Annotated in this window: 44 protein-coding genes, 1 tRNA gene and 1 pseudogene (1 of these 46 running past the window's edge); 21 read left to right on the top strand and 25 right to left on the bottom strand. The window is 64.4% G+C overall.

All coding sequences use genetic code 11. The features are described from left to right. A protein-coding gene (locus tag OKA04_RS16080) for a Fic family protein (protein ID WP_264502212.1) crosses the window boundary here: on the top strand, positions 1-322 show its 3' end. It extends 701 nt beyond the left edge of the window; the window shows 322 of its 1,023 coding nt (coding positions 702-1,023); the start codon falls outside the window, past its left edge; its stop codon occupies positions 320-322. 71 nt (positions 323-393) lie between these two features. Further along, the gene (locus OKA04_RS16075; protein ID WP_264502211.1) at positions 394-810 is read left to right on the top strand and encodes a Minf_1886 family protein; all 417 of its coding nucleotides are present in this window, start codon (positions 394-396) and stop codon (positions 808-810) included. Between the two features lie 84 nt (positions 811-894). Here the strand turns inward: OKA04_RS16075 and OKA04_RS16070 are convergent, their stop codons facing one another. Beyond that, positions 895-1,638: a purine-nucleoside phosphorylase gene (locus OKA04_RS16070; RefSeq protein WP_264502210.1), complete on the bottom strand. Its 744-nt coding sequence runs from the start codon at positions 1,636-1,638 to the stop codon at positions 895-897. 284 nt (positions 1,639-1,922) lie between these two features. On the opposite strand from OKA04_RS16070, the gene OKA04_RS16065 reads away from it, so the two are divergent. The 3 genes from OKA04_RS16065 (at position 1,923) to OKA04_RS16055 (ending at position 5,169) form a co-directional block, all read left to right on the top strand. Continuing rightward, complete coding sequence (locus tag OKA04_RS16065; protein WP_264502209.1) at positions 1,923-3,191, top strand: hypothetical protein; 1,269 nt, start codon at positions 1,923-1,925, stop codon at positions 3,189-3,191. A gap of 83 nt (positions 3,192-3,274) precedes the next feature. Then, positions 3,275-4,093, top strand: coding sequence for a hypothetical protein (locus OKA04_RS16060; protein WP_264502208.1), 819 nt, complete (start codon positions 3,275-3,277; stop codon positions 4,091-4,093). Next, positions 4,090-5,169: a hypothetical protein gene (locus OKA04_RS16055; RefSeq protein WP_264502207.1), complete on the top strand. Its 1,080-nt coding sequence runs from the start codon at positions 4,090-4,092 to the stop codon at positions 5,167-5,169. Before OKA04_RS16060 ends, OKA04_RS16055 begins: the two co-directional genes overlap by 4 nt. Here OKA04_RS16055 and OKA04_RS16050 read toward each other — a convergent pair. From OKA04_RS16050 to OKA04_RS16040, 3 genes are read right to left on the bottom strand one after another with little or no spacing between them, the layout of a single operon-like run. Next, on the bottom strand, positions 5,166-6,191 hold the full coding sequence (locus OKA04_RS16050; RefSeq protein WP_264502206.1) for a type III polyketide synthase: 1,026 nt from the start codon (positions 6,189-6,191) through the stop codon (positions 5,166-5,168). The genes OKA04_RS16055 and OKA04_RS16050 overlap by 4 nt on opposite strands. Beyond that, positions 6,191-7,207, bottom strand: a complete 1,017-nt coding sequence (locus tag OKA04_RS16045) for an NAD(P)/FAD-dependent oxidoreductase (RefSeq protein WP_264502205.1) — start codon at positions 7,205-7,207, stop codon at positions 6,191-6,193. Before OKA04_RS16045 ends, OKA04_RS16050 begins: the two co-directional genes overlap by 1 nt. After that, positions 7,204-7,845 carry a class I SAM-dependent methyltransferase gene (locus tag OKA04_RS16040; protein ID WP_264502204.1) on the bottom strand — a complete coding sequence of 214 codons (642 nt, stop codon included), beginning with the start codon at positions 7,843-7,845 and terminating at the stop codon, positions 7,204-7,206. Before OKA04_RS16040 ends, OKA04_RS16045 begins: the two co-directional genes overlap by 4 nt. A gap of 66 nt (positions 7,846-7,911) precedes the next feature. On the opposite strand from OKA04_RS16040, the gene OKA04_RS16035 reads away from it, so the two are divergent. The 3 genes from OKA04_RS16035 to OKA04_RS16025 all read left to right on the top strand — a co-directional run bounded on the left by OKA04_RS16035 (position 7,912) and on the right by OKA04_RS16025 (position 14,206). Continuing rightward, on the top strand, positions 7,912-8,616 hold the full coding sequence (locus tag OKA04_RS16035) for a hypothetical protein (protein WP_264502203.1): 705 nt from the start codon (positions 7,912-7,914) through the stop codon (positions 8,614-8,616). Between the two features lie 113 nt (positions 8,617-8,729). Then, the gene (locus tag OKA04_RS16030) at positions 8,730-11,471 is read left to right on the top strand and encodes an FG-GAP repeat domain-containing protein (protein ID WP_264502202.1); all 2,742 of its coding nucleotides are present in this window, start codon (positions 8,730-8,732) and stop codon (positions 11,469-11,471) included. Next, complete coding sequence (locus OKA04_RS16025) at positions 11,468-14,206, top strand: FG-GAP-like repeat-containing protein (protein ID WP_264502201.1); 2,739 nt, start codon at positions 11,468-11,470, stop codon at positions 14,204-14,206. The genes OKA04_RS16030 and OKA04_RS16025 overlap by 4 nt, the downstream gene beginning before the upstream one ends. Positions 14,207-14,258: 52 nt before the next feature. Here OKA04_RS16025 and OKA04_RS16020 read toward each other — a convergent pair whose 3' ends face one another. Further along, positions 14,259-14,522 (bottom strand): hypothetical protein, encoded by a 264-nt coding sequence (locus OKA04_RS16020; RefSeq protein WP_264502200.1) that lies wholly within the window; start codon positions 14,520-14,522, stop codon positions 14,259-14,261. 140 nt (positions 14,523-14,662) lie between these two features. Here OKA04_RS16020 and OKA04_RS16015 point away from each other — a divergent pair, with 140 nt between their 5' ends. The 4 genes from OKA04_RS16015 (at position 14,663) to OKA04_RS16000 (ending at position 19,620) form a co-directional block, all read left to right on the top strand. Continuing rightward, positions 14,663-16,996, top strand: a complete 2,334-nt coding sequence (locus OKA04_RS16015; RefSeq protein WP_264502199.1) for an exo-beta-N-acetylmuramidase NamZ domain-containing protein — start codon at positions 14,663-14,665, stop codon at positions 16,994-16,996. A gap of 168 nt (positions 16,997-17,164) precedes the next feature. Further along, on the top strand, positions 17,165-18,118 hold the full coding sequence (locus tag OKA04_RS16010; RefSeq protein WP_264502198.1) for a DMT family transporter: 954 nt from the start codon (positions 17,165-17,167) through the stop codon (positions 18,116-18,118). Then, entirely contained in the window at positions 18,073-19,116 is a 1,044-nt protein-coding gene (locus OKA04_RS16005; protein WP_264502197.1) for an Lnb N-terminal periplasmic domain-containing protein, read from the top strand. The genes OKA04_RS16010 and OKA04_RS16005 overlap by 46 nt, the downstream gene beginning before the upstream one ends. A 108-nt stretch (positions 19,117-19,224) precedes the next feature. Further along, complete coding sequence (locus OKA04_RS16000) at positions 19,225-19,620, top strand: DMT family protein (protein WP_264502196.1); 396 nt, start codon at positions 19,225-19,227, stop codon at positions 19,618-19,620. 318 nt (positions 19,621-19,938) lie between these two features. On the opposite strand, the gene OKA04_RS15995 is transcribed toward OKA04_RS16000, so the two are convergent. Then, entirely contained in the window at positions 19,939-21,006 is a 1,068-nt protein-coding gene (locus tag OKA04_RS15995) for a metallophosphoesterase family protein (protein WP_264502195.1), read from the bottom strand. A 243-nt stretch (positions 21,007-21,249) separates the two neighbouring features. Continuing rightward, positions 21,250-22,281 carry a hypothetical protein gene (locus OKA04_RS15990; protein ID WP_264502194.1) on the bottom strand — a complete coding sequence of 344 codons (1,032 nt, stop codon included), beginning with the start codon at positions 22,279-22,281 and terminating at the stop codon, positions 21,250-21,252. A gap of 114 nt (positions 22,282-22,395) precedes the next feature. Here OKA04_RS15990 and OKA04_RS15985 point away from each other — a divergent pair, with 114 nt between their 5' ends. Beyond that, positions 22,396-22,557: an agmatine deiminase family protein gene (locus tag OKA04_RS15985; RefSeq protein WP_264502193.1), complete on the top strand. Its 162-nt coding sequence runs from the start codon at positions 22,396-22,398 to the stop codon at positions 22,555-22,557. A gap of 196 nt (positions 22,558-22,753) precedes the next feature. On the opposite strand, the gene OKA04_RS15980 is transcribed toward OKA04_RS15985, so the two are convergent. Continuing rightward, the gene (locus OKA04_RS15980; protein WP_264502192.1) at positions 22,754-23,683 is read right to left on the bottom strand and encodes an ADP-ribosylglycohydrolase family protein; all 930 of its coding nucleotides are present in this window, start codon (positions 23,681-23,683) and stop codon (positions 22,754-22,756) included. A 93-nt stretch (positions 23,684-23,776) separates the two neighbouring features. Between OKA04_RS15980 and OKA04_RS15975 the strand changes: the two genes are divergently transcribed. Beyond that, positions 23,777-24,823 (top strand): agmatine deiminase family protein, encoded by a 1,047-nt coding sequence (locus tag OKA04_RS15975; RefSeq protein WP_264502191.1) that lies wholly within the window; start codon positions 23,777-23,779, stop codon positions 24,821-24,823. Positions 24,824-25,232: 409 nt separating this feature from the next. Here the strand turns inward: OKA04_RS15975 and OKA04_RS15970 are convergent, their stop codons facing one another. The 4 genes and pseudogenes from OKA04_RS15970 to OKA04_RS15960 all read right to left on the bottom strand — a co-directional run bounded on the left by OKA04_RS15970 (position 25,233) and on the right by OKA04_RS15960 (position 28,952). Then, entirely contained in the window at positions 25,233-26,051 is an 819-nt protein-coding gene (locus tag OKA04_RS15970; protein ID WP_343226896.1) for a TIGR00266 family protein, read from the bottom strand. A gap of 39 nt (positions 26,052-26,090) precedes the next feature. Then, positions 26,091-26,228 (bottom strand): annotated as a pseudogene (locus OKA04_RS24655) (GYF domain-containing protein); the annotation flags it as partial. 185 nt (positions 26,229-26,413) lie between these two features. Continuing rightward, positions 26,414-26,908, bottom strand: coding sequence for a hypothetical protein (locus OKA04_RS15965; protein ID WP_264502189.1), 495 nt, complete (start codon positions 26,906-26,908; stop codon positions 26,414-26,416). Positions 26,909-27,173: 265 nt separating this feature from the next. Further along, complete coding sequence (locus OKA04_RS15960) at positions 27,174-28,952, bottom strand: ABC transporter ATP-binding protein (RefSeq protein WP_264502188.1); 1,779 nt, start codon at positions 28,950-28,952, stop codon at positions 27,174-27,176. 310 nt (positions 28,953-29,262) lie between these two features. Between OKA04_RS15960 and OKA04_RS15955 the strand changes: the two genes are divergently transcribed. After that, entirely contained in the window at positions 29,263-30,171 is a 909-nt protein-coding gene (locus OKA04_RS15955) for a transposase (RefSeq protein WP_264502187.1), read from the top strand. Between the two features lie 35 nt (positions 30,172-30,206). Here OKA04_RS15955 and OKA04_RS15950 read toward each other — a convergent pair whose 3' ends face one another. Further along, positions 30,207-31,406: a 1-deoxy-D-xylulose-5-phosphate reductoisomerase gene (locus OKA04_RS15950; RefSeq protein WP_264502186.1), complete on the bottom strand. Its 1,200-nt coding sequence runs from the start codon at positions 31,404-31,406 to the stop codon at positions 30,207-30,209. Further along, complete coding sequence (locus OKA04_RS15945) at positions 31,391-32,365, bottom strand: phosphatidate cytidylyltransferase (protein WP_264502185.1); 975 nt, start codon at positions 32,363-32,365, stop codon at positions 31,391-31,393. Before OKA04_RS15945 ends, OKA04_RS15950 begins: the two co-directional genes overlap by 16 nt. A gap of 146 nt (positions 32,366-32,511) precedes the next feature. Here OKA04_RS15945 and OKA04_RS15940 point away from each other — a divergent pair, with 146 nt between their 5' ends. Together OKA04_RS15940 and OKA04_RS15935 are read left to right on the top strand one after the other, a co-directional pair. Next, positions 32,512-33,078 carry an EF-hand domain-containing protein gene (locus tag OKA04_RS15940; RefSeq protein WP_264502184.1) on the top strand — a complete coding sequence of 189 codons (567 nt, stop codon included), beginning with the start codon at positions 32,512-32,514 and terminating at the stop codon, positions 33,076-33,078. A 237-nt stretch (positions 33,079-33,315) separates the two neighbouring features. After that, complete coding sequence (locus OKA04_RS15935; protein WP_264502183.1) at positions 33,316-35,061, top strand: diflavin oxidoreductase; 1,746 nt, start codon at positions 33,316-33,318, stop codon at positions 35,059-35,061. A 19-nt stretch (positions 35,062-35,080) separates the two neighbouring features. On the opposite strand, the gene OKA04_RS15930 is transcribed toward OKA04_RS15935, so the two are convergent. From OKA04_RS15930 to OKA04_RS15915, 4 genes are all read right to left on the bottom strand, one after another. Continuing rightward, a complete protein-coding gene (locus tag OKA04_RS15930; RefSeq protein ID WP_264502182.1) occupies positions 35,081-36,736 on the bottom strand; it encodes a glycoside hydrolase family 5 protein in 1,656 nt (551 codons plus the stop codon). A gap of 104 nt (positions 36,737-36,840) precedes the next feature. After that, positions 36,841-38,877 carry a cytochrome c biogenesis protein CcsA gene (gene ccsA, locus OKA04_RS15925; protein WP_264502181.1) on the bottom strand — a complete coding sequence of 679 codons (2,037 nt, stop codon included), beginning with the start codon at positions 38,875-38,877 and terminating at the stop codon, positions 36,841-36,843. A 1-nt stretch (position 38,878) separates the two neighbouring features. Next, complete coding sequence (locus tag OKA04_RS15920) at positions 38,879-40,144, bottom strand: cytochrome c biogenesis ResB family protein (protein ID WP_264502180.1); 1,266 nt, start codon at positions 40,142-40,144, stop codon at positions 38,879-38,881. A gap of 59 nt (positions 40,145-40,203) precedes the next feature. Continuing rightward, complete coding sequence (locus OKA04_RS15915) at positions 40,204-40,797, bottom strand: hypothetical protein (protein ID WP_264502179.1); 594 nt, start codon at positions 40,795-40,797, stop codon at positions 40,204-40,206. A 100-nt stretch (positions 40,798-40,897) separates the two neighbouring features. Between OKA04_RS15915 and OKA04_RS15910 the strand changes: the two genes are divergently transcribed. Further along, a complete protein-coding gene (locus OKA04_RS15910; protein WP_264502178.1) occupies positions 40,898-41,779 on the top strand; it encodes a phosphatidylserine decarboxylase in 882 nt (293 codons plus the stop codon). Here the strand turns inward: OKA04_RS15910 and OKA04_RS15905 are convergent, their stop codons facing one another. The 3 genes from OKA04_RS15905 to OKA04_RS15895 form a co-directional block, all read right to left on the bottom strand. Next, on the bottom strand, positions 41,780-42,517 hold the full coding sequence (locus OKA04_RS15905) for a gamma-glutamylcyclotransferase family protein (RefSeq protein WP_264502177.1): 738 nt from the start codon (positions 42,515-42,517) through the stop codon (positions 41,780-41,782). A gap of 104 nt (positions 42,518-42,621) precedes the next feature. Beyond that, positions 42,622-43,029, bottom strand: coding sequence for a type II toxin-antitoxin system VapC family toxin (locus OKA04_RS15900; protein ID WP_264502176.1), 408 nt, complete (start codon positions 43,027-43,029; stop codon positions 42,622-42,624). Continuing rightward, positions 43,026-43,247, bottom strand: a complete 222-nt coding sequence (locus tag OKA04_RS15895; RefSeq protein ID WP_264502175.1) for a ribbon-helix-helix domain-containing protein — start codon at positions 43,245-43,247, stop codon at positions 43,026-43,028. Before OKA04_RS15895 ends, OKA04_RS15900 begins: the two co-directional genes overlap by 4 nt. A gap of 100 nt (positions 43,248-43,347) precedes the next feature. Between OKA04_RS15895 and mnmM the strand changes: the two genes are divergently transcribed. Beyond that, complete coding sequence (gene mnmM / locus OKA04_RS15890; RefSeq protein ID WP_264502174.1) at positions 43,348-43,896, top strand: tRNA 5-(aminomethyl)-2-thiouridylate-methyltransferase MnmM; 549 nt, start codon at positions 43,348-43,350, stop codon at positions 43,894-43,896. 216 nt (positions 43,897-44,112) lie between these two features. Here the strand turns inward: mnmM and ndk are convergent, their stop codons facing one another. The 3 genes from ndk to OKA04_RS15875 all read right to left on the bottom strand — a co-directional run bounded on the left by ndk (position 44,113) and on the right by OKA04_RS15875 (position 51,240). After that, positions 44,113-44,544, bottom strand: coding sequence for a nucleoside-diphosphate kinase (gene ndk, locus OKA04_RS15885; protein WP_264502173.1), 432 nt, complete (start codon positions 44,542-44,544; stop codon positions 44,113-44,115). Between the two features lie 79 nt (positions 44,545-44,623). Continuing rightward, positions 44,624-50,752 carry a hypothetical protein gene (locus OKA04_RS15880; protein ID WP_264502172.1) on the bottom strand — a complete coding sequence of 2,043 codons (6,129 nt, stop codon included), beginning with the start codon at positions 50,750-50,752 and terminating at the stop codon, positions 44,624-44,626. A 347-nt stretch (positions 50,753-51,099) separates the two neighbouring features. Then, positions 51,100-51,240 (bottom strand): hypothetical protein, encoded by a 141-nt coding sequence (locus OKA04_RS15875; RefSeq protein WP_264502171.1) that lies wholly within the window; start codon positions 51,238-51,240, stop codon positions 51,100-51,102. 336 nt (positions 51,241-51,576) lie between these two features. On the opposite strand from OKA04_RS15875, the gene OKA04_RS15870 reads away from it, so the two are divergent. Further along, complete coding sequence (locus OKA04_RS15870; RefSeq protein WP_264502170.1) at positions 51,577-56,880, top strand: calcium-binding protein; 5,304 nt, start codon at positions 51,577-51,579, stop codon at positions 56,878-56,880. A gap of 176 nt (positions 56,881-57,056) precedes the next feature. Next, a tRNA-Pro gene (locus tag OKA04_RS15865) sits at positions 57,057-57,133 on the top strand. 241 nt (positions 57,134-57,374) lie between these two features. Here OKA04_RS15865 and OKA04_RS15860 read toward each other — a convergent pair. Then, positions 57,375-57,671, bottom strand: a 297-nt coding sequence (locus OKA04_RS15860; RefSeq protein ID WP_264502169.1) for a hypothetical protein, incomplete at its 5' end; no start/stop codon positions are given.

Raw genomic sequence — 57,671 nt, 5'->3', positions numbered from 1 at the left:
ATCGCCCTTCGTGGAATTCATGCTGGCGACGATCCACGATGCCCTCGCCGAACTACCAGCTACCGACCAAGTAACCGACCAAGTAACCGACCAAGTAACCGACCAAGTAAAAATGCTGGCCGGGTGCATTTCGGACACGGAGGAAGTCACCGCCGCGGAGCTGATGAAAAGGCTGGATCTGAAGCACAAGCCCTCCTTCCGTCAGAGCTACCTGCTTCCTGCACTGGCCGCAGGATGGGTGGAAATGACCGACCCTGCATCCCCACGCAGCCCGGCACAACGCTACCGGCTGACCAAACGGGCGCTGCGACGGAAGCGCTAGCATCGCCGCGAAAAAGCCTGTTAGCTAACGGCTTTGACTCCGCGAAAAGAACTGGTCATGGTTTTTTGCGAATGAAGGCACTGCAGTTCGAGCAAGCGGTCGAATCCATCCTGAAGCGTGAGCGGCGCTATGACCCGCTCGCTTACCTTTTCCTGAAGGAAGCGCTGGATTTCACCCTGAAGCGGGCTGCGGACGGCAATGGTGGCGAGCAGCGGCACGTCTCCGGCAGGGAACTGTGCGCGGGCTACCGCGACCTCGCGCTGGAGCAATTCGGCCCGATGGCGGCGACGCTCATGCTAGAGTGGGGCATCCGCGAGAGCTCGGACATCGGCGAGATGGTCTTCCACCTCATCGATGAGCAGATGTTCGGCAAGCAGGAGGACGACACGAAGGAGGACTTCGCGGCGGCATTCGATTTCGACGATGCCTTTGTGGTGCCTTTCCAGCCGAAGAAGCGCCGGGGGAGCCCGGTGGCGATGAAGGTGTGAAAGTGGCCGCGGCTTCCAGCCGCAGGTCCCCTTCCCTCGGGTTTATGATGTAAGAAGGCAATCGGCTGGAAGCCGAAGCCACTTTCAGGAACCGCACCATTCCTCGAGGAGGCGGAGCATCTCGTCAGCGGCGGCCTTGCCGGTCGCGAGGACGTCGGAGTGATCAAGTAGCTCCGGAGACATTCCGGCGGCCCAGTTCGTGAGGCAGGAGAAGGCGGTGACTTTCATGCCGAGCGCTCGGGCCTGGATGGCCTCGAGCACGGTGCTCATACCGACGGCATCCGCGCCCAGCGTGCGGAGCATGCGGATCTCGGCAGGGGTCTCATACTGCGGTCCTCGTAGTCCGGCATAGACTCCCTGATGGAGCGTGATGCCGAGTCGTGAGGCGACGGCTTGGAACTCGCCCGCTGCCGCTTCATCATAAACGCGAGTCATATCGATGAAGTGCGGCCCGCCTTCCAAGGGCGAGGTGCCGGTGAGATTGAGGTGGTCGGCGAGCATCATCCACGTGCCCGGCGCGTGGCTTTCATTCAGCGTGCCAGCGGCATTCGTGAGGATGACATGGCGCACGCCGCGGTCGTGCATCCAGCGGATACCGGCGGTGACGGCTTTCGCACCGTGGCCTTCGTAGAGGTGAATGCGGCCCTGCATGACGATCACCTCGCGGCTGCCGAGCGAGCCGATGAGGAAGCGTCCGGCATGTCCCTGCACGGAGGACGATGGCAGTCCGGCATCGGCGAATGAGATAGTATCACGGACCACGACACGATCCGCCAGAGGCCCGAGCCCCGATCCCAATACAATGCCGAGTGCCAATGGATCTGCCATGAACGAGGATGCGGTGGGTGAGGTGGAGGCTTCAAACCTGAAGTGGAAGAAGGTAGGGAGCACGGACGACTCGGGCCGGTCTAATGACCGGCGCTCCCGGGGAAAGGCCCGGCGGGCCTCCCTGTCTGAATCCCATCCATACTATCTATCCTGGTCCCTTTTCTCCCCCCCCCAGCGACGCTGGAGGCTGCACGGGCGGAATGAATTCCGCGTTCCCAGTTTGGAAAAAAGCGTGTCTCGCTCGCGTCTTGCCAAGACAGGCGGACATCGCAGGATCGCGGATCATGAAGAAACGCGTGGCTGCCGTGGCATCCCTGCTCATCGGCCTGCTCTGCCTGGAGCGGGGCGTGCGCCACTTTTCATGGGAGCGTGATGGGCCCAATGGTTCGCGTGATACGGAGCGGCTGGCGGGAGGCCGGGAAGATGAGGCACCAAAGCGCCTTTCATCCAAAACATCGGATCGTGCGAGGAACCCAAATGGCCACGCGACGCACCGACCGGAGAAGCTGCGCGAATTCTACCTTCCGGAAGTGGTGATCGACGGACTGCCATTGAAGGCCGCGCTCGCGAAATTGCAGGCCGTCTATGAAGAAGTCTGCCGCGAGTCGGGCGAGGTTCCGTTGAATCTCACCTTCACCGTTCCGGGTGATGCGACTCGCCCGCTGACGACGAAGACCGGCGTCTGCAATCTCGACAGCTCGATCCGCCTGCTCGCCGCGCTGGCGGGGTTGAAGGTGAAGCGCACCGGCAGCGAGTATGTCTTCACGGCACCGGAGGAGACGGGCAAGATGGTGACAAAGAGCTTCCAAGTCCCGCCGGATCTCTTCTCGGCCTTCGGCCCCGAGGCCGATCCATCGAGGACAAAGCTGCGGAATCACCCGCGGTTTCTTCCCGAGTTCCTTGAGAAAAGCGGCATCGAGATCGATCCCACCACGAAGCTCAGGCTGACCGGCAGCACCCTGCAAATGGAGACCACCAGTGCTGCCGACCGGGTCACGATCACGGGCCTGATCGACACCATCGCGGACGAGATGCACATCCAGCACAAGATGGAGACGCGCATGATCAAGATCGACCCCGGCACCGGCGGGCTGCCGGAGGACATGACGGCGCTCGATGACGCGGGGACGCTGGAGCTGATGAGAAAGCTGGGACAGACGAAGGGGGTGGAAGTTGTCGCGATCCCGGAGACCACCGGCCGGCCCGGCGAACCCACGAAGATCGAGATCATCCGCGAGTTCATCATGCCCTCGGACACGGAGGATAGCGGATTCATCTCTGAAAATGTGGGCGTCGTCCTCGACCTGCGGTCGTCCCCCTATGGTCTCGGGCACCATATGGACCTAAACCTCACGGAGAAGACGGTCGAAGAAAATGGCGGGCCGTCCGTTTTCAGCTTCGTGGACCGGCCACCGGTCACCGACAGCTCCTTCGCCCGCGACGGGAAGGCCCGTGTGCACGTGCAGACGCACCCGAATGGCTCGCGCTCGGTGGTGATCCTCACGCCGACCCTGGTGGATGCCGCGGGCAAGCGGGTGCATGGGCAGGAGTGAGTGACATCACGAGATATGCTTCGCCACCGGATGATGGATCTGTTAGCAGGCGGAAGATGAAGCTCCCCTCGTTGCTCTGTTTCATGCTGGCACTCTCCGCGACCGCGCAGGAGAAGCCGGTGCCGCCGCCTTTTGAAGGCGATTCTCCAGTGGAGATCACAGATCGTGCCGCTGACGACGAGGACAGCACGGCCGAGGATCCATTCGACCCCGATGCAATCGATGGCGACACTCCGGTGATCGTCCAGGTGCAGGTGGATTACATCGAGATGTCCCATGAAAAGCTGAGCGACCTGCTTTTCATGAAGCGCCCGAAAAGCGCCGACGCGACCGAGTTGCGGAGTCAAGTCCAGGCGATGGTGAAAGATGGCAATGCCAAGTTGCTAGACACCCAGGTCCTCGCCGGACGTAGCGGGGAAAAGATCTTGGTGGAATCGATCCGCGAGCAGATCTACCCGACCGAGGCGGAGCCCGCATCGGTGCCGGACGCGATCGCCACGCCGGACAAGGAGACGCCGGTGAGCCCGGCGCAGATCAACGCACTCGCCAATCTGGTAAGCGGACCCACGCCAACTTCATTCGAAACGCGAAATGTTGGATCCACTCTAGAAACCGAGCCGACCGTGGGATTTGATTCGAAGCTGATCGACCTCCGCATCTCACCGGAGCTAACCTGGCACACCGGCAATAGCCGTTGGTATGAGCGGAAGGACGCACTGGGGAATGTCGCCACGATCGAGATGCCTGATTTCTACACCGCCCGCCTGACCACCGCGCTGACGGTCACGCGCGGAAGCTACGTGCTCGCCGGGGTGGTCTCGCCGAAGTCGGACAAGGGCGCCACCGACCTCACCCGGAAGGTGATGATCTTCGTGAAAGCCGACGTGCTTCCCGTGCGATGAAAACGATACCCCTGCTACTGCTGGCTGCAGTATTCCCCGCGACGGCGGAGATCGCCTCCGTGGCGCATCCGGAGGAGAAGCTGCCAGTCGCGAAGACCGTGGTGTGGACACCGCTTTTCCAAGCGTCATGGGACAAGCTGAACGCGACACATAGCGGAAATCCGGTGAAGGTGGAGCCGTCTAACAGCTTGATCTCGCGCCTCGACTCCTTTACGTGGGACGCGGAGCCGGTTATGCCGGACGGCCGGTGGAAGACGTGGGCCGGTACTGCGAGTGAAGAATTCCTCACGAAGGTGAATGCCGAGGCCGCAAGGATGACCGGCGAAGCTGCCGGGCCTTTCCGGCTGGTGAATCCGGGAGCCGGGAGCCTCGCGGTCTTCGGCCTGCTGGATCGCGATGTGAGCTTCCGGAAGGAATTCTATCGCTCGCGCAAGGTGCCGCTGAACTTCAAGGCGGGTGATACGCAGACGAAGGTGAAGTTCTTCGGCGTGAAGGGCGAGAAGAGCGGGGAATTCGCCGATACGGTCCGCGTGCTGTCCTATCGCCCGTCGGAGAAATCCCACGCACTGCAGATGCTTTGCAAGGAGTCGAACGACACGGTCATCCTGTTTCGCCCGCCCGCGGGGGCCGAATTGGACTTCGCCACCGCCAGCAAGTGGTTGCGGACCTGGCGCGAAGCGTGGGACAAGTCATCGGGCAAGAGCCGCGCACAAGATGACCCGTGGCTGCACGAGCGCGATGAGATCCGGGTGCCCTACGTGAAGCTGGTCTCCATGCATGACTTCAGTGCGGATCTGGCATCGCCGCGGCATTACAAAGGCCAGCCCCTGCCCCGCATCATCAAGCGTGCCGAGCAGATGGTGAAATTCGAGCTTCACGAACGCGGCGCGCGGGTGCGTGCGGAGGTATCAATGAGCGACGATCCCTTTGGCGGTCCCATCGACAAGCCGCTGCTATTCCCGCGCCTCTTTTCGTATGATGCGCCGTTCTTCGTTTTCCTGTGGCGGGATGGCGCGGAGTGGCCTTACTTCGGCACTTGGGTGGGCGATGCCACGGCGCTGCAAGACTTCCGCTAGCTGCGCCACATCTCGCACGCGTGCGCGGCGAAGCCAGCGCCGAAGGCGGTGAGCCACCAGCGGCGGTCGCCATTGGCGGAGGCCAGGGCGCGTTCGAGGGCGAAGAGAACGGAGGGGCTGCTCATGTTGCCATGCTCGCGAAGGACCTCGCGCGTCTCCGGCAGGTGATGCGGCAGCACGGCCTCCAGCGCCTCGATGACATCGCGGCCGCCGGAGTGAGCGAGCACGCGGTCGGGGTCGGCGGTGCGTTTTCCGTAGAGTTCAGCGACGGCTTCGGCGGCGAGACCGGGGACGGCCTTGTCGAGTTGATTGCGGAGCTTCCCGCCCGCATTGACGAAGCGGATCTTTTCCCGCTGCTCCGGGCGGTGGACGGTGGTGAAGTGACCGGCCTGCCACTTCCCCTCCCCCGCCGCGTCCGACCATACGGCAGCCGCAGCGCCATCGCCGAAGAGGCAGAGCGAGATGAGCACGCCCGGATCGTCATCGGCGTAGAAAGCGGCGGAGCAGATCTCCACCGCCACGGTGGCGACCCTGGCCCCCGGATGCATGGCGAGGAAGCCCGCAGCGGAGCGCAGCATGGGAATGGCGGCACCGCAGCCGAGGCCGACGAGATCCTGCAAGTACGACGTATCCCGTAGCCCGAGCGCCTCGGCCACGTGGCTGGTCACCCCCGGGCAGAGATAGCCGGTGCAGGTGCAGATGAAGAGCGCATCGAGGTCCGCTGCGGAGATGCCCGCCTTTTCCAAAGCCGGGCGGAGGGCTGCGACGGCCAGTGCGGGTGCCTCGCGCTCGAAGGCCTCGTTCAGCGATTGTGCGTCCTGCGAGACCACGGGCGCAATCTCCGGCAGGCAGAGGCTGCGGGTGGCGATGCCGGAGGAATCATTTGCGAGGATCTTTTCCAACAGTCCCTGCGAGCGCGGGCGCAGCGCGGCGAAGGCGGGCGAGGCACGCAGGCCATCCAGGCACTGGGCCTGCGTGTAGCGGTGCGGCGGGACGGCGGTGGCGATGGATTCCAGGAACATCAGCGGACGAGGAAAAGAAGCGGGCGGAAGGGCAGCAGCCCGGCGGCGGCGATGGACTCGATGACCACCCGCCCGCCGCGACGGAGCAAGAGCGGATGCAGTGCCCGTGCCGCGGTGAGGCGCGTGCGAAAGCGGCGGCGCTGCAGCGTGCGGATCTCCGCCACGCAGTCATGCCACGGAAGCCCGCCACGACTCCAGCGGACGAGCGAGTCCAGCGCGAGCTCCGCCGACTGGAAGGCCATGCTCATGCCATTCCCCGTGAAGGGCGGGATCATGCTCTCGGCATCCCCCACCACGCACAGGCCGGGCGCGCTGCGCTGCCTGCCTAGCTGAAAGCCTGCCACGGCGGAAAAGGATGGCTCGTCCACCTGCGCGGACTTGAGGCGATCGGCGAGCGCGCCATTTCCACCCGCGCGGAGATAGGCATCCAGCAATCCGCTGCCCGTGCCAGCGGTGGCGCGATCCACGCGAAAAAGCCCGCAGACATTCACGCGACCGTCTTCCACGCGGGCGAGACCGGCGTAGCCATTCGCCCCCAGATGCATCTCCAGGTCGGCGGCCATCGGCAGGTGGAGATAGTGAGCCTTCAGCCCCACCCAGGGGCCGCGCTGCGGCACGCGGCCTGCGGCACAGACGTGGCCCTCGGCAGCCTCGCGCGGGTGGCGCGAGCGTTCGATGACCTCACCTGTTAGACCCGTCACCCTTTCCTTCAGCCGCAGGTCCAGGCGATGACGCGAGATGCCCATGGCGGGTTCGGGCAATGTGTCGTCGTGGAGCAACCGGCCCTCACGCCACCAAGTGACGCTGCGCAGTGACTCGGCATCGGCGAGTGCCTCGGCGATGCCCAGTGCATCCAGTGTAGAGCACTGCACGCCGGAGATGAATTCCCCGCAGACGCGGTGGCGCGGGTAGTGACCGGCCTCGTGGACGGTGACGGGGATGCCGTGCAGGCGCAGGCCCGCGGCCAGCGATAGTCCCGCCAATCCCCCGCCCGCGATGGTCACCGTGCCGCTCAAGCGCGCGAAGCTAGCATGCGCAGCCCGCCGCGCCATGTGGTTTCCTCGCGGATGCGCCATTTCGCGGGATCGAGGCCGAGGCGCTCCGGCAGCTCGCCATGCACGAAGCCCGCGCGGATGCTGACCATCATGTCGTGCTTCGTCGCGCGACCGACGAAAGGCAGGATGAACTGCGCATCCCACACGGTCCGCTCCACGCGATACGGTTCATTCAAGCAGATGACCTCGAAATTCTCCATCAGGGGGCGAAAGCGCTCCAGCTCCTCATACTCGAAGTGATGGAGGAAAAGATTCGCCGCGAGCACGCCAGCCTTCATCCCGGCCAGACTCTCGAAGACATCCCTCTGGTCCCACACAATGGTCTCCGGCAGGCCCGCCGGGCGCGGGGCCAAGTCACAGGCGGTCAGCGGGATGCCGGGGTGGCGGCGGGCCAGGCGGCGGAGCAGCGTGCCCTCGCCCGCACCGATCTCGACCACGCCATTCGCCATGGCCGCGGGATATTTGGCGAGGTGGCGCGCGATCCAGCGCTCGTTGCCCATCAGGAAGTTGATCACCTTCAGGTCCACGCGGCTGCGCTTCACGTCCGGGTGGTCCGGTGGAAGTTGGTCGATGATTTCCGGCTCAACAATGCGTTGCATCGCGGTTAGAGCGTGGCGACGGTCTTTCCGATGCGCAAGCTTCACGCCATATTCCAAAGGTTCCTCGTGATCGCGGCGTGCGCGATGCTCGCGGCGTGCTTTGACGTGCGCGAGGAGGTGTGGGTGGAGCCGGATGGCCGGGGTCGCGCGGAGCTGCGCTACACGGTGCCGGAGTCCGCACTGATGCTGGGCGGAGGCGCGGCGGGCCTGGAGGAAAAGATCCGCACGCTGATCGCCCGGCAGCCCTCGCTGAAGCTGGATGCGGTGAGCGTGACGGCGAAGGATGATCGCGCCGTGGTGGCCGTGGATGTCTCCACGGACTCGGTGCTTTCCCTGCGGAAGCTGAAGAAGAGCGACGATCTGAAGAGCATGCCGGAGTCCACGGCTGACATCGCCGGGCACTTCGACGTGCACGTGCGCGGGCTGGATGTGGACTTCTCCCGCAGCATCCACGTGGGCGAGGCGCTGGGGCTGGCATCGCTGGTCATCGGTGGCACGGAGAGGAAGGATCGCCGCCTGACCTACATCATCCACCTGCCGAAGCCCGCGAAGGAACACAATGCCACGCGGACGGACAATGCAGGGAAGACGCTGGTGTGGGACTACACGCTGGGCGAGGCGCTGAAGCAGCCCTTCACCACGCACTTCCGCGCGGCAATCCCCCTGCCCTCATACGTGTGGTTCATCGCGTGCGGGCTGCTGCTCTCCATCGCGGCGCTGGTGATCCACTGGGGCAGGAAGCTCCGGCGGCGGCGGGCAGCGCAGGGATAGGTGAATATTTATCAACGTGGATAAATCATTTACCGCGGAATGTTAGCAATACGCACAGGTTTTTCACATCGATCTCCTTGTCAGGGCAGCCCCCTACACCTATCAGGGACCGCGTGCGCCGGACCCTCCTCTGCTGCCTGCTCCTCCCCACCCTCCCGGCCACGGCGGCACTGGAAGTGGTGTCTTCGGAACTCGTCTCCCGAAGGCCGGACGGCATCGGGCAAATCGTCGAGGCAGATCTGGATGGCGATGGCGACCGCGACCTGCTGATCACGGGACGGAAGAACGATTTCCTCGGCTGGATCGAGTCCAGCCCGAATGGCCCGGTCGGCACGCTGCGGGCGATCAATACCGGCACGCTGGCGGTGAAGAATACCCGCCCGATGGTCGCGGACCTCGACGGCGACGGCCTGCCGGACGTGCACTATCCGGGCTGGGTGCTGAAGAACCGCTTCCGGAAATTCGACGCGCCCGTGGCAAATGCCACAACAGCGGGTCACGAACTGTGCGCCTCGGACCGCACGGGGCTGCTGGGACGCGCGCTTGATACCGGCGTGTGGAAGATCTTTACCAGCACCGGAGCGACGGTGATCCAGACGGAAGAAGGCCCGCTGAATTCCCCCGGCTTCTCGCCGGAGTGCTGCATCCTCGAGAACTTCAGCAAGGATGGCAGGCTGGACCTGGTGGTGTATCTCGAAGGCGCGCGGCTCGGCTCCGGGGCCATCGCCACGGGCACGTATGCGCTGCACTCGCAGGCAAATGGCGAATGGGGCGTGAACCGTTTCACGACGAGCAAGCCCTACGCGACGGCATCGATCCACTCTTCGAATGGCACGCTTTCCGGGAACTTCGCCATCGCCTTCCCGTCCATCGATGACCACCCGTCGCCCCCGGTCGCGGGGAGCAGCTTGCAATTTCGAAACTACGACCCGAGCGCGACATACACCTACCAGCGCTGGAGCATCGGCAGCACTCACTTCAGAGGGATGAAGATCACGTCGATCTCGGGAGCCTACCGCTCCTCGGCCTCGCGCTACGAGATGGCCGCCGGGATGACCGCCACGGATGGCAGCGGCGTGAACTCGATCTATCAGCTTCGCACGGATTACTTCTCCAGCTCGATCCTGCTCCAGTCGATGGCCGGGGGAACGATCGAGGAGAAGGGACAGATCCAAGTTTTCCAGTCGTCCAATGGCAGCCGCATCCATGCAAGCGTGGGCACCGCGGCGGGCCAGACGACCGTGGCTCCGGAAGCACTGCTGGAGTATCTGCCGGGCGAACTCGTCATCGAGCAAAGCTATGAGCTGCCCACCATTGGCAAGATGACGTCCGGCCCCTACGGCCCGCTTGAGAAGGGTAACTGGTGCCATCTGGATGGCGACGGTCGCGACGAGTGGGTCTCCGGCACGCCTTGGCCGGGCGGTGTCCTCGCCATTCCCGCGGATGCTCCTTTCTCCGCGAAGGATATCCCGCTGAATACGCCGCGTGTGCCGTGGGTCTATCCCGTCCCGGAAATAGCGGCGGGCCCGCTCTTCGCGGGAGATCTGGATGGCGACGGGGATATCGATCTGGCGCGCCGGCTGGACCTTCTGGATTTCGACGGTTGGCCAAACCAGTTCCTGATGCAGTGGGAGAATCTGGACGGCCACGAATTCTACAATGCGCTCGATCCCTACTACGACTACTGGATGCAGTGGTCGATTCCCGGCAGCCAGCCGCTGCGGTTGGAGGCGGGGACTCGCCCCCGCCTGCTGACGAGCCAGCCCGGGATGATCCATTCACAATGGCTCATGCCCCGGAATTCGCAGGACAGCTACCCCACGCCGGTGGCCTATCCCGGCACGGGAGCGGCGGTGGTGGAGGCCGGGCACGATCTGGATGCGGATGGCGCGCGCGACTTCATCTTTTTCCCATCGGTCTTCGGCAACGCGCTGACGTGGGGAAAATGGAATCCGGAGGGTGGCCACCTTGATTCGATGGAAAAGATCGCCGACGTGCCCGCGGGCCTGACGGTGCCATCATTGGTCGCCGGCGATCTGGAGGGAGACGGCACTGCGGACCTTTTCCATCCGGCGCTGGATGCAGCGGGCACGCAGGTCACCTGGGTGGCGTGCCGTCTCACGGCTGCCGGGCCGGCGGCGCTGGAGCATCCTCCCATCACCCTGCCGGCTTCTGCCAAGCTGGTGGCACCGGCGGATCTGGATGGCGATGGCGACATCGACCTGCTGCGATTTGTCCCGGATGCAGCCGCACCCGCCGATGCGGACGGCATCCGCCCGCATCATCTACTATGGACGGAGTATGTGGGCGGCACCTGGGTCCACCACACGACGAAGCTAGGCACGCTGCGGCTGTCCGCGGCGGAGCCGGTGCTGAGGGCGGAGGGAGATCGTCTGCTCGTGATCAACCGCATCGGCGAGGTCCTGGAATTGAAGACCCGCGTGACTCCATCCGCGGGAATGCTGGCCTCGGCGCTGGCCGCCCAACAGGTGACCGGAGCCTCCTCCGGCGCGGCGGATGACCCGGATGGCGATGGCTTCCCGAACTACGTGGAGATCCTCGCGGGCACTTCGCCGGTGATCGCGGATCGCTCGATTTCCCTGCCCATGCAGATGCTGCGCAGCGGGCCGAATCACGGCTGGATCGCCAGCCTCGCCGCTGCTCCATCCGCCGTGGGCGCGCGGGCACGATTGGAGACCAGTGACGATTTGGTGGAGTGGACACGCCACGAGGACGAGCCGCTTCCGCTCGGCGGATCCGGCGCGGAAGAACGCTACCTCTTCCCTGATTCCGCGCTTGCGGCACCGCCCGCCCGACGCTTCGCACGCATCGCCTTCTCGCACGACTCCGAATGAAAGCCGCCCTCACCTGGATCGCGCTGACGGCGCTGCCCGCGTCCGCCCAACTTACCGCCGAGGTCCGCGAGGTAGCGCGGCATCCCACCTCACTATCCGGATGCCAGGTCGTGGACCTGGATGGGGACGGCGACTCGGACCTCCTGCTCTCCGGCGCCTTCAACCAGCTCACGGTCTGGTGCGAGAACCGCGGTGATGGCAGTTTCGTCCGGCCAGTGGCCATCGAGATGAAGCCCCGTGTTTTCAACTGGGGTCTTCCTCACGTGGCGGATCTCCACGGCACCGGAGCACCGGACCTGCTGATCCGCTGGAGCTCGACCTACGCCCGCAATCTCGGCGAAGGAAACTTCGCCGCACCTGCACCCCTGCCTGGAACGGCGTGGCCGACGCCCACTGACCCGCTGGATGACCTCTTCACTGAACACGTGACCGTTTTCCCCGGCACCGCTGGCAAACCTGATCGGATGATCGTGGAGAAGTGGGACGGGATCGAGCAGGAGCACCGCCAGGCGTTTTTCTACACGCTGGACGAGCAGGGAAACCCCTCGGTCTCGCCCGTGCTGGCGGACGGTGAGAATCTGGCAAACCATCTTGGCTCGCTGGAAGTCGACAACCTCTTCCCCACGGACATCGACGGGGATGGCGACATCGATCTGATCTATCAGTATCACTATTATACGGATCCGGTGTCGATCCTGAGAAACCGCGGCGATGACACCTTCGACGCGAGGGAGGATATCGCCGCTGAAGACGTGCTTTACTCCATCGAACTCTCGAAACCGGTGCGGCTAAACCTGCCCGGCGACGATCTTCCCGCGCTGGTGACGGTAGAGCATACGGAGATCGGCGCATCCGGCATCGTGATCCACAGGCAATCGGAAAGCGACGGTAAGGTGTCCTTCGATCCGCCCGAGGAGATTCACCGGATCCCTCTTGATGAGGATACTTACATCCTTTCCATGACCGCCATTCCAATGCCTGAAGGCGATGAGCTGTGGGTGAGGCTGTGGCCGACCTGGGACGAGAACGAAAGCCAGACGAACGGAGTGCTGCGGCGCTACCGCTTCATCACGGGGAGCGGTTGGGCAGCGGATCCCGATGTGACATTGCCCGCCAGAGGGCTGGGCGAAGTGATCCCCCTTACGATCACCGAGGGCAATCCTGGATTGGCATGCCGCCTGGGCAGCCTGCCCGGGGTGAACACGGACTCCGAGGAAAAGATCGTGTGGGCATCCCTTGCCTCGCTGAGGACCGGCACCCCGGAGTGGCAGACGATCGCAGGACCCTTCAATGACTTCAGCGACTTCCACCTCGCTGACCTTGATCGCGATGGCAAATTGGACATGGTCTCTGCTGATCGAGTCAATTTCGGCGGAGCCAAGAGCGGACGCATCCATTTCGTCCATGACATCGCTGGCAGTCGCGAGCACCGCGCGGTGGATACCGAGAGCACGGACGCATTCGCCGGGGCATCACCGTGGCCGGGCAACCGCAGCGTAATCGGCGATGCGAACGGCGACCTGCTACCGGATCTGGCGGTATCGAGCGGATCTGCCGGAGCGATCCGTTTGTTAGAAAATCTCGGCAATCGCCAGTTCGGCCCGCCAGCCACCCTCGCGATCTCCGCTAATGTCCTGCGCCCGCTTTGGCTGGGTGAAGATGAGCACCGTTTCTTGGATGGATCGCGCATCTTCACGCAGGCACCGCATACAGGAGCGATTGCCACACTTCTCACGGACATTGGCACTGCGGCAGATGTCGTCTTCACCGACATGGATGGCGACGGTGACGAGGACGTGTTGGCCGCTCCGTGCCCGCTTGGCAATGTGGCAGGCTGGGGCCGACGTGGCGCGTCCGGAAACATTGAGTCCTGGAAGGTGCTTTCATCCACGTTGGCCAGTCCGATCCGGAACTCGTCAGGAGCAGCGCAGCTCGGATGGATCGAAACCGGACCGCAGGCGGCTTTCGAGACGGTCCGTATGGGAGTGCCGGGAGTGACCACCCATGCGCTGCCTCCAATGTCCCAGGCGGAGTATCTCGCCATGGGCCTAGTGGGCCACCCGATCGATCTGGATGGCGATGGCGACCTTGATTTCCTGACGCTTCGGCAAATTGCAGAAGAAGCGGTTTGGGGCATTTCGCCGGTGCCATCCCATCTCCTGTGGCATGAAAATCTCGGTAACCGTTGGCAATTCCACCCGGAACCGCTGATGGAAATCAGCTATCCCGCCGCATGGCTCGGCCTTTTCGTCACGCAGGAAGTGGAACACGACGGTCCGACGCGTGTGATCGTATCGAACTCGGCGGGCGAGGTCTTCCAGATCGATTTCAGCGCACCGATCCCGGGAGGAACCTTTGGTGAATGGCTCGCTTCACACGATCTAACAGGTGCCTCGGCCGGTGCGAATGCGGACCCGGATGACGACGGCCTGACAAACCTTGAGGAAGCGCTCCAAGGCACCTCGCCGGTGGTGGCGACACCGGGAGTCTTCACCATTCCCGTAGCGGCTTCCGCACCGGATGGCTGGACTTTCTCCACCGCGCTCGCACTGGACGGCAGCGGCATCGCCGTCGTGGCCGAGGCGAGCGAGGACTTGGAGCAATGGCACGAAATCCCCGATGAACCTGAGTTCACCGGGGACCTCGTCGGGCGGTATCACTACCGCGTCACGGATGAAGGGATGGCGGGAAAAGCGAAGAGATTCGTGAGGTTTCGCTTCTCGGGTCAGCCCTAGCATTTCGGGGGGCCTGAGGGGGTTAATCCGGGGGGATTAATTCCAGGGGGAATCAGCCAAAGAGATACATGGCGGCCTTGATCACGGCGGCGACGATACCGATGAGGCCCGCGCCGATGCCGAAGGTGCTGATGATGCCGCCGCGCTTCGCAGGGGAAAGCGACAGCACCACGCCGATGATCCCGAAGAAGATCGCGACGACCGCGAGGATGAGACCGAGCGTCGCGCCATTCATGAAGCTACCGATGGCAGCGACGATGGCGATGATGGAAGGAACGCTGAAAGTTGCGCGGGTGGCGGGAGTGGTGTGGTTCATACTGATGACCTTTATGCGGGAGGCGTGCCACGCTGCCCGAGCGCGCATCGGAACGAAGGCCACCGGGTATTGTTTTCCGGCATAATTGCTTGGTATTCCTGATGGATACAGGGTTGATCCATCCGTATGGATGGCTCCGCATGTTCGCTTTGACCCGCCTTTCCCTGCTACTTTCGCTCGCCTCCGTATTGCAAGGTGCAGAGTTCTCCGAGGCGGGACTTGCAAAAATCGACGACGCGATCTCGCAGGCCGTGACGGATGCCAAAACTCCCGGCGCGGTCTTCCGGATGGAGCGCGAAAATGCGGTCTATCAGCACGCCTATGGAGACCGGGAGATCGTGCCGCAGCGAGTGCCTATGACGGAGGATACTGTCTTTGATGCAGCCTCACTGACGAAGGTGGTGGCGACGACTTCCGCGGTGATGAAGCTGTTAGAGACGGGCAAGCTGGACGTGGAGGCACCGGCAAGCCGTTACCTCCCCGATTTTCGCGGGAGCGGGAAGGAAGCGATCACGCTGCGGCAACTGCTCACGCACACCTCTGGCCTGCGCGCGGGACTGCCATCGGGAACCTGGCAGGGCAAAGAGGGCGCATTGCGGGCCGCTTGTGCCGAACCGCTGCCTGCCTCGCCGGGCACGGCGTATCGATACAGCGACATCAATTTCATCCTGCTCGGTCTGGTGGTGGAGCAGGCAAGCGGGCGCGCGCTGGACGACTACTGCACGAAGGAGATCTTCCAGCCACTGAAGATGACGGACACCGGTTACCGCTCGCTGGAGCCGGGCGACGTATCGCGCATCGCGCCGACAACCGTGACGGATGGCAAGCCCTTGCGCGGCGTGGTGCATGATCCCACGGCACGGCGGATGGGCGGCGTGGCCGGTCACGCAGGACTCTTCACCACGGCGGCGGATCTCGGACGATTCGCCCGCATGATGCTGGCAGGCGGCGAGCTCGATGGCGTGCGGATCTTCAAGCCTGAAACCGTCGCCGCGATGACTACCGTGCAGTCACCGCCGAGCCTGCCGCGCCGCGGATTTGGCTGGGACATCGACTCGCCCTACGCAGGGCCACGTGGAAGCGTCTTCCCCATCGGCAGCTACGGTCACACCGGGTGGACCGGCACGAGGCTGTGGATCGACCCGTTTTCAAAGACCTCCACAATCTTCCTCTCGAACCGCAATCACCCGGACGAAAACGGCAGCGTGATCGCCCTGCAACGCGAGTTGGGCACGCTGGCAGCGCGGGCGGTGGAGGGCTATGACTTCGCGCACGTGACAGGCGCGCTGCCGCCCGATCCCGCGACTCCGCCGGTGGCAGCCCGGGCCGTGGAAAGAGATGCGCCGGTGCTGAATGGCATCGACGTGCTGAAACGCGACAAGTTCCGCCAGCTTCGCGGGATGAAAGTGGGCCTGATCACGAACCACACAGGGATCGACCGGGGACGAAACTCGACCATCGACCTGCTCCACGCAGCACCGGATGTGAAGCTGGTGGCGCTCTTTTCGCCGGAGCACGGCATCCGCGGCGAGTTGGATCACGCGAAGATCGGCGATGACGTGGACAAGAAGACGGGGCTGCCGGTTTACAGCTTGTACGGGGAACGTCGTACTCCAGCACCAGCGCAGCTCGAGGGGATCGATACCCTGGTCTTCGACGTTCAGGACATCGGCTGCCGCTTCTACACCTATGTCTCCACGATGGCGAATTGCCTGGAGCTGGCGGGACAGCGCGGGCTGCGCTTCATCGTGCTCGATCGGGTGAATCCGGTGGGAGCCGCGGTGGAGGGCCCGGTGCTCGCCATGGAGCGAAGCTTCGTGGCAGCCCATGAGATCCCCCTGCGACATGGGATGACGGTGGGCGAACTGGCGAGATTGATCGATGCCGAGCGGAACTTCGGCGCAAAGCCCGGCGTGATCCGCTGCGAGGGAGGATCGCCGCTGCGGTGGTTCGACGAGACCGCGCTCCCGTGGCGCGACCCCTCGCCGAACATGCGCAGCGTGACGGCAGCTACGCTCTACCCCGGAGTCGGCCTGCTGGAATTCTGCAAGGTGAGCGTGGGCCGAGGCACCGGAACACCGTTCGAGCTACTAGGCGCACCGTACATTGATGACATGAAGCTGGCGGCGGAGATGAGGAAGGCAAATCTTCCGGGTGTGACTTTCGTACCCGTGAGATTCACTCCGGAGGCAAGCGTCTTCAAGGATCAGGAATGCAGCGGCGTGCGGATGGTGGTGACGGACCGGGATGCCTTCCGCGCTGCGGACCTCGGCATCGCGCTCGCGGCCACTCTTCACCGCCTGCATCCCGCGGAGCTGAAGCTGGGCGAGATGAAAAAGCTCATCGGCGACCCCGAGACGCTGGAAGCCATCCGCAAGGGCGAGACGCTGGACGTGATCCGCGCCGTTCGCGACCGCGGGCTGCCGGACTTCATGAAGCGCCGCACCCCTCACCTGCTTTATCCGCGGGAGTAACGGCGAGCTCGGAATCTTGTGAACCCGGTCGCCGGATCGCATCGAGCGGCACTAGGTGATGGATGGGTGAAGAAGAATGCGGAAGGGAGGCTTTGAAGAGTGCGGAGCCGCTGGGAGCGTGGCGATGTCCGGGCTTTCCGGATGGGGCGTGGTGGGCAAGGATCGTGCGTGCCTGTCGCCATGCTCATCCTCGCCTGCGCCCTGTGGGGTGTCAGCTTTCCCGTGATCAAGGCACTGGATCTGGAGCAGACGGCGAGGTTGCCGGAGGCGTCGAAGGTGTTCCTTGCCACATGGCTGCAGATGGCGCGCTTCGCGCTGGCGGCGGCGATCATGATCCCGCTGGTGGCGAGGCAGATGCCATCGAGGAGGGAATGGGCGCAGGGCATCTGGCTGGCCGCATGGGGCGGGCTCGGCATGGCCCTCCAGGCATGGGGGCTGGGCTACACGGAGGCCTCCACCTCCGCCTTCCTCACGCAGGCGTATTGCGTGATCCTGCCACTGGTGGCGTGCCTGAAGACCCGGCGCGCACCGACGGCCAGGGTGATGATCGCCACCGCGCTGGTCATTCTCGGAGGAGCCATCCTCTCGGGAGTGAGACCCGGCGAACTGAAGATCGGGAAGGGCGAGGCGGCCACGCTGGCTGCGGCCTTCGTCTTCACCTTTCAGATCCTGACGCTGGAGAATCCGAAGTATGAGGGAAACCGCGGCCTGCCCGTGACCTTCGCGATGTGCACCGGCATCGCCGCGCTCTTCCTGCCGGTGACATGGTTCCTCGCTCCGGATGCGGGCCATCTCATCTCGCCGGGTGCGACTTGGCCGGCCTTCAGCCTCGTGCTGGTGCTCGCGCTGGTGTGCTCGGTCGGTGCCTATAGCCTGATGAATTGCTGGCAGCCGCGCGTGTCCGCAACGGAGGCCGGGCTGATCTACACGACCGAGCCCGTCTTCACCGCAGGCTTCGTGCTGTTCCTGCCCGTCATGCTGGGCCAGCTTGTGGGTGGTGTTTATCCGAATGAATCCCTTACCTTCACATTGGTCGCCGGCGGCTCGCTGATCCTGGCCGCCAATGTCCTGATGCAATGGAAACGTCGCCCGCACCCACCCGCGATCGCCCCGGCCCCGTGAGGAAGGCCCTGCTTGTCATCGGCCGCCAGTCGCTGCGCCTGCTGATGCTGCTGCCGGGGCTGTGGTGCCTTGGCGCGATCCACTTCGACGGGCCACTGCCCGGTGGCGGGAATATCGTGCTCACCATTCTCTGGGTGGCGCTCGCCGTCTTCCTCATGCTGCGCGCTCGCACGCGGCGGGATCGCGGCCTCTCCTACGCTGCCGTCCTCTCGCTGGTCATCCTGCCATGGCTCTGCAAGCGTCCCAGCAACGACCGCGACTGGGCACCGGAATACGCGCGCACCGCAAATGCGACGGTGGACGGCGATGCGGTCACCTTCACGAACTACCGCAACTTCGACTACGCGCTGGACGGCACGGTCACCGAGCGATGGGAAACGCGCACCGTCCACCTGTCGAAGCTGCGGGGCATCGATCTCTTCCTGAACTACTGGGGCTCGCCGCTGATCGCGCACCCGATCTTCTCCTTCGACTTCGGCGATGAGGGGCACATCGCCTTCTCCATCGAAACGAGGAGGGAAAAGGGCGAGACCTTCACCACCCTCGGCGGACTCTACAAGCTCTACGAACTGACCTACCTGGTCGGTGATGAGCGGGATTTCGTGCGCGTGCGGACAAACATCCGCGAGGACGAGGATGCGTATCTCTTCAAGCTGGATGCCACGCCCGAGGAGGCACGGAAGCGCTTCATGGAATACGTCGGCCAGATCCAGGTGATGGTGGACGAGCCGCGCTTCTACAACGTGATCACGGCGAACTGCACCACCGCCATCCGCTCGCAGATGGAAATGGAAAAGGCGCTGGTCCCGGACTACCGGCTCATCCTGAATGGCAAGCTGGACGAGCTGTTGGAGGACCTCGGGTTCTTCGCCGTGAAGGACCTGCCGCTCGCGGAGTTGAAGCGCCGCGGGCACATCAACGAGCGAGCGATGGAGGCGCAGGATGATCCCGATTTTTCGAAGAGGGTCCGCGAGGGAGTGCCGGGATTCGGTCCTTGATGCTGGGATTCCCGCATGCACGCGAACCGGGAGGAAAGATTGCGACATTCCGTGACCGGATCGCCGACTGCCGCTTGACCGCACGATGGCGGACGCTATTCGGGATGTGTGACGCTGCTGAAAACCATCGGTCTCCTGACGCTGTCGAATATTTTCATGACCTTCGCGTGGTATGCCCACCTGAAGGACATGAAGGAAAAGCCGTGGATCATCGCGGCGCTTTTCTCGTGGGGCATCGCGCTTTTCGAATACCTGCTGCAGGTGCCGGCGAACCGCATCGGCTCGTCCGCGTATAGCACCGGGCAGCTCAAGATCCTGCAGGAGGTGATCACGCTGTCGGTCTTCGTGCCCTTCGCGGTGTTTTACCTGAAGGAGAAGATCACGCTGAACTACCTCTACGCCGCGCTGTGTATGGGCGGCGCGGTGTTCTTCATCTTCCGTGACAAGGTGAACGCCAAGCCCCCGGAGCCGCCGAAGATGGAGATGAGCGAGTCGGCGCGGTGAGGTTTTCTTCGTAGCTGAATGGCTGCGCCATTCAGGCGGGGCGAGGCGTGAAGGAGAATCGCCACGTCGCTTCGTGGGGCGGGCCGCACCCGGCCGGAGCGACGCAGTCGCCCCGCTACGAAGCCAGATGCAGTCGCCCCGCCGCGTGAGGACGTAGCTGAATGGCTGCGCCATTCAGGCGGGGTGAGGTGTGAAGGGAAATCGCCACGTCGCTTCGTGGGGCGGACCGCACCCCGCCGGAACGACTCAGTCGTTCCGCTACGAAGACAAATGCAGTCGCTTCGCCGCGAGACGAGAGCGTCTCGCCATGATGGGCAGTCACGCCACCGGTTTGAACTCCACTTGCTCGATCACCTTTCCTTCAAGGTTTCTCATCACGAGGGTCAGCGCATTCGCGTCCGCCTTTCCCTCGATCCACGTGGCGCGCTCCGGCTGTGGCCCGCCGCCGACGAGCTGGCCGTAGGGAAACTCCTCCGTGCCGGGGAGCCACGCGGGCTGGTGCGTGTGCCCTGAAACAATGACCTGCGCTTTCCAATCGACGAGCGAGCCGTGCCAAGCCTCGCGGCTGGATCTACTATAGGCATCGTACCCACCCTTGTCGTATCCGGCATCCGCCACCTCGGTCTTCCAGCGCAGCGGGATGTGGCAGAAGACGATCCGATACGGCGCGTCGCGGAATTCCGGCCGGGCGATCACCTCCCGCAGCCACTCCGCCTGCTCCTGTCGCAGCTTTTCGAAAGCGACGCGTCCGCCGAAGCTCGGGTGGTCGTCCGGCTTGTCCTCGCCGGTGTGCAGGCAGATCACGGCCACGGGACCGCTGCGGAAGGCGTAGAAAGGCCGGCCATCCGGAGTCGCGACCATCTCGGGCACCTTGTAGGCCCACTTCCCGCGGACATCGTGATTTCCCCACACGAGCAGCAGCGGGCGATCCGCGCTCACGTCCTGCCCGGCGGGATGCAGCAGCGTGGGCACGAGCCAGTCCTCCTGGTGCCAGTCATTGCACGTGTCGCCATTCCAGAGGAGGAAATCGCCGCGCGGGGTGACCTCGTGCAGCTTCCCGATGGTCGGCGCATTCTGGTGGGTATCGTTCCAGATTACGAAGCTGGTTTCCTGCGCCGCGGGATCGAGCGTGCGGAATTTCTTCCACGGTCCCTCTTCCGTGTCGCCACCGTCGGTGGCCACGGTGATGGCGCGAAGCTCGTACTTCCCGCCGGGCTTCAGGCCGGCGACCTTCACGCGCAGGATCTCATCCCCCTGCGGCACGAAGCCGAAGCGATCCGCCGCGGCGGTGCCGGTGCTGCCATCCTCGCCCCGCCACTCGATGCGGCCACGGGAAAGCCGCGACACGGCCCACACCACCTCCACGCCATCATGGCGCGGGGCCATGATCACGGCGGGAGTTTTCATTAGCGGGCCGCCCGCGGATGAGGCGGTCCTTTCCTGCGCAGACGTCACTGCAGCCGCCCCGGCTATCGCCCCGCCCGTCACCGTACCGAGCAATCCACGTCGCTTCATGAGCGCGGATTACGTCACCGAAGGACGCATTTCACTACAAAACCTCACAAATATGACAAAATCGTCAACTAGGCGAAAGCTTGGACATCGCCGCGTGGGTTCTCAAAGCCCCTGTTATCTGGAGACTCGTTTCAGGATCGCCTTCGCCTCCTCGCTTCCTTCTACCTCCAGACGGATCGATGCGACGGCGGTGCGGAAGTCGTAGTTCTCGTCTTTGCCATAGGGGAACTTCATCACCTCGCCGGGGATGCCAGTGATGAGTTCAAAAACCAACGCATCATTCGCGGGTGCCGCGTTCCACTGGAGTTCATGCCCCGGCTTTTCCGGGATGGGCGTGAGGCGGATTCTCGCGAAGTCCTTCTCATCCTCTGTCTCGTCGGTGCCCTTCAAGACACAGGTCCGCACGTTCCAAGAACCATTGCCTTCTTCAACGATTTCAAAGGCCTGGCCCTTTCCGTCATCCCGGTGCCGCACGGCGATCGTCCGTTCAGGTTTATCAGCCCCTCCGAGTTCGAGCCATTCCGCCATCTTCACCGCGGTGTCCCCCTTCCACTTGTAATAGGTATTGCCGAATCCGGACCACCTCCCGCCCCAAAACGACGTGGTGACAACGAGGTAACCGCCGATCCACTCCGGCTCACCACGTTGGGAGGAGATGCTCGTCAGTTCGATGCCGGAGTCTTTCCTCCGGGCCACGGCGTATCCGGTGCTGAAGCCGTCGTTGCTGAAAGCGACCAGCACTTCGGGGATACGATCTCCATCGAGATCCTTGAGGACAAAGGGAACCTGAGGCGGCTTGCAGCGGTAGTATTGCCCGTATTCCGGATCCTGAGTCGTTTTTCCCGGCGGCACCCATGCTGGCGGGACATCGAGTCCTCCCGCCATCTCCCACGCGCCGTCCTTCGCGATGGCCCAGGACGTCCCTTCCGTTCCCACGAGGGCCAAGTGTCTGCCATCGCCAAAGAGATCGCCATGCATCACCACCGGTCCGCGCGGCGAATGCCAGACCGTCGGCGTATCAGGCGTTTTGCCAGGGTCGATTGCCGCCAGCACCTCCTGCGGCGTTTGCCACACGATTCCAACAATCTCCCCCGCCTTGCCTCCTTGAATCCCCAGAACCGCGATACACGCGAAGATCGTTTTCACGCCGATGCCTTACGCAATCCTCTCGTAGGATCGATCAGGATTGGACGAAAGTTTTTCGCCGTTCAGAATCCCTCCCAGGACTCCCGCCGCGCTCGGCTATGGGATGCCTCCTGAATGGTCCCCCATACGGCCGTATGGCTGTCGTGGCCGGTGAATGACGAGCTCCACTGGGGCGGGGCGAAGCACACGCTGATGCGCGAAAAATTCGCGGAGATCGCCGCGGGGATCAGCCTTTTCGAGACGGTGCGGATCAATGCTCCGGGTGCGGGGCCATGATGACTGCAGGAGTTTTCATCAGCGGGCCGCCTGCGGATGGGGCGGACTTTTCCTGCGCTGAGGTCACGACAGCCGCCTCGGCCAACGCCCCGCCCGTCACAGTCCCGAGAAATCCGCGTCTCTTCATGAGCGCGAACTACGTCACTGTAAGAACGAATTTCCCCACATAACCTCACAAATACGACGAAATCACCAACTAATCTCGCAATGCTTGACCGGGCACCTGCACCCCATCCACCGGCGGTAGGGCTTCCCTCGAAGCGATCCACTCGGGAGGCACTCCGGATGCGCCTAACCGGGCAGCGACGATGCCTCCGACCATCGCGGCATTCGTGTCGCAGTCACCTCCTGCCTCCACCGTAGCGATGACCGCTTCCTGAAAATCATCGAGCGAACGAAGCGCCGACCAGATCACGAAGGGCACGGTATCGGGAGCCGTGACGAGCGAGCCATTTCCCAGCCGACGCCCGGCGACATCGGGAGAAAGGCGGGGCTCCAGCGAGACTGCAGCTACGAGCCCTTCCCGCGTATCGCCGGGGGGAGTGAGTCGAAGGACTGCTTCCGTGATGACCTTTCTCGCCTCGGCATGCTCGATCTCCCTCGTTTGCCAGGCGCACGCCGTGGCGACTGCAACCGCGATGGCCCCGGCAATGCCCTCCGGATGCCAATGGGTGACACGCGCCGACTTCATCGCCTCGGCTACCACCCGGTCGAGGTCATCCGCGAACCATGCACCGAGAGGTGCGACGCGCATGGCCGCACCATTCCCCATGGAGCCTCCGCTGAATGCCGACCGCGAGGCGCTTTCCCACAACTCCCCTGCCCCGATCTGCCGGAGAATGATCGCTGCCATCTTTCCATACCCGCGGTCCGGGTCGTGCTTGAAATTGCGGGCGAAAATCCACGCCAGCATCTCCTCCTCAATCGCGCCGCAGCGGTGCAGGCACTCCTCAATACCGAGCGCCATGGCGGTGTCGTCCGTCCACCACCACGGCCCGGCCGGAACACCGAGAGCCACCCGGCCTCTGACCCCCGAGTGGCCGTAAGCCATCATCTCACCAAAGGCATCCCCGACCGAAAGTCCCTCGAGGACCGTGCGTGCGCGGATGCTGCGGGTGGAGTCCATGTGGAGTTGTTAGCCGCGATCCAGGGAGGCGGCGAGCGCCTTTGTCTCGATCATTGATTGGACGTCCGGCATTCGCCATTCTAAGTCCCTCGCATGACTCCCGCCGCGCTCGGCTATGCAATGCCCCCTGAATGGTCCCCCCAGACGGCCGTATGGCTGTCGTGGCCGGTGAATGACGAGCGCCACTGGGGCGGGGCGAAGCACACGCTGATGCGCGACAAGTTCGCGGAGATCGCCGCGGGGATCAGCCTTTTCGAGACGGTGCGGATCAATGCCCCGGGCGCGGACCACGCGATGATCCGCGAGGCGTGCAACCGCGCGCGGGCCGTGCCGGAGCGCGTGGAACTCTTCGACCATCCGCACAATGACGTGTGGTGCCGGGACCACGGGCCGATCTTCGTGAAGCATCGCGAGACCGGCGAGCTAGCGGTGAGCGACTGGGGCTTCAACGCGTGGGGCGGGAAATTCCCCCCGTACGATCTGGACGATGCGATCCCGCGCCGCGTGGCGGAGGCACTCGGCCTGAAGCGCTTCGACGGCGGCATGATCTTGGAAGGCGGGGCCATCGAGATCAACGGCCTGGGCCAACTGCTCACCACCGAGGCGGTGCTGCTGAATCCGAACCGGAACCCGCACCTCTCGCGCGAGGACATCGAGCAAAAGCTCCGCGACACCCTCGGCGTGCGGGACATCCTGTGGTTGCGGCAGGGCATCGAGGGCGACGACACGGACGGCCACATCGACGACCTGGCGCGCTTCACCGATGACACCACGATCCTGGCGTGCCTGGAGAAGGACCGCAGCTCGCCGAACCGCGCGGTGCTGGAGGAGAATTTCGACCGCCTGAAGTCATTCACCCGCCCTGACGGCCGGTCCTTCGAAGTGGTGCACATCAATTTGCCGGAGGCCTGCGAAGTGCCCGGCTGGCGGCTGCCGGTACTACCCGCGTCGTACGTCAATTTCCTGATCGTGAATGGCGGCGTGCTGGTCCCCACCTTCCGCCAGAGCCGGAATGACGACATGGCTCTCGGCCAGATCCGCGAGCTCTTCCCGGACCGCACGGTCATGGGCATCGACTGCCTGGACCTGGTGGAGGAGGGAGGGACGCTGCACTGCATCTCTCAGCAGCAGCCGGCCTGACCCTTTCCGGGCCACGTCTGGTAGCGGAAGGACTGCGTCCTTCCGGCTGGGCGGAGCCAAAAGATGGATCGCCGCTTTGAGGCACGCTGCGGACCGCTCCCCGCCGGAACGACGCAGTTGTCCCGCTACTTTTCGGGGCCGCCCCCTTTGGTAGCGGAAGGACTGCGTCCTTCCGGCTGGGCGGAGCCGGAAGATGGATCGCCGCTTTGAGACACGCTGCGGGCCGCACCCCGCCGGAACGACGAAGTCGTCCCGCTACTTTTCGGGCCACCCCCCCTTTGGTAGCGGAAGGACTGCGTCCTTCCGGCTGGGCGGAGCCGGAAGATGAATCGCCGCTTTGAGACACACTGCGGACCGCACCCCGCCGGAACGACGAAGTCGTACCGCTACCGCTACATCTCGTGCCGGATCAATCGCCGAAGAGATTCCCCAGGCCGCCGAGGGCGGAGCCTTGCTCGCGGCCGCTGGCATACATGCCGGTGATGCGCTGGGCGAGGCGGGCGAAGGGCATGCTCTGGAGCCATACGGTGCCGTGGCCCTGCAGCGTGGCGAGGAAGAGACCTTCGCCGCCGAAGACCATGGACTTCAGGTTTCCGGAGCGCTGGATGTCGTAGTCGATGCCCTTGGTGAAGCCGACGAGGCAGCCGGTGTCGACGAAGAGCTTTTCGCCTTTCAGCTCCTTCCGCACGACAGTGCCGCCTGCGTGGATGAAGGCCATGCCATCGCCATTCAGGCGCTGGAGGATGAAGCCCTCCCCACCGAAGAGTCCGGCGCCGAGCTTCTTGTTGAAAGCGATCCCGAGTTGCGTGCCCATGGCGGCACAGAGGAAGGCGTCCTTTTGGCAAAGCAGCTCGCCTCCCTGCTGCGAGAGATCGATGGGGACGACCGTGCCGGGATAGGGCGCGGCAAAGGTGACGCGCTTCTTGCCGCCGCCGCGGTTCGTGAAGTGGGTCATGAAGATTGACTCGCCGGTGAGGGCGCGCTTGCCGACGGCCATGAGCTTGCCCATGAAGCCTTCGTTCGGCGTGGAACCGTCGCCCATCTTCGTCTCGAAAGCGATGCCGTCTTCCATATAGTTCATCGCGCCAGCCTCGGCGATGACGGTCTCGCCGGGATCGAGCTCGATCTCGACCATCTGGATGGACTCGCCGATGATCTCATAGTCAATCTCGTGGGAGCGCTTGCCACGCAGCGGCGGAGGCCCACCGGCGGGCAACGCGGGCGGCATGCCGGGGCTGGCGAAGAGATCGGGCAGAACCTTCGCGGCAGGCTCCCATCCGGCCATCCCTGCGGTCCAGACAAGCGTCTGGGAGGTGATGATGCCCCCCTCCGCGAGCTCGGCGAGGTTTTCCTCGGAGGTGGAGGCGGATGAGCCGGAAGCGCTGTGATAGTGCCAGGTTTTCATGATGATGGGAGAGACTAGGGAGGTGAAAAAAGAGCGCAAGAATGCAGGAATCGGCCTCTCTGGCGAGTGGAGGAAATGGTGGATTTTCTACGGGCGAAGGGGATTGGGGCGAGGTTCGGCCACGCCGGTCGGATATCATTGGCGTGAATGGATTCCGGATGGTGGGACCGGACATGGCAGTGGGCCTAGCGCTTTTGCGCTTCCTCTTCCGCCTTGCGTTTCCGGGCTTCTTCCGCTTTGGCCTCACGTTCGATGAATTCGTCGTCCTGCCACTGATCGTCGGAGATCTTGTCGGAAAAGAAATAGGGAAGCCCGCCCAGCATCGCGTAGCCACCATGGCGAACGCGAATGTCCCGCGAGTCAAAATCCTCCACCACTTCATCCCCTTTTATCAACCGGTTGCCGTCCATGCGGCAGCCCGAGATGTCCACCCGGCTGGAAGCGGCAATCGTAAAGTCCGGACGAAACACGATCATGAAGGAATGCCCTCTGGCCGGAGGCGTATCTCGTCCGAAAGGAGAGGATCGAATGAAGCCGGCCGACGCGATGAAGAACCTTTCTTTTCCGCGTTCGACGTATCCCAAATACTCGATGGCCCGGAGGTGATAGGTGTCGTTTTCGCCCGGCGGTTTCCTCGATATGAATTGCTCCTCACCCGACTTTTCCATCCCCTCGATCATCCGGAGAAGCATCTTAGGCTCCTCCAAGGACTCTCCTCCGTTTCCCGCGAAAGAGACGGCTGATCCGAATGCAGCGAAGGCGACAAGGAGGCAAAGTCGGGAAGCTCTGTTCACGAAGCCCTTTACGAGGAACAAGCGGGAGTTTTCACAGGCTGAAATTTCAGCATAGCAGAAGTCCCGTGAGGCGTGTGGACGTGCCGACCATTCCGTGTCGACAGAATGTCGACACGCCTCATTTAGGACTGCGCCATGCAGGGAGCCCGCCTTACAATAGCTGCGTCTCCGCGAGCAGGTGATAGGTGCCGCGCTTGGCGACGAGTTCGTCGTGGGTGCCGCTTTCGACGAGGCGGCCGTGATTCATCACGAGGATGGTGTCGGCGTGGCGGACAGTGGAGAGGCGGTGTGCGATGACGAGGCTGGTGCGGCCGGCCATGAGGCGTTCGAGCGCTTCATTCACGAGGCGCTCGCTCTCGGTATCGAGCGCGCTGGTGGCCTCGTCCAGCAGGAGGATGCGCGGGTCGGCTAGGATGGCGCGGGCGATGGCGATGCGCTGGCGCTGGCCGCCGGAGAGCTTCGTGCCGCGCGGGCCGACGAGCGTGTCGTAGCCCTGCGGCAGGCCTTCGATGAAGGCGTGGGCGTTCGCCTGCTTGGCGGCATTCTCGATATCGGACGCGCTGGCACCGGGACGACCGTACTCGATATTCTCACGGATGGAGCCGCCGAAGAGCATCACCTCCTGCGGCACCACGGCGATCTGCTTGCGCAGCGAGGAAAGCTCCAACTCCGCGGCATCCGCTCCGTCGAAAAGCACGCGGCCGCTCTCCGGGCGGTGGAAGCCGAGGATGAGCGAGAAGACGGTGGACTTCCCCGCGCCAGACGGGCCGACGAGCGCGATGCGTCTGCCCGGCGCAACGGTGAAGGAAAGATCGTGCAGCACCGGGGCCTCCGGGCGCGAGGGGTAGCGGAAGCTCACGCCATCGAAGGCGACGCCGCCGTCCAGCCTGGCCGCCGCGCGGGTGCCGGTCAGCTCCGGCTTCTCCGCCATCAGCTCGCGCAGGCGCTCGGTCGCGCCGGACATGGCCTGCACCTGCGAGATGATCTCGGGCATGGAACCCAGCGACGCACCGACGAAGACGCTGAAGAGGATGAAGGCCATGAAATCCCGCTGCGAGATCTCACCGCTGGCCAGCATGTGCGAGCCGAACCACGCGACACCGGCGATGGTGCCGAACATGGCGAAAATGATGAAGGAAAGGAAGGCGGCACGGGTCTTCGCACCCTTCAGCGTGACGTCAAAGAAGCGGTCCAGCGAGCGATTGTAGCGGGACAGTTCGTAGGGCTCGTTCGAGAATGCCTTCACGTCGGCGATGCCCTGCACGCTCTCTTCCATGACCATGCCGGACTCGGCGAGCGCCTCCTGGGCATCGCGCGAATGCTGCCGGACGCGTCGGCCGGAGATGGCCACGGCCAGCACCACCACGGGCACACTGGCGAGCATCACCAGCGAGAGCTTCCACGAGAAGAAGAAGACGGCGACGAGGCTGCCGACGAGGATGACGGTGTGCCGCGCGGCCTGGGGCAACGTGGTGAGCAGCGTCTCGCGCACGGTGCCGAGGTCGGCGGACACGCGATTGCTCACGGAGCCGGCGCGCTGGTCCTGGAAGAAGGGCACGGGTAGCTTCATCAGGTGGCCGAAGAGATTGCGGCGCAGGTCATTCAGCGCGGCCTCGCCGGAGCGGGTGAAGCCCTTCACGCGCCAGTAGGCGATGAAGGATTGCACGGCCAGCACCCCGAGTAGGAGGAGGATCGTTTCGTCGGCCTTCGCGCGGGTGGCGGCGGCATCGAGGCCGTTTTTCCAGGAGTCCGCGGGATCGCCGATGAGGTCCTTCAGGAAAAGCGGGAAGGCCAGCGAGAGCGCGGCGGTGACGAAGAGCGCGATGACGGAAGGGATGAAGATCTTCCGGTGTGGCCGCAGGTAGCCGAGCACCCAGGCGAGTCCGTCCTTTCCGCTTCCCTTTTTCTTCTCCGGCTCCGATGTCGGCATGCGTGGGATGGGAAACAATGCGGCCCCGCGCGTCAAATGCGGAGCGGACGGGCTCTGCCATGATAACTCGCGTAGCGGATGGGCTGCGCCCTTCCGGTGGGGCGAGGGGTGAAGCGAGGGCGACGCTCGGATCCGCCCTGACGGCTCGGTGATTGGGACGGCGACGGCGGCGTGGAGGGATGGGCGGTCCGCACCCAGCCAGAACGACGCAGTCGCTCTGCTACGAAATGTAGCGGATGGGCTGCGCCCTTCCGGCGGGGCGCGGGGTGAAGCGAGAGCGCCGCTTGGATTTGCCCTGACGCCTCGGAGATTGGGACGGCGATGGCAGCGAGGGTGGGAGGCGGCGTGGAGGGATGGGCGGGCCGCACCCAACCAGAACGACGCAGTCGTTCTGCTGCGCGCCGCCACGAAATGCGCGCCCCACGTCCGCCTCGTCTGCGAGGCCACCGCCGGTTACGAGCAGCTCCTCGCCACCGCCTCCTTCAAGGCAGGCGTGCCCATCTGCATCGTGCCGCCGCAACGTCCCCGGCACTTCGCCAAGGCCCTGGGACTCCACGCCAAGAACGACCCCGTCGATGCCGCCCTGCTGTCCCGCTTCGGCAACCAGACCGGTCCCCAGCCCGCCATGCCAAAGGAGCGGTCGCGCAAGGAACTCGAGTCCCTGATGCGGGCCCGCGGTGAATTGATCGACGCACTCGGCCGCGAGAACAGCCGCCATGAGCATCACGCCCATCCGGTGGTCCTCAAGCTCGCCAAGGCCCGCATCGCCCGCCTGGAGAAAGACATCGCGGCCATCGACAAGGCGGCCGCTGCGGTGATCGCTGCCGATCCCTTGCTCTCGAAGGCCGATGCCTTGTTGCGCCAGGTCACCGGCGTCAGCCATCAGAGCAGCCGGGTGCTGCTGGCCTTCATGCCCGAACTCGGCACGCTCAACCGCCGTGAAATCGCCGCGCTTGCAGGCCTTGCCCCCTTCGACCGCGACAGCGGCAACAAGCAGGGCAAGCGGTTCATCCAGGGAGGACGGGCGAGGATCCGCAGCACGTTGCACATGGCGGGCCTCTCGGCGGCGAAATTCAACAAGGTGCTCGCGCCCGCCTACCGGAAGCTGAGGAAGGCGGGAAAACCGTTCAAGGTGGCGATCACCGCGATCACGCGCAAGCTGCTGGTCCACCTCAATTCCATCATGGCCGATTTCCTCAAAAACGAAGTTGCAGCTTAACACTGTTACTACGAAGAAGGAGCCGCTACGAACCCCTACAAGGAAAGCTCCGCCACGCCTGCAAAGGACGAAGCCGTCCGCCGTGCCCAGGCGTCGGCCTCGATGACCGCCTCGAGCGAGGAGGCCGGGGCCGTGTGATGGGAATGCATGGTCTCACCCACAACGCGCCAGATATCCGTGAAGCCGATCTTCCCGTCGATGAAGGCATCCACGGCGATCTCGTTCGCGGCATTGAAGACCGCGGGCAGGGTGCCGCCGGTGAGGCCGGCCTGCCGGGCCAGGCCCAGCGCGGGGAAGTCCGCATGCCGAGGTTCCTCGAAGTCGAGCTTCGCGAGCTTGCCGAAATCGAGCGGTTGCAGGCCGCCCGCCACGCGCTCCGGCCAGGTGAGCGCATACTGGATGGGGAAGCACATGTCCGTCTTGCTCATCTGCGCGAGCACGGAGCCGTCGATGAACTCGACCATGGAGTGGACGATACTCTGCGGATGCACGACCACGTCGATGCGCTCCATGCCGATGCCGAAGAGCCAGCGGGCCTCGATCATTTCCAGCCCCTTGTTGAAGAGCGTGGCGGAGTCGATGGTGATCTTGCGGCCCATTTCCCAAGTCGGGTGCTTCAGCGCCTGGGCGAGGGTGACGTCGGCGAGGCGGTCGGCAGGCCAGGTACGGAAGGGTCCGCCGGAGGCTGTTAGAATGAGGCGCGAGACCTCCTTTTCCCCGCCGCGGTGTCCGTCGAGGCACTGGAAGATCGCATTGTGCTCGCTGTCCACGGGCAGGAGCTTCACGCCCTTCGCCTCGGCGGCGGCGGTGACGATCTCGCCTGCCATGACGAGGATTTCCTTCGAGGCGACGGCGAGGTGCTTGCCCGCCTCAATAGCGGCGAGCGCGGGCTGGAGCCCGGCGGTGCCGACGATGGCGATGAGCACGGTATCCGCTTCTTCCATCGAGGCGAGTTCCGCGAGGCCCTCGGGTCCGGCGAGGATGGTCACGTCGGCGGGCACCAGCGCACGCAGCGCGGCCACCTTCGTGGTGTCGCAGAGGGCCACGCGCTTCACGCCGGTCTCGCGCACCTGGGCGGCGAGGGCGTCCACGCTGCCATTTGCCGCGAGGCCCACGAGCTCGATGCGCTCCGGCAGCAGCCTGGCGACTTCCAGCGTGGAGCGTCCGATCGATCCGGTGGAACCGAGCAGGACGACTTTCTTGCGTGCCGGCGCGGCGTTCAGGGCGTCATCCATTTGAGATAGAAATAAAGCACGGGCGCGGTGAAGCAGAGGCTGTCGATGAGATCGAGCGCGCCGCCGATGCCCGGCAGCATCTGGCCGGAGTCCTTCACATTCAGGCTGCGTTTCACCACGCTCTCGGCGAGGTCCCCGACGACGGCGAGCAGGCAGAGCACGATGCTGAGAACGATGACGTGCGGCCATCCGCCGAGCACGTGGAGGCCGGTGGCGAAGCTCGGCATGTCTTCCTTGAAAAGCGCGTAGAGTCCGCAACCGGCGAGCAGGGCGAAGAAGATCGCGCCGCCGAAGCCCTGCCACGTCTTGCCGGGGCTCACGTGGGGGATCATCTTGTGCTTGCCGATCATGGAGCCGACGATGTAGGCGCCCATGTCGGTGAATTTTGTCACGGCGATCATCCACAGCAGCACCATGGCTCCCGGGACCTGTCCCTCGCCGGGGACGAGGAAGACGAGCCGCGCGGCGAAATTGAAGAGGAAGGCGAGATAGACGAAGCCGAGCAGGTTCGACGCGACAGTCTGCATCGCTTCCAGACCGCGGATCGGGTAGCGGAGCTGCAGGAAGAAGGAGCCTGCGAGCGCGGCGAAGATGGCGGCACCGTCGAACCACTCCGGCAGGGTGGCGATCCGATGGCTCGCCGCGGGCGAGAGATCCATGGCCGACCCCAGGCCGCCATTCGGTGCCTGACCATTGACGAGCAGCATCCAGTAGAGGGTGCCCGAGTAAGCCACCGCGAGCAGCATGCCGTAGCGCGGGAAGCACTTCACGCCACCGGCCTTCAGCATGCGGAAGTACTCCAGCGTGGCGATGACGGTGAGCACGCCGACGAGGCCGACGTAGGCCCACGCCTGGCGACTGGCGAGGGCGGCGGCCACCACCGCCCACAGTCCCAGCGTGCTGGCACTGCGACGCAGGAAGGTCGTTCGTTTGGAATTGTCGGGCGACGGACTAGGCATCCGCGCGCATCCAAACCGCCCCGGACGCGTGAAGCAATTTCATTCCGCGCCGCAACCTTGCCCGGATGCCCGGGTTTTCCCGCTCAACAACGGATGGCCAACCCGTCAAACCCCAAGAAACCAACCAAGCAACCGATACCGATACAATGAACACGACCCTGACCATGATCGCCCTGGCACTCGCCGGCACCCTGGCCGTCCAAGCCCAAGAGCCCGCTCCCGAGCGCGGCCAGCGCGAGCGCCGCGGTGGTGGCGGTGCAAACCGCATGACCTCGCCGGAGATCCTCAAGGAATTCGACAAGGATGGCGACGGCAAGCTCAGCGACGAGGAAGCCAAGGCCGCCCGCACCGCCATGCAGGCCAAGCGCGAGGAAGCCCGCAAGAAATTCATCGAGAAGTACGACACCGACAAGGACGGCAAGCTGAGCGAGGAAGAGACCAAGGCCGCCCGCGAGGACGTCCAGGCCAAGCGCAAGGCCCTGCTCGAGAAGTACGACGCGAACAAGAACAACCGCCTCGACCCCGAGGAAGTGAAGACCGCCCGCGAAGCCGGTGAGGAGATCCCGGAAATGATCGGCATGGGTGGTCGCCAGGGTGGCCAAGGCGGCCCCGGCGGTGAAGGTCGCCCGAACCGCCGCGGCGGTCAGGGTGGCGAAGGCGGACGCGGTGGCCAGGGCGGCGGCGAAAAGCCCGCTCCTCCGGCCGGCGAATAATCTGGACCCTGCAATCGAACCCACGATCGAACCCAATGAGCCCGGAGTGCGCCCGTCGCCCTCCGGGCTTCTTATTTCCAGTGCCACCGGCGCGCGGCAGGCTGTCCATGAGCGGGCCTCACTTTCCGACGTAGCAATCTGCATCCCGGACTAAACCCGGTGGCATGAAACGCGCTTGAACGGGTCCGCCCGCGCCCTAAGGTCCCTGCCCCCGGCTCCGGGAGCCTTTCCGCCTCAATGTCCTCTTTCATCCAGATCCCCGAAGACGCCCCCTTTTCCGCCGAGCAGCGTGTGTGGCTCGGCCAGTTCCTTTCCAACCTGCTGGCAAATGCCGCCGCCGGTGCCACTGCCAGCGCCCCGGCCGGCCCAGCCGTCCCGGTGACCATTCTCTGGGGCTCCCAGACCGGGAACTCAGAAGGCCTCGCCAAGAAACTGGTGAAGTCGCTGAAGAAGGGCAATTTCGAGCCGGAAGTCTTCGACATGGGCGCCTATGACAAGGCACGCCTGCCGCAGGAAAAGAACCTGCTGATCATCACCTCGACCTATGGCGATGGCGAGCCGCCGGACAATGCGGCGGAGCTTTATAACTGGATCCTCAGCGATGCCGCGCCACGCGTGGAGGGTGTGCAATTCTCCGTGCTCGCGCTGGGCGACACGAACTACCCGGACTTCTGCAAGTGCGGCATCGACTTCGACGTCCGCCTGGAACAACTTGGCGGCAAGCGTCTCTTCAAGCGGATCGACAGCGACGTGGACTACGACGGTCCCTTCAAGGAGTGGTCGGACGGCATCATCGGCCTGCTAGCCCCGGCGGGTGCAGTTACCTCGAATGGCGCTGCCGCGACGGTGGAGCAAGCGGACACGGGCTACTCGAAGAAGAACCCCTTCCCCTCGCCCATCCTCACGAACTACAACCTGAACGGCCCCGGCGACAAGCAGACGAACCACCTCGCGCTCTCGCTGGAAGGCTCCGGCCTCAGCTACGAGGTGGGTGATGCGCTCGGTGTCTTCCCGAAGAATCCGCCCTCCGTGGTGGACGAGATCCTCGCCGCGCTGCCTTTCAATACGAAGGTCTCCGTGCCGCTGCCGGACGGCGGCGAGGCGAGCCTGCGCGACGCGCTGATCTCGAACTACGACATCGGCACGCTGAACAAATCCCTGATCCAGAAGTGGCAGGCCCGCAGCGGCTCGCCCTTCCTGCGTTCGCTCGTGCAGGCGGATGACAAGAAGGCGTGGGATGACTTCTGCTGGGGCCGCGACCTGATCGACCTGGTGATCGATCACCCTGCAGACTTCACGGATGCGGAGGACTTCGTGGCAGTGCTGAAGAAGCTCCAGCCGCGCCTCTACTCGATCGCCTCCAGCCCGAATGCCCACCCCGGCGAAGTCCACCTCTGCGTGGGCATCGTCCGCTACGAATCCAGCGGCCGGAAGCGCGGCGGCATCTGCTCCACCTTCCTCGCGGACCGCGCGGAGGGCGTGAAGCCGGGCGTCTTCGTCCACGTGAACAAGGCCTTCCGCCTGCCTGCGAATGGCGACACGCCGGTCATCATGGTCGGCCCCGGCACGGGCATCGCCCCCTTCCGCGCCTTCCTCGAGGAGCGCAAGGTGAGCGGCGCGAAGGGCGGGAACTGGCTTTTCTTCGGCAATCCCCACAGCAAGACCGACTACCTCTATGCCGACGAGCTCACCGCCTTCGAGAAGGACGGCACGCTCCAGAAGCTGGATCTCGCCTGGTCCCGCGACCAGAAGGAGAAGGTGTATGTCCAGAACCTGATGGTGCAGCAGGGTGCCGAGCTGTGGAAGTGGTTCCAGGACGGTGCCGCCTTCTACGTCTGCGGCGATGCCTCGCGCATGGCGAAGGACGTGGACGCCGCGCTGCACACCATCGCCGAGCAGCACGGCGGTCTCTCGAAGGAAGACTCCGCCGCCTGGGTCGCCCAGCTCAAGAAGGACAAGCGCTACCTGCGCGACGTTTATTGAGCGCGCGGTCTGCCCCGCATCATTTCCCGAAAAGGGCCTCTCTCAGGAGAGGCCTTTTTTGTTCGGCATCCCAGTAGCCGAAGCCTGCCTTCCAGTCCCACATGGTCCACGGGATGCCGCGCTTCTCGGCAGCGAGGCGGAAGTCGCGCACGTAGCGGGCACGGCTGGCGGCGTCGGCTTCCTTGTAGCAGCCGAATTCCCCGATGTGGATGGCGCGTCCGAAGTGCCGGGACCACGCCACGGCGTCATCGAGCAGCACCTCGAAGGAGGCGGCGGTGCAGGGATTGTCCGCGCCCTTGCGGGTATTGTAGGCGTCCATCCATGCGACGAGGCTGGCATTGTCCTTCAGCGAATCCGGCACGGCCACCGGCGAGGCGGGCGGGCCGGGATAGGTGATGCCGCGGAGGTCCTGGAAGCCCACCCAGCCGGCACGCTGGTGGGTGAATTGGAAGGGCTCGTAGCTGTGGACGCTGGTGATGATGCGGTCGTCGCCATCCGGCAGGAAATAGCGGTCCAACCCGGGCACGGACGCCCACTGCGGGGGATTCGCGAGCAGGATGCGCTGCGGGCTGACAGAGCGGATGGCGGCGATGGCCTCGGCATGAACGGCAGTGAGCGTGTCGTGGTCGAGCGCGCCATTCGGCTCGTTGAGAAGCTCCAAGTAGAGCCCCGCGGGCAAGTCCTTGTAGTGCGTGGCGATGGTCTTCCAGTCGTTCGCGAATGCGGCGCGATGGGCGGCGGGATCCTTCACGAGGGCGTCGTGGTGATGCCAGTTCAGGATCACGGTCAGCTTGCGATCCAGAGCGCGCTTCAGCACCGGCTCCAGCTCGGCCAGCAGCTCCGGCTTGATCGCACCATCCACCATGTGGAAGTGCCAGGCGACGGGCACGCGGATGTGATCGAAGCCCTGGTCGGCGACGTGATCGACATCCTGCGCATCGTACTTGATGCCCCAGGTGCCGGGCTCGGCTTCCCAACTGTTTCCGAAATTCACGCCCCGCTTCAGCTTCGCCGCCGCCCGGTGGGCCGGGGTGTCCTGCCCGAGGATGCGGGGAGACTTGAAGCCGGGGACGGTCGCGGCTCGGGCATGGAGCGTGACGGTCACGGGCACGCCGGACTTCACCTCCAGCCTGCCCACCAGCGGACGGCCGTGCCACGAGGCGGCCACGTGCTTGCCAGCCACCGGCTCGCGATCTGCGAGCGCCCACGAGTCCGCGGCGGGATAGGGACGCCACGGAGACTCCCATCCGGCGGGCTTGCCATCGGCCATGTCTTCAAAGCCGCCATTCCGGAGCGTGGCTCCCTTCGCGGAGATCTCGTCCCACAGGACCTCCTGCTGGCGGAGGACGCCAGGCCGGGCCTCGGCCCATGGGCCATTCAGGTCGAGCTCGATGTTGCCGTCATGCGTGGGCGTGAATTGCAGCGTGACCTGCTTCCACTTCCACCAGGTGATGGGGAAGTTCACGTCGGTCAGGCGCTCGCGCTTCTCCGGCGTGTCCTCGTATTTGCCGGGCAGGCATTCGCCGGAGGAGATGCGGGCGTCCTTCAGCGGTGCGGCATCTCCCGGCACGCGGAGGAAGAGGCGCGCGTGTGTGGGCTGGAAGGGCACGAAGTCCTCCGCGGCAAGCGGCGCGACCAGCGCGAGGGAAAGGAGAAGCCGGCAGAACAACGACATGGGCACCATACGAGGTGACATGCCACGGGCTGTCAGCACCGCAAGCGCCATGAAGCGGCGTGGCGCGGCAATCCTTCACGGGTGCCACGCCAGGAGCATGCCGCTCAGAAGGTGGTGTGGCGCGGGACGGGCATCTCGTCCTCGGCCTTTTCCCGGTTCGCTTTGTCCTTCGCGGCGGTCTTGTTCATGCGCTCCAGCAGGCAGGCAATGGCACCCCAAACGATGAAGCCCATCATGATGCCGTAGAAGGCGCGCACGGCCCAGATCTTCTCCGCGGAGAAGCCGTAGTTGTGCAGGCCGACGTTGAGGAAATTCACGTGCCACCAGGAGAAGCCGACGACCATGGCGCCGAAGATCGATGCGAGGTGCAGACCCCAGTCCTTGATGTAGCCGCCGAGGCGGGCATGCAGGATGGCGAGGGACCAGAGCACGATCATGAGCGCGCCGTTTTCCTTCGGATCCCAGCCCCAGAAGCGGCCCCACGAGTCATTTGCCCACACGCCGCCGAGCACGGTGCCGATGAGCGAGAGCGTGAGCGTGAGGCAGACGCAGCCATAGACCGCGCGGGTGATGGAGCGGCGGAGCGAGACGTCCCCGCCATCCAGCCCGAGCGAGCGCATCATCACATAGACGATGGAGAGCAGCGCGGTGATGAGACCGGCGGCGTAGCCGACCGTGATGGTGATGACGTGGATGGTCAGCCAGTAATTCGACCGCAGCACGGCGACGAGCGGATCGAGGTGATCCTTCCCCTCGCCCACTTCGAAGCGGCGGGCGAGCACGATGAGGAACGCGGCGACAATGGGCGTGATGCCGACCACGAAGCGCTTCTTTGTCATCCACTCGACCAACAGGCCGAAGAGCACGATGAAGGCACCGATGAAGATGATGGTGTCGTAGAGATTCCCCACCGGCGGGCGCAGCATGATGATGGAGCGCTTCACGATCGGGATGATCATGTACACAAGGCCGAGGCCGAGGAAGCTGACGGTGGCCCAGTAGGAGATGCGGCCCGCCTTCGTGCGACCGGCGAAGAACATGACCGCGGAAGTGACCGTCGCGAGCAGGAACCAGACGAGCGCGTAGATGAACCAGTTCTTCTTGAAGTAGTCGGCCTCGAGCGGGATGGAGCGGTACTCGCCGCGCTTCTCGGCACGCTCGACGATGCTGGTTTCCCAGGCGGTGAACTTTTCGCGGAAGGCCGACTGGCCCTCCTTCAGCGACTGGCAGACATCCTCCAGCAGCTTGATGTCCTTGATCGACTGTTCCGGCTCGCGGGTATGGCCGGTGAAGATGTGGAAGATGCGGTCACCGGCACTGAGCCACTGCGGATCGTCCACATTCGCCGGCGGGAAGAGATTGAGGCCGAACTTCGCGGAATTCGCGGCCTGCTCGATGAGCACGGTGATGGTCTGCACCTCGCTGGAGGCGGCGTGCCCATGGGAAGTGGCCTGAAGCTCCGCGCGGATCTTCGGGGCTGCCTGCATGACCTCGCTGACGGGGAGGATCTTCCCGTCCTTCGCGGCCGAGGCGGGCAGCAGGCCATTCCTCGCGAAGTCGAGGTACTGGGTGAGGAAGGTGTAGGTGCGGACGTTGTAGGCCAGTGCGAGGGTCTGCGACTCGACGGGGCGGAGCTGCTTCGGATCCTGCTTCTGGATCTGCTCGTAGTTCACGGAGAGGTCGCGCAGCTTATCGAGCCCCGGCTTGAGGTCATTGTAGCTGTAGCGGTCGCGGCGGCCCTTCGACTTGATGCCGACGGCGTCGAGCACCTCGGAATTGTCCACGCGGAAGGTGGGGAGCTGGTCGGCAAGCTCCGGGCGGAACATGCAGTCGAGCATCCACGCGAGCGGCTTGATGGAGACCTTCTCACCATCCTTGCCGATGATCTCCATCTTCCGCGCGCCATGCAGGCTCAGCATGCTGAAGCCTGCGTAGGTGCCGAGCGGCTTGATGCGCCCGCCATCCTGCACGGGCAGGAGCGATGCGAGATCCAGCGTCTTCTCCTCCCACGGCACGTAGTCGGAGACCTTCGTCGGCTCGCCCTCGGCGAGGCTGTCGCGCAGGGCGGTGGCGGCGATCCAGCCGACGGCTGCGATGCCGAGGACGAAAACGACCCAACGTCCGATGATGTTGTTTTTCATGTCACGCTTGGGGGACAGGGGTGGATTTGCCGCGACGCAGGAAGGTCACGAGCTTAGTGATGAAGTGAACGCAGAGGCCGATGCTCGCGATGTAGATGCTCCACTCCGGCCACTTGTCGGAGGGATTCCGCACGACCTCGAAGCCCGAGATGGTGGCCTCCTGCCCGGCACCCGAGGGGCCGTTCATCATCGTGCGCTGGTAGAGCGTGAGGCCGCCCTGGCGCATCGGCTCGTTCATCTCGATGAAGTGCTTCGTCTCCTGGCCGTTCTGCGTGCGGATCACATCGCTTTCGAAAAGCTTCGGGCGCGAGGTATTCGGGTGATACTCAGAGCGGGCATCCACCAGCGTGACCTGGAAGGGCACGGGCCACACGCGCTTGTCGAGGCGCACGGTGAAGGTGCGGTCGCCGGAGCGCACGGTGACAGGTGCGCGCGGGCCAAAGGACTCCGGTCCGGTGGCGACGAGCAGCATGTCCTGCGGCTTGCTGCCGTCACGCGGCATGATGCGCGCATGGAGACCGGGCGAATCCAGCTCGGTTTCCTTGTTCGGCTCCTGGGAAAAAATGAACCAACCGTCCAGGGCCACCTCGCCGCGCGACGGCGCCATGCTGGAGGTGGAGATGGCCTTCGCATTCTGGACGTAGCCCTGGAGTGCGATGTCGAAGGGCAGCTTCGGCAGGTTCACCTTGCGCACGTCGCCCGGCCCGAGGTCGAGGTAGTAGGCGTCCTTGATGAAATGCACGGGGCCGACCGGCTTGCCGTCCTTGATCTCGGTGATCTCGACGGTGGTCTCGGTGAAGGAGTTCGCGTAGTCCGCGGTCTTCGGCAGCGGGCCGTCCTGCTCCTCGCTGAGCATCATCACGCCGCGCTCTTCCTTGAGCTGTGCGACACCGCCGGCGATGATCATGAAGACGATGGAGAAGTGCGACATGAGCACGCCTGCCGTCTTCCAACCCTTCCGCATGCGGACCAGGCCACCGAGCGTGAGATTCAGCGCGAGCAGGGCACACACCCAGTAGCCGCCGGGCAGAGGCGGCAGGTGCTTGCCGAGCAGCCCCTCACTGAAGACACCGGCATCCGGCAGGATGTACCATTGATGGATATCGAAGTACTTCTGCAGCGTGGCGTGCAGACCGTAGTGGACCTGCTCCAGCGTGGCGAGCCACGTCTGGATCATCAGGATGACGAGGAGGATGGTCGCGAGGCCGAAACCCGACAGCACGTCGTAGATGCGGGCGGGGATGGACTTGCGGGCAGGATCGTTCATCGGGGCTGCGGGTTACGGGCCGGAGAGGCGGAGTCGTTCAAGAGGGATGAAGGAGCAGCTTATTCCCGGCGTTGGAGAGCGGCCACAAACACTTTCAGCGCTTCTTTCTGCGCTGCAACTTCTTCGGAGGGGCCGGTCATTTTCACCGTGATCACCCGGCCCGCCTCCTGAGCGATGAAGCCGTAGAGCGCCTGCGCGGACTTCTGCGACTGGCCCATGCCCGGCGCATAGTCGCCCTGGGCCTCCACCCACACGCCCTCGATGCCGAAGATGGTGCCCTTTTCAAGCTGCGCCACCGCGCCGTCGTTGATCGGCTCCTGGCCGAATTGGCCGAGCCAGCGGTTGATATTGTCCGTGAGGCCGCCGGAGGAAAGGCCGACCGCGACCTCGCCACCCGCGCCGAAGCGGTAGTTCAGCAGGCGGAATTGATTCGTCGGCGCCTCCAGCCATCCCTGCGGGACCTGTCCGGCGACGAAGGGACCGGCGGCAGCGCCGGGGTCTCCGAAACGAGCGTTCGACGTGGCGTCGAGCGTTACCTTCTCGTCGCGCATGGTGAGCGGACGTTCTTCATCGACGGTCACCTCGGCAGGCTTCTTGCACGCGGGCAGGAAGAGCGCGATCCCGAGGCAGGCAGTGAGGGCCTGGATTTTCATCGCGCCGCCGATAACCGCCGCCTGTGCGACGCGCAAGGGCTTTCCGGCCACTGTCTTTCCGCTTCCCGTGATTGGCATGCCGCCCCTACGGTCGCCGGGAGTGAGCGCTATCCGATATTTCAACCGGCACACGGGCCAGATGGAGACCGAGCAGGTCTATGGCGAGGCCTTCCTGAAATTCAGCTACGCGAACCCTCTGGGTGCGCTGCCGCTGCACCTGATGGTGAAGCGCGCGGGCTTCTCCCGCTGGTATGGGAAGCGCATGGACGACCCCGCCACGAAGGCGAAAGTGGCGCCATTCATCGCGGAATACGGCCTGGATCCATCGGAATTCGCCGATCCGTCCGACAGCTATGCGACCTTCAACGAGTTCTTCTACCGCAAGCTGAAGCCGGAGGCCCGGCCGGTGGCGGAGAGCAAGGTGGTCTTCCCCGCGGACGGGCGTCACCTGGGCTTCCAGACGGCGAGCCAGATCGAGGGTGTCTTTGTGAAAGGCCAGCGCTTCGACCTAGGGAAATTGGTAGGGGACGATTCGCTCGCCGCGCGCTATGCGGACGGCTCGCTGGTGCTCTCGCGGCTGTGCCCGGTGGACTACCACCGCTTTCACTTCCCCGCCGCCGGCACGCCCGGCGAGACGCGGATGATCAATGGCCCGCTCTTCTCCGTCTCCCCCATCGCGCTGCGCCGCCGCCTCGCCTACCTGTGGGAAAACAAGCGCACGATCACGAAGCTGGAGACAGCGGACATGGGCACCGTGCTGCTGATGGAAATCGGCGCGACCTGCGTGGGCTCCATCCTCCAGACCTTCACGCCCGGCAAGCCGGTGACGAAGGGCGAGGAGAAGGGCTACTTCGCCTTCGGAGGATCATCCACCATCACCATCTTCGAGCCCGGTGCTGTGAAGCTCGCCCCGGACCTCGTGGAGTGGTCCGCGAAGCAGACGGAGCTGTATGCAAAGGTAGGGACGGCAATGGGGGGCTGATCAAAAAGCGATCCAAGCCGAGATCTCTGTCACCAGGACCCATGTCATAGGGATCGAAAGCACAAAAGACGCGGCCAGAATCCATCGCGCAGAATTCTTGGCGATCTCCCGGCGTCGAATTCCCCAGTAAGCCATGATACCCGCAATCATCGGCACCATCGTGAGAAGCCCCAATATCACCTTCAGCAGCGGCGTCCCATGAAACGGGTGAAGATCGGAGAGCAGGACAACGAACGCCGCGAAGAATCCCAATAACAGCAAGCCGGCCGTATGGGTATACCAAGACGACGGCGGCGGCGGTTGGTCGGCATCGATCCAATCGCCCGATTCAATCGCATGACCCCGTTCTGTCGATCCCGTCCATTCCCACGCCCACGCGTCTCCCAGATATCGTGAGGGTGCGATGCCGTAGACCTTTACCCTCACGCGGCGATACTTCCCGGACACGTCAATCGCCCTCTCTATCGCCTCTCCCCTGGAGTCCAGATCGAGCAAATGGTCCGGGCTGATCTGAAAAAGGTCACCCTTCACCCACATGCCGGAGTGTCCACGCTGCCATGCCGGACTCGCATCGACGGTGAAAAGCCCGCCAGCGATCTCGCCCTCCCCCATCCACTGTGTCCCCGCCATCCGATAGGCATCGACGCATTGCCTTCGGAGCGAGCTATAGACGAATACCATCTCGAATTCATCCTCCAATGCTCGCATTCGTTCCGGGGTGGGCTCGCCGCGACTCATCCTGCGAAGGGTAACCGCGACGAGGTGGTGCTAGCCAAGGAAAACTCCGGAAGGCATTTCGAGAGACCACCGGGGCATTGGCCGGAAGACCTAGGGAAAAAGCCTCACTGCTCCGGCGGGCAAATGAGCGGAATCGCTTCCCTCGTATTCCGCCGGTAGATGCTGAAATCCGTGCGATCGACCGTGATCACTGAATGCCGCGGGTAGAGTTCGCTCATCCGGATGAGACAGAGATCGGCAAGATCCGGACGGAGATCTGAATAGCTTTTCGCCAGTTCCTCCAGCCTCTGTAGATTGCTCCCGCAGTCGAAGGCCAACGTGATGAGGCCGTCCGCAATCATCTCCAAGGTGATGGAAACGCTACGCAGGTGAAATGCCGTCTCGGCCAGCACGGCCTCGCATGTCAGCAAAGGCTCGGTCACCTGCTCGGCAATGCCGACCGCCCACGAATGATAGGCGTCACTCCTGTTCGCGAACGCAACGAGCAAGCCGGTGTCCGCGATGCCCTTCATCCCTGAGACGGCCGCGTGAATCCCTTGCGCTGCGACAGGTCCGGCTCCCCGTCCAATGATCCGGCAAGGCGCATGAAGGGCTTTTGCGCGGCACCTGCCCGGGCTTTCTCAAGCTGGTCCCGGATGACCTCCGCCTGCGATACCCCGGAGCGAGCGGCGGATTCTTCCAGCCACTCGGCCAGTTCGTCGGAAAGACGGATCGTGACTGTCTGACTCATTCACCTGTATCATAACCTCCCTCATTCCCTGCCTCAAAACAAAAACTCCGGGCCTTCGTCCTTGCAGATGAAGGAGAAGGAGGGAATGACGAACGGCACCATGAACACCCACGAACGCCCCACTGCACGCGCGCATCGCGAGATCGCGGCGGTCCTGCGCGAGGGCGATGCGGCAGTGGATGCAACGGCGGGGAACGGTCACGACACGGTCTTCCTGGCGAAGCTCGTCGGGGCGGCGGGAAAGGTGATCGCGTTCGACGTGCAGGAGCAGGCGATCGCTTCGACGCGGGAGCGACTGGCGGCGGAGGAGCTGTTAGATCGCGTGGAGTTGGTCCACGGATCTCATGGCCGCATCGCCGACCATGCGGCGGCGGGCAGCGTGGGAGCGGTGATGTTCAATCTCGGCTACCTGCCTGGCGCGGATCACGCGGTGATCACGCGGACGGATGAGACCCTGCAGGCGCTGGAGGGCGCGCTGGGGCTCCTGAGGCCGGGCGGCATCCTGACGGTGGTATGCTATCCCGGGCATGCGGGTGGGGATGAAGAGAGCGCCGCGGTCGTGGCGTGGGCGGAGAAACGCAGCGCGGAGATTTTCCGGCGGTTGGACACGCTGAAGCCGGCACCGTTTCTGGTCGTGGTGCGGGCGTGAGGGGGAAGAGTGGCAGCGGCTTCCAGCCGCCAGCCTGCATGGGATGGAGCAGTGGCGTGGGGTGCGGACATGCGTGGTGAGGCCCGCTTTGCCGTGAAGAGGCTTCCGGCAGGATGCCGGAACCACGGGCGCGGAGCCACGGTTTCCAAACGAAAAGCCCGGCGCACCTTTCGGCGGGCCGGGCTTTTGGAAAAATCGGATCGGATCGTCGCGATCTCAGAAGACTTCGCCTTCCTTGAAGAAGCGCTTGATCTCGTCGGCTGCGGCTTCCGGGGAGTCGGAGGCGTGGCAGACATTGCGCATCTTCGCGTCGCCTTCCTTGTCGCCGAAGTCACCGCGGATAGTGCCGGGAGCGGCAGCCTTCGAGTCGGTGGGGCCGAGCAGGTCGCGGACCTTGGCGATCACGTCGTCGCCTTCCAGCGCGAGCGCGATGACCGGGGTCTCCTGCATGAAGCCGCGGACGGACGGGAAGAAGGGCTTGTCCGCGATGTGCGAGTAGTGGTCGGCGAGCAGCTCGTCGGTCAGGAAGAGCTTCTTGATGCCGCGGATGGTGAAGCCTTCCTTTTCAAAGCGGGCGAGGACGGTTCCCACGAGGCCTTTGGACACGGCATCGGGCTTGAACAGAATGAGGGTGGTCTCAAGGGCCATGCGCGGGAGGTAGGCGGAGGGGCCGGGACTGGCAAGCCTTTTGCAGTGAAGCCTTTCGTACACTCCGCCCGCTCCGGGGTCAGCGCGACGATTTGTTGGAGCGGCTGGAATTGTGATCCTGCACGCGCGAGCCGCCACTGCCCCCGCCGCCGGTCGCGGCGGACTTCAACACGGTGACGTGGCCATTCCCGCGGGCGACGGTCATGCCCAGATCCGGGGAATACACGTCGTCCGGGCCGAGCAGCATGCCGATCGATGGCTCCCACAGACCAAAGGGAAGCGTGCAGCTCACCGGTCCGGTGCCCGTCACCACGCCATCGGAGGTGAGGAAGACCGGCCGGCCGGCATCGTCGGCGTCCATCCGCCCGGTCACCGAGCCGCTGGCATCCGCCACCAGCACGATGCGGCTGCGACCTTCCCAGTCCTTGATGTGCTTGCCGTTGAGATTCTCGTGCGGATCGCCCCAGTGCTCGACCTTGTTCTTCGCGGCCATGACGTATGAGCCGGACGGGCAGGAGCATTGCCGGGAGCGCGGCCGGGATGCGGCGGAGGAAACCGGGTAAAGCACCGTGCCATCGCGCGTGGTGATGCCGTACTTCGTCCCGTCGCTGGAGGCATAGGTGACGGCGGCATTCACCGTGCCCGTGCCGGTGCCATCGTCGCCCCACTCCTGGATGCAGTCTGCACCATCGTGGACAAAGTGCGTTGTGACGGAGCCGCTGCTGCCGCCCGTGGTGCGGGAAACGCGGCGACCGATCGCATCGTAGCCATAGCTCACCAAAGTGCTGCCAGCAGCGGAGACGGAGACAAGGCGACCTTCCGCATCATACTGACTGGTGTGGGTGGTGGTGCCGCGCTGGATCCCGAGGAGATTCCCCTCGTCATCCCAGGAAATCGCGCCACCGGGCCATGAGGAATACTGGCCCATCTGCCGGTCGCCCGGAGGGATGGCGGCGCTCTGCGTGTAATCGGAGGCCACGCCATTGCGGGTCTGCTGGATGCGCATGCCCTCCTTGTCGTAAAGGTAGCTCACACTGTCCTCGGTCACAGGCGCGCTGCCGGAGGCGCGGGTGCGGGTCGTGGCGCTGGCAATGTGGCCCTGCGCATCCCGCGTGTAACTTTGCATCCGCCCCGGCCCCTGCGCGCTGGAAGTGAAAAGCGTCTGCCGGGACATCACGCGCTGGTTGCGATCCCGCTGCTGGACGACGTGCGCCAGCTCATGGGCGAGCGAATCCGTCACGATCATCTCCGTGGGCGTGTCAAAGCTCGAGTCGGCCCCGCCCGGAGTGCCATCGCCGCGGTAGCTGTAGCTCGTCCGCACGTGCTCGCCCTGGATACAGGTGCAGACGCGATGGCCCGCGTATTCCAGCACTACCACCGGCGGCGAGACCGGGGTGCCCGTGGCCGTGAGGCTGGTGATCGAGAGCAGGCGGCCCAGGGCATCGCGCGACTCGGCGAAGCGCCGCCCGTCCGGATACGTGATGCTGGTGCGCCCGCGCTGGCTGAAGGTGCGGCTCACGGTGCGGCCGCCCTGCGTTTCGGTGAGCGGGTTCCCAAGCGAGTCCCAGGTCCACGCGATGACCGAGCTGCCCTGCTCGGTGCGCACACAATCACCGAGACCATTGTAAGAAAAGGTGGTCGCCGCCACAGGCAGCACTCCCGCGGGCAACTGGCTGTGGGAGATCGAGGTGAGCTCGCCGCGCAGGTTGTAGTCGCAGGCGATGACCGCGCCATTCTTCCGCCGCACGGAGACCGCCCTGCCAAGCGCATCGTAGATGGTCTGCTCGTGGGTGAGGTCGGGGTGATCCGTCCGAGTCAGGCGGCCCGCCCCGTCCCGGACGAATGAAGTACGATCTCCATAGGAGTTCTCCACCCACAGCGTTTCCCCGCACCTCTCGAGCACGGTGGAGAGGACGTCCGGCTGGCCGTCTCCATCCACGTCCGCACTGGTCCGCGCGCTGTAGGGCCCGGTGGCGGAGCTGCCATCGTAGGCGGTCCGCACGACCAGACCGCCCGGCTCCTTCACAGAGACGCAGCGGCCGAGCGAGTCCCACTCCATCGACGAGGAATTCCCCACCCCATCGGTGACGGACACGCAGCGGCCGAGCGCGTCGTAGGCGAGCGTCATCGTGAAAGTCTTGTCCGGCGGGCCGGCGACGAGGAAGTGGTCCGTATCGCCACAAACCGTCACCCTTCCTTTCTTGTCCCGGGTGTATGCCCTCGTGACCGCACCGTCCGAGACCATGGCAAGCCGTCGCGCGGTGTCATAGGTCATCGTCGCCACGGTGTCTTCTCCGTGGCTGACGGACACCGGGCGTCCGCCGGACGAGCGATGGACCACCGTGGTCTCCATGGCAGGCGCGGCGGAGCTTCCGGGAGTGAAGCGCTCCTCCACGCAGGTGTCATCGGTAGCGAAGACATCGAAGAACAGATCGCCCGTCAGGCTGAGGCGAGTGTGATTGCTGCGGGACGCATTCTGATTGAAGGCACGCGTGTGGTTGCTCCGCGACGCGTTCTGGTTGAAGGCGCGCGTGTGATTGCTCCGCGATGCATTCTGGTTGAAGGCACGGAGCGAAGGGCCGCCCATCCTCGCGGTGGAGCGATAAAGCATCACATTGCCCGCGGAGCCCGGCACGTCCTGCACTTCGCCGCGCACCGTGGTGGTGGTGTAGCCGCTGTTGTCATAGTCCAACTCCGTGACATTTCCCATCGGATCGGTGACCGAAGATAGCCGGTGAAAGCCGTCCCACGTGATGACGGTCTGCGGCTGGGGCACACCGGAGGCCACGGTCGTATGGCGGACCAGCGCGCCAAACGCATCGTAGTCGCAACGCAGGACAACCGGAACGGAAGACCCGGCATCGCCATGGCGGGTCTCGTAAAGAAGGCCTCGCTCGTCATATGAGAAAGCGCAGGAGAGATCGACGCTCTGGCCACGACTGGCCGCTGGTGTGGCGAGACGGACGATCTGCCCGGCGGCATCATAGGTGATGTCCGTCACGGCGAAGTGATCCAGCCCGAGCGTGTCCGGCACCAGCACGCCGGAGGCATCCACCGGGCGCTCCTCCACCGCCACGCGGGAGAGACGTCCGCGGGAATCGTGAACGTAGAAAACGGAGTAGGCGGGATTTTCCGCAACCGGCTTCCCGTCCGCACCGAGGTGGGCGGTATCGACGCGTGCCACGCATCCACCCGCATCCAGCACGGCGGCTGTTACGATAGGCAGTGGTGCAGGCGGACTGGTGGCCGTGACCAGATGGCCCGAAGCATCGTAGCCATACGACCACGTGTCGCCCGCGGGATCGGTGACCGAGGAAATGCGCCCGAGATCGTCACGACCGAAGGCCGTGGTGAGGGCCAAGCCCTCCGGGTCCACGACGACCGAGGAAGCGAAGCCGTCATGGTCATCGTACGTCACCATCTTCGTGAACGATGAGTCCACGTCCATGTCATCGAGGATCGAGTAGGAAGTCACCTGCCCGCGCGCATTGTAGGAGATCGACGCGCCCGAACCGGAGACCGGACCGCTCTCGCTGACCAGGTTTCCGCGGGCATCATGACTGTAGGTGAAGGACTGGCCGTGCGCGGTGATGATGCGCGAGACGAAGGACATGTCGCCAGCGATGCCGGGCGAGAAATCGCTGTCGTCGCCGTAGGCCACGAGAGCGTCCGTGTCGTAGTCATCGATGGCGGCGAAGACGGCATCCGAGCCGAAGTCCGTATCGTCATTCACGGAGAGCGCCGAATACATGCGCCTGCCGGTGGCGAGGCCCGATGCGGAATCGCGAGGGCCGCCCTTCTTCTTCTCCCCGAAGCTCAATCCCTGCGTCTGCCGGGGCGTCGTCACATTCATCGAGAGCCGCGCGCTTAGGAGTTCATCGGTATCGTCGCACTCTCCCGGCAGCACGCCCGGCGCGGTGACCATGCCCGTTTGATCGGGGTCCCCGCCGGGGCTCCGGCCGCATTTCACGCTGATGCCCTTGATCGGATTCCCCGGGCGGGCGGACTCGGAGGCACCGTAGCCCGGCAGGTGATCGCAGGTCACGCTGCGCACCTCGCCGGTGGAGGAAACCAGAGAGACCACGCGTGCATTCCCGCGCTCGCGGACGGGGCTATCCTTGCGGAAATCGCGGTCGTAGATCACCCGCTCGCCGCTGCCATCCGGATTCGTGATGCGGATGCACAGGCTGTCGGCGTTGTAGGCGCAGGTCGTCTCGTAGAAATCGGGATCGGTCGCGCGGAGCTTCGTCGCCGGAGCGGGCAGGCTGGACGAAGTCACCGGCGCGTCCGGCGTGGCGAAGCCGGTGTACTGGCGCACGCGCAGCAGGCGGTGCAACTTGTCGAAGGAACTCACCGCGACGCGGCCGACCTCGTCATTCTCGCACACCTCGTAGCCGCCTCCCGGCAGCGCGGCGATGGTGGTGCGGAATTTCGCGCCCGTGGTGCCGAGGCGGTTCCGGTCGTGCGCCGAGCAGGTGTCGTAGGCGGGATTCGCGGGGTCGGTGACGCCGGAGTATTCATAAGCATCCACCAGCCGGCCCGCGCCGTCCTGCACGGTGAGCAGGTTGCCATTCAGGTTCGGATCCGGCAGTCCGTCCGTGTAGGTGAAGGAAACCGGGCCGACCGATGGCGGCGAGCCGGGGACGAATGGCGCGCTGACCGAGGCGAGGCGGGCGCTGCCGGGGGCGTAGTGATACTCGATCTTCTGATAGCTGACCGAGCCCGTGGCATCCTGCGAGGTGACGGAGACGATGCGCGACGGCGCCGTGCTCCCCCACTCCACCGCGAGGCTGCGGCCGAAGGCATCGCTCACCCGCGAAAGCATGCCCGAGGAATCGTAGGCGCAGGTCAGCGCCACTTCATTCCGGTCGATGATGCTGGAGATCTTCCCCGCGCCCGGCGAACCATCGAGCGGCCGGAAGACCCAGCGCCCGGCATCGGCGAAGGTCAGCGTGAAGACCCCGCTGCGGAAGCGCCCCTCGCGGAACATGCCATCGCAGCGATAGCTGCCGTCGGCCTGGCGATGGAAGACATCCGCACGCCCGCCACCATCGCGCACGATCAGGCGCGGGGCATTCTCACCGGCGGTCACGGGCACCGGCTCGATGGAGACATTGTAGGAAAAATCCCACCCCGAGCCGAGGCCGGAGGAGACCGGGAGCTTCGAGCGATAGGTCGTAATCCACGACAGCGGCGGCCCGGCTGCACACGGGAGATCGAGCGCCACGTGGTGGAAAGAGACTTCACCCGGCATGCCCGTGCGCGAGGGCATCATACGGCCGACATTGGCCCCTGCGCCCTTGGTATTGATCGCGTGGTTGTTGACGACCCTGAGCCCCTTGTCGCCCGTGTACAGGGGATTGTCGCCATGGTTGCCGCTGCCTCCATACAACGGATTTTCGCCTGTCGAAACCGCCGCCATGTCGGAGTGAGCCTTCCACGAATCGTAGCCCTTCTTGCTGAACCAAGCCGCAGCGGCGGGATACCTCGCGAGGACATTCGTCTGGCCCATGCGCGCGGTGGTCGCGATGGGATTTCGCTTCACCACGACGCCCACACCGGGGATGGGATTTGACGCGGCCAGCGGACCACCCGGCGGCAGCGACGGAGGCGAATCCGTCGCACGCCCCGTGGCGGTGATCGTGATGGGGACATTCAGCGAAACGAGATCCGTGCCCGAGGGACTACGGACCGCCGAGGAAAGGATGCTCGCGCCGGGAATCGCGCCGCCCAGCATCACCGGAGCGCGCCACATACCCCCGCCCATCGCGGTGAGCGGAAACTCCTGCGGCACGCCATCGACGAGGATCACCAGCATGCTCCCGTCCGGAATGCGCTGGCCATGGATGAAGAGATCTCCACCGCCGGGAGGCAGCACCGGCTCCGGTATCGAGAAGACCTCCGCCTGAGGCTGGACGATGCGATAAAAGGCGCGCGTGGTGATCGCCTCCGTGTCGCGCCACTCGCCCGCCGGGCCCGTCGCCTCCACCATGGCGACCTGTTTCCATCCACCGCCGGCGGGTGCGCCCAGGTCGGTGGAGCGCTCGATGCGATAGCGGATCCCGGCCTCGGACTCCCAGGTCAGGCGGACCTGCTTACCCGGCAAACCCGCGGCAAACCCCACCAACGGCGGCGGCACCGGTTCGTCCGAGAACAGCGGACACGACAAGGCAAGCGACAGCAGTGCCGCAGGGAGGCGGGTTTTCATGGGTGGGAAGGGTTGCGCCCGGGAAACCACCACGACTCCCCGGTATTCAATGTTTTCTAGAGATTTCCCCCGTCCCGGTCAACGAGCTTCGACAATTCATGACGGCCATTCCCGCCGGTCCCCCTACCGTTCCTGCGACTATCCGACTCGCCTCCATCGTCCGGTATTGTTAACTAAAAATCCCCTATCTCCGGCACCACATCCCGGTAATCCGGGGCTTCCCACGGGGTGAAGATATGAAGCATGATATTGCCTCGGGAGAAATCATACGTATCCTCGTCGGGCGATGGAGCCACCTCCCGGGCATCCATCGTGGTCGCTCCAGCGATCCCTTTTACCACCTCCGGTCACTTGGCCTTGCCCGCCGCCGACCGCCCGATCCTCGCCAGATCCGCATCCCTCTCATGAACGCCATTCGTCGTTTCGCGCCCGGACTCACGATCGTCGCCCTGTTGCTCGGTGCAGCGCACCTGACGAATTCGTGGCATTCACCTTCATCGGAAAGCACTCCCGACCGACAGGCATCGCCAACGGAAAGGGATCGCGAGATCCCATCGAATGGGCCGGAAACCATCACGACCGGGCAGCCATCCTTTCCCGGATGGACGCTTGGGAAGCAACAGGCATCGCGCTTGATCCCGGTCCTACCGCCGATCTCACCCGGAGGAATTCCGCAGGAGCTTTCCAGCAATCCGAATCCCTACTCCCCCGGTTCCGGGCACTCCCCTTTTCTGCCGCCTCCGCATCTGTCCATCATCCCCCATCCGCTGCACGCTCCGGGAGGCGGAGCATACGCTCCAGTCCGCACACTCGGTGCGAACGGAATGGCCACCCAGTCGGAGATCAACGCACTCATCGCCGGGCTGGACGGCGCGCTGGCAGCCATCGAGGCGGACCTGATCGAGCAGGTCTTCGGCGACTCGCTGCCGCTGCTCGGCGACGGGCTCTCGGAAGCGGCAGCGCAGGGCATCCCGGCCGCCCATCATCTGCTCGGCGTGAGAGACGCGATCAAGGGCGGGCTATCGACCCTGCAGGGCTCCGCCAACTATACCAGAGCCCAGGTCGAGCAGGCAGTCGCGAACGCTCTCTCCGCCGCCTCGATCACGGCTGGCGCGGTCACGATGGACGCCTCTGACTCGGCCGATCTCAAGCTTTCCATCAATACGACGCGCGCCTTCCCCGCCTTCGCGCTGCCGCTTGATGGCGGGCTCGGGATGCCGGGGCTGGGCCTACAGACGCAGGGCTCTGCCAATACCGCGCTGAACTATTCCTTCGCGCTTTCCATCGGTGTCGATGCCGGCGGATTCTACCTGAATACCGCGAACCACGCCTCCTCGCTCTCGGTGGGCATCACCACCACCATCCCCGGCTTCAGCGCGTCGGCGAAGCTCTCGCGCATCCACTTCCAGATCGCCGATGAATCCGGCACGGACGGCGACAGCGTACCGCCCACCACATTCGGCGGCACCTTCCTGGTCGATCTGCTGGACCCGAGCGGCGCGGACAACCGGCTGCGCCCGGGCGAACTCGGCGGCGACCTGCTCGACGCCACTCTCTCGGGGAATGCCGCGATCAATCTCAACTTCACCAGCGATCTCAGCTCGGGTGCCCTGCCGAAGATCATCGCGGATCTGAACTACTCGTGGAGCTTCAGCGCATCGAACGTGGTCGCCGGGGACATGAATGCGGGCTTCGGCTCGCGGCCCGTCGCCGCCTTCCGCAACGTGAAGCTCGACCTCGGTTCGTTCTTCTCCGACTTCGCCCAACCCATACTGGCGGAGGTGCGTTCGGTCACCGAGCCGCTCCAGCCCATCGTCGAGGCGATGCAGGAGCCCATCCCGCTGCTCACCGAGCTGAACTCGATGAACCAGCACGTGCCGAAGTCTCTGCTGGAAATGGCGGTCGCCAGCGGTGCCATCACGCAGGACCAGGCGGACGACTTCGACATCCTCGCGAAGATCATCGACATCGCGAACTCCATCGAGCCCGGCGCCGGATCGAACGTGCTGATCGACCTCGGTGACTTCGACCTCGGCACGGTGGATCCGCGGTTGCCGGACTTCGATCTCGCGGGCATCACGCCGAACAAGATCCGCAATGCAACGCTCGCTGTCCTCCAGGACCCCGCGGTGCAGAGCTTCGTCAACAAGACCGGCATCTTCCCGAAGGAGATCCTGGCCGATGGTTCCCTGAGCAAGGGCCTGCGCTTCCCGATCCTGGAGGAGCCCGAGACCGCCTTCGGCCTGCTGCTCGGCAAGAACGTCGATCTCTTCACGATGGACAATGCGACGCAGCAACTCCCGCTCTACGACATCGATGAATTCATCCGCCTTGCCGGGCCGCTGGGCTTCCGCTTCCGCGGCACGGGCAATATCCGGCTCGATATCGATTTCGGCTTCGACACGAAGGGGCTCTTCGATCTCGCGGAGAGTGGCGATCCCCTAGATGTCTTCAATGGCTTCTACATCCTCGTCCCTGTCGACCAGAATGGAGCACCTATCTCAATGGCGGAACTCAACGCTGACATGCGAGCCAGCGTGGCGGCAAATGTCCTGCTGGCGGAAGCAGGTGCGGGCGGCTCGCTTTTCGCCAATGCAAAGGCGACACTGACCGATACGGATGAAAACGGAAAAGTTCATCTCGATGAGTTCATCGCGAACTTCGACCAATCGCCACTCTGCGTGCTGCAGGCCAGCGGCAGCCTCCACTACGGATTGCAGGCTTATGTCACCGTCGGCGTGGGCCCTTTCTCCTACACCTACGACTATGATTTCCCGGTCGGCAGGATCTTCGACTTCTCTCACGCCTGTGATGACACCCCCGAGCCCGTGCTCGCCCACATCGCCGCCGGGAATGCCGTTCTGCACATCGGTCCGGACGCCCCGCTCCGCGTCTCCGGCTACATCGAGGACGGGCCGGAGACCTTCGAGATCACCCGGCGATCGGGCATGGCGGGCAACGAGCAGATCGGCATCACCTTCTCGGGCAACGGCGGCACCGCCGGCGGTCCCTCGGCCCCGCCCTACGGGGCGGTGACTAGCACCATCCACGGCTCCGGCGGCGAGGGGAACGACACCATCCGGCTCGCACCGGACGTGCTTTCGCCCGCTCATCTGGAAGGGAATGCCGGGATCGACCGGCTCTTCGGAGGAGCGGGCCAAGACACGCTCTCCGGCGGCGACGGCCGCGACTTCCTGCACGGCAATGGTGGCAATGACTCGCTCCTCGGTGGCGAGGGACCGGACGTGCTCCAAGGAGGACCCGGTGCCGACATTCACGACGGAGGCCCCGGCATCGACATGGTCTCCTTCGCCGACTCCACCGCCGCTGTGACGGTCAATCTGACAAGCGGGCAACACACGGGAGATGCGGCGGGAGACACCTATCTCTCCATCGAGCAATTCGAGGGCTCGCCCTTCGCCGACACGCTTACCGGCGATGCGGGATCGAACCAATTTTTCGGCTACGGAGGTGACGACATCCTGCAAGGCGGCGACGGCGATGACGCACTGGAGGGCGGTCCCGGAGCGGACCAATTGCTGGGCGGAAACGGCCGTGACTTCACCAGCTACTTCCACTCCCCGCAGGGCGTGACCGTGAACCTCGCCACCGGCGCGGCCACGTGCGGCGATGCGCAGGGAGACTTCCTCAGCTCGATCGAGGATCTCGTCGGCTCGGAATTCAATGACACGCTCACGGGCAACGCGGGAGACAACTCGATGGCAGGGCTTGGCGGGAACGACATCATCGACGCGGGCAATGGCACGAACCTCGTCCAAGGTGGCGAGGGTAAGGACACCATCACCGCCGGCAGCGGGAATGACACCCTCTACGGCGAGGGGCCGGACACGCCGGCATTCGAGGGCCTTCAGGATCAATACAATTTCGACTGGAGTGCCTATCTCCCGAACCAGGCCGACACCATCCATGGCGGCGATGGCGACAATTTCATCGATGGCGGCATCGGCGACGACCACATTACCAGCGGAGCCGGGAATGACCGGGTGCTTGGCGGCCCGGGTGCCGACACCATCCAGACCGGTGACGGGAATGACAATGTAGAGGGAGGAACGGGACGCGATATCATCGATCTGGGTCCGGGTGACGACTACGTCATCGTCCATCTGGATATCCCGGGATCCCCGCCCTACCCTGAGGTCCCGTATCCCCGCTTCGAAGGTGGCAGGATGGTCGGCACCGGAGGAGACACGCTCCAAGGAGGCCCCGGCATCGACACCGTGGATCTGAGCAGGATGATGACGCGGGGATACTTCAGCTACTACGGCTACGATACCTTCGGCGTCATCGTGAACCTCTCGACCGGAGCCACGAACAACGGAGCGAGCGAGACTGTCATCCTCGGCTTCGAAAACGTGATCGGCACCGATGCCGCGGACAACCTCACCGGCACCGAGGGGCCGAATGTCTTCCAGCCGCTCCGGGGTGGCGGGCGCATCAGCGAGTCCTTCTCCGGCCCGGACTACATCGACGGGCTCGGCGGCATCGACACGCTGAAGATCGACTTTTCCCGGGCTGACCTGCCGGCCGCACCGCGCATCACCACCAGCAGCACCACGATGATAAGGCCGGGCTTCGACAGCTACATGTTCGCCAGCATCGAACGCCTGGAGATCATCGGCGCGAGCAAGGACGACCAGATCCATGGCCCGGTGCAGGGGCACGACGACATCCTCATCGGCATGGCCGGGAATGACTTCCTCGCAGGCCGCGGCGGCTCGGACCGGCTCGAGGGCGGCGAGGGGGATGATGTCCTGACTGGCTGCGGGACGATCGACCTCTCGTCGGAGTTCCCCGCGGACGGTCACGACATTCTGTTAGGTGGGCCGGGGAATGACCTCCTCGATGAACTCGCAATGCATCATGGGAATTACCGGGGTCTGGCTGCCGGTGCCGTCTTCGAAATGGATGGCGGACCGGGCTTCGACCAGTTCGCCATCGACCTTTCCAACCAGACCGTGCCCGTCGTCTGGAGCGACGCCACGCCCACGAACCTGGAATTCCCCAATGGCACCCATGTCCGCAATTGCGAACAGGTGCTTCGGATCTTCACCGGCTCCGGCAACGATGACATCACCGCGGGTACCCGCACGAACAACTGGATCGTCACCGGAGACGGCGACGACATCGTCCGCCCGGGCTTCGGCACCGACCGGGTCTTCGGCGGCAACGGGATCGACACGCTGGTGGTGGATTTTTCGATGGAAGACCTCCCCGCCTACAGCGGCGTCTACATGACCGACACGGTCTACCGCCGCGACAATGGCTCCGCGGGACTCGACTACATCGAGTCTTATGAATTCGAGCGATTCCACATCACCGGAGCGAGCAAGAACGACCAGATCACCGGCCGCGCGGGCAATGACATCCTCAAGGGCAAAGGAGGCAACGACTCGCTGAACTCCCGGGAAGGTGCCGACCATCTCGTCGGCTGCGAGACCACCGGGGCCCGGGGCGCGGCGGAGATCGACCAACTCACCGGCGGCAGCGGCGCGGACACCTTCGTGCTCGGGGATGCGACAGGCCGCTTCTACGATGACAATGTGCCCGGCACTCCCGGCCACGGGGGCTACGCGAGGATCACCGACTTCGAACCGGCATCCGGCGACAAACTGGTCCTCCACGGCTCGGGATACCTGCTCGGAGCCTCTCCCGTCGCCGGGGTCAGCGGCACCGCCCTCTTCCATGACTCCGATGGCAACGGCATCCTTGATCCCGGCGCCGACGAGCTCATCGCCACCCTGGGCACCGCCACCATCACCCCGGCCAATACACTCGGCACCGCCACCTCTCCCACCGCACCGGATCTCGCCGCCGCCGGCCTCGAGAACTTCCGGACCACCGCGCAACCCGGCGGGACCTTCGCGATATCCTTCAGCTCCTTTGAGACGCTACCCGCAAATCTCGTCTTGGAAGTGGAAGCCAGCCACGACCTCGGAGCGTCCGACCCTTGGCGCGTCATCGCGACGAAGCTCCCCGGCTCCGCATGGGCCGGCCCCGTCACGACCTGCGCCCCATCCGGCGGGAAAGTCGCCGCCACCGTGACACCCCCGCCCCTACCGGCCGGACAAACCAAACTCTTCGTCCGACTGAGAGTCAGGGACCCGTGAATCCTGACCGCACCGATCCCAACCCGGAAAAACATCCCTCACTCTCCAGACGAGCCGCGGGATCACCATCGAAAATCGCGTCGGAAGCTTCCCTAAAATTCGCTTGCAGGAGACCGCGAAATTGTGAAGAAAGCCGCCCCGCTTTCCCGAAAGCGGGCTTGGTTTCACCGAGAGATCGGGGTGTGGCGCAGTCTGGTAGCGCGCTTCGTTCGGGACGAAGAGGCCGTGGGTTCGAATCCCGCCACCCCGACCACTGCCAATCAAGGCATTATACCTGATCTGCGTTCAGTTCGAAAACGAGATTTCCCCACCCTCGGGTGACTGAAAGTGACCGAGGATGACCCTTTAGCGAGATGCGAGGGGGGCAAGTCGGGTGGGCCACTCGGGCAGTTGTTCGGCACAGCGTACACTAACACTGAAACCGATCGATTCCAACCTGCGCAGCCGCCGAGAAGGCAATGCTCCAAACTTTCGAACAGTGTTGAAAACCCGAATCAACGGTCAATTCGCGCTTCCTTTTCCAACTGGTCCTTGGGGTCTTCCTCGGGCTTCCGGACTGAAGACTTCGCCTCGTCTCGCCACTCTTGCATTTGCGAATCCGTCGGTAGCTCTCCCCTTTCCAAGGACTGAAGAAATTGCTCAAATGGCATCGAAGATTTCTGGTGATCGAGCAAAGCCTCTGCTTTGGCCAATTCGACAGCCCGCCGGGCGCTTAGAAGCCGTCTGAAAATTAACTGAAGTTGAGCAATTGGGCTGTACAGAGCCGCACGACCATTGGAGAATCCTCCGAT

This window comes from Luteolibacter flavescens, assembly GCF_025950085.1.
Classification (GTDB): Bacteria; Verrucomicrobiota; Verrucomicrobiia; order Verrucomicrobiales; family Akkermansiaceae; genus Haloferula; species Haloferula flavescens.
Note: the sequence above shows the minus strand (reverse complement) of the source record. Positions and strands in the feature narration are given on the sequence as shown.

Bases quoted from the DNA above. Each gene is read 5' to 3' on its own strand.
- OKA04_RS16075 (WP_264502211.1), top strand. From the start codon at position 394: ATGAAGGCACTGCAGTTCGAGCAAGCGGTCGAATCCATCCTGAAGCGT.
- OKA04_RS16070 (WP_264502210.1), bottom strand. From the start codon at position 1,638: ATGGCAGATCCATTGGCACTCGGCATTGTATTGGGATCGGGGCTCGGG.
- OKA04_RS16065 (WP_264502209.1), top strand. From the start codon at position 1,923: ATGAAGAAACGCGTGGCTGCCGTGGCATCCCTGCTCATCGGCCTGCTC.
- OKA04_RS16060 (WP_264502208.1), top strand. From the start codon at position 3,275: ATGCTGGCACTCTCCGCGACCGCGCAGGAGAAGCCGGTGCCGCCGCCT.
- OKA04_RS16055 (WP_264502207.1), top strand. From the start codon at position 4,090: ATGAAAACGATACCCCTGCTACTGCTGGCTGCAGTATTCCCCGCGACG.
- OKA04_RS16050 (WP_264502206.1), bottom strand. From the start codon at position 6,191: ATGTTCCTGGAATCCATCGCCACCGCCGTCCCGCCGCACCGCTACACG.
- OKA04_RS16040 (WP_264502204.1), bottom strand. From the start codon at position 7,845: ATGCAACGCATTGTTGAGCCGGAAATCATCGACCAACTTCCACCGGAC.
- OKA04_RS16025 (WP_264502201.1), top strand. From the start codon at position 11,468: ATGAAAGCCGCCCTCACCTGGATCGCGCTGACGGCGCTGCCCGCGTCC.
- OKA04_RS16020 (WP_264502200.1), bottom strand. From the start codon at position 14,522: ATGAACCACACCACTCCCGCCACCCGCGCAACTTTCAGCGTTCCTTCC.
- OKA04_RS16015 (WP_264502199.1), top strand. From the start codon at position 14,663: ATGTTCGCTTTGACCCGCCTTTCCCTGCTACTTTCGCTCGCCTCCGTA.
- OKA04_RS16005 (WP_264502197.1), top strand. From the start codon at position 18,073: ATGGAAACGTCGCCCGCACCCACCCGCGATCGCCCCGGCCCCGTGAGG.
- OKA04_RS15995 (WP_264502195.1), bottom strand. From the start codon at position 21,006: ATGGCCCCGCGCCATGATGGCGTGGAGGTGGTGTGGGCCGTGTCGCGG.
- OKA04_RS15985 (WP_264502193.1), top strand. From the start codon at position 22,396: ATGGTCCCCCATACGGCCGTATGGCTGTCGTGGCCGGTGAATGACGAG.
- OKA04_RS15980 (WP_264502192.1), bottom strand. From the start codon at position 23,683: ATGGACTCCACCCGCAGCATCCGCGCACGCACGGTCCTCGAGGGACTT.
- OKA04_RS15975 (WP_264502191.1), top strand. From the start codon at position 23,777: ATGACTCCCGCCGCGCTCGGCTATGCAATGCCCCCTGAATGGTCCCCC.
- OKA04_RS15970 (WP_343226896.1), bottom strand. From the start codon at position 26,051: ATGCCGCCCGCGTTGCCCGCCGGTGGGCCTCCGCCGCTGCGTGGCAAG.
- OKA04_RS15965 (WP_264502189.1), bottom strand. From the start codon at position 26,908: ATGATCGAGGGGATGGAAAAGTCGGGTGAGGAGCAATTCATATCGAGG.
- OKA04_RS15960 (WP_264502188.1), bottom strand. From the start codon at position 28,952: ATGCCGACATCGGAGCCGGAGAAGAAAAAGGGAAGCGGAAAGGACGGA.
- OKA04_RS15950 (WP_264502186.1), bottom strand. From the start codon at position 31,406: ATGGATGACGCCCTGAACGCCGCGCCGGCACGCAAGAAAGTCGTCCTG.
- OKA04_RS15945 (WP_264502185.1), bottom strand. From the start codon at position 32,365: ATGCCTAGTCCGTCGCCCGACAATTCCAAACGAACGACCTTCCTGCGT.
- OKA04_RS15940 (WP_264502184.1), top strand. From the start codon at position 32,512: ATGAACACGACCCTGACCATGATCGCCCTGGCACTCGCCGGCACCCTG.
- OKA04_RS15935 (WP_264502183.1), top strand. From the start codon at position 33,316: ATGTCCTCTTTCATCCAGATCCCCGAAGACGCCCCCTTTTCCGCCGAG.
- OKA04_RS15930 (WP_264502182.1), bottom strand. From the start codon at position 36,736: ATGTCGTTGTTCTGCCGGCTTCTCCTTTCCCTCGCGCTGGTCGCGCCG.
- ccsA (WP_264502181.1), bottom strand. From the start codon at position 38,877: ATGAAAAACAACATCATCGGACGTTGGGTCGTTTTCGTCCTCGGCATC.
- OKA04_RS15920 (WP_264502180.1), bottom strand. From the start codon at position 40,144: ATGAACGATCCTGCCCGCAAGTCCATCCCCGCCCGCATCTACGACGTG.
- OKA04_RS15915 (WP_264502179.1), bottom strand. From the start codon at position 40,797: ATGAAAATCCAGGCCCTCACTGCCTGCCTCGGGATCGCGCTCTTCCTG.
- OKA04_RS15905 (WP_264502177.1), bottom strand. From the start codon at position 42,517: ATGAGTCGCGGCGAGCCCACCCCGGAACGAATGCGAGCATTGGAGGAT.
- OKA04_RS15900 (WP_264502176.1), bottom strand. From the start codon at position 43,029: ATGAAGGGCATCGCGGACACCGGCTTGCTCGTTGCGTTCGCGAACAGG.
- OKA04_RS15895 (WP_264502175.1), bottom strand. From the start codon at position 43,247: ATGAGTCAGACAGTCACGATCCGTCTTTCCGACGAACTGGCCGAGTGG.
- mnmM (WP_264502174.1), top strand. From the start codon at position 43,348: ATGAACACCCACGAACGCCCCACTGCACGCGCGCATCGCGAGATCGCG.
- ndk (WP_264502173.1), bottom strand. From the start codon at position 44,544: ATGGCCCTTGAGACCACCCTCATTCTGTTCAAGCCCGATGCCGTGTCC.
- OKA04_RS15880 (WP_264502172.1), bottom strand. From the start codon at position 50,752: ATGAAAACCCGCCTCCCTGCGGCACTGCTGTCGCTTGCCTTGTCGTGT.
- OKA04_RS15875 (WP_264502171.1), bottom strand. From the start codon at position 51,240: ATGCCACGAATTCGTCAGGTGCGCTGCACCGAGCAACAGGGCGACGAT.
- OKA04_RS15870 (WP_264502170.1), top strand. From the start codon at position 51,577: ATGGCCACCCAGTCGGAGATCAACGCACTCATCGCCGGGCTGGACGGC.